The sequence below is a fragment of the Bacillus sp. B4EP4a genome (genome assembly GCF_006680105.1).
GTDB lineage: Bacteria > Bacillota > Bacilli > Bacillales > DSM-1321 > Peribacillus > Peribacillus simplex_E.
Genome location: NZ_VHIK01000027.1, coordinates 1 through 57671, shown reverse-complemented (window position 1 = coordinate 57671; position 57671 = coordinate 1). Strand labels below are relative to the sequence as shown.

The following is a 57671-nucleotide window of genomic DNA, read 5'->3' as shown; positions in this document are numbered from 1 at the left end:
GATATCAAGCCCATGCTTCAGGAACAATCGCTTGAACCTTTCCACTCCCAGATTTGTTAAATCAATACGCCCCTGTTCCAAGTCCCTCCATAATACCTGGCTGATTTCTTGGTAGCATCCCGCATAATCCTCCGCCCCTGTGGGCAAACCGAACTCCAAGAAGACTTCATGCAGTGCTTTTTTTTCCGATATCCCAAAGTCTAGCAATGTATCATCAACATCAAATAAGATAATCTCGTATTTCATCGCTGCCTCCATAATCATTTTAGTCCAACTTAACACATTTCCTTTAGTTACGTATTAATAATGCAAATTAATGGTTGAAAACTACAAAAAGGATAGCTTTTAAAGGCTATCCTTTTTTGTATGGTTCTTTATAGAAGACGCACCCCAATTCTTTATCGATAGTCATAGAAGATAAGGTGAATAGGACGGTTTCCAATACCACGCTTCCATTGATCAAGAAGTGATTATTCGTTTAACCGGCTCTTCTTCCTGAACCATTTGTTGGTCTTTTCTTGTAAAAGCACTAACAGCCAGCATGACGATAAGGTTAAAGGTAATGGCGACGATCCCTATATCAAGATCCTGTATGAAATGTGGTGCCTTCGGTAATAAAGTGGCCATTGTTGCCTCTGCCAGAGTAAAGTAAGCGACCAACACCACCCCTAAAATCATTCCTGCAGAGGCCCCCGCTTTACTTACCGGATTTCTCTTAAGCAAGCTGAATACTAAAGGAGGGAAAAGCTGCAGGACAAAACTGTAAGCCATGGTCAGTAACGCAATCATCGTATTACCTCCATAGAATGTAAAGATTAAGGAGACCAATGATACGATTGGAACAAATATACGGGTTAGTTTGGCAAGCTGTTCATTCGATGTGTCAGGCTTAACGGCTTTATAAATATTCTTTGATAAAATCGTGGCTGCCGTCAAAATTAACATCGAGCATGGTACAAGGGCTGCAAGCATGCCTGCTGCTCCGACAACGCCAACAATCCAGGGCGGGAAAGCATCTTTCGCGATTTTAAATAAGGCAAGGTCGGTATCTCCGCCTTGTAGATTCGGTATCTGCAAAACCGCCGTAAAACCGATAAAAAGAATGAAAACCAGAATGATTTGATACAGAGGTAAAATGGCAGAGTTTTTCCTGAGAGCCGATTCGTTTTGGGAAGATAAACTCGCTCCAAAGCAATGCGGCCACATATATTGGCCCAATGCGATGGTCAGGCAAAGGGAAATATACCAAGAGATGCTAAACCCTTCATCCGGAAGCAATAAGAATCCCGGTTTTGTTGCTTCAAGAGTTTCGAACATTGGTTGTATTCCACCGAAGTAATGTATTGGCAAATAAATGCCCAAAAACACAATTACGACAAGAATGAGGATATCTTTCAATACTGCCGTCCAGGCCGAACCATGAATACCTGACACATATACAAAAACAGTTACGCAGAGCATTCCGATCCAAACAGCAACCGTTGGGGGAATCAATCCATATGATGCTTCGGAAACGATGATTTGAAAGCCTTTTAATTGTAATACGATATAGGGAATCATTGATAGGACCCCGATAACAGCAACCAGAAGTCCCAATGGCTTACTATTATACTTTTTTGTGAAAAAGTCAGATTGCGTCAGCACATTATGTTTTTTCGCATAGCGCCAAATAGGGGGTAAAATCCAGAAAGGAACGATGTAAGTAAGAGCACAAAATATATAGATAGTGGGACCGCCCATACGGTATGCCGCTCCGCTGGCGCCAAGAAACACAAAAGTCGAAAACATCTCTCCTGCCATCAGAACGAACATGATTAAAGAACCGAAGTTCCTCCCCCCGACTGCCCACTGGTCAAGCTTCATTTCGCGCCCCTTTTTTGCGCGGATACCTAAGTAAAAAGCCAAAACAAGAGTCATGATGATGATTAATATGGAACTGTTCATTTATTCTCCTCCTGTCTATCACAGATCACACTGCTAATATAAAGGCAGATGGATGTCAAAATAAGCCAGGCTGTGGACCAAAAGATAATGAAAGGCAAACCGAATATATATGGCTCCACACGGTTAATCACGGATAATGAGCCAATCGCGGGTATGACGCTGAGCAGCACAATGATTTTCTTCAAATTGAAGTCCCCCTCTTAATAAATCTGTTAATGAAACGACTGTGAAAGCGCTTAAAAAAATGGGTTATGCACCTTGTTCCTTAACCACCTTCACAATGGCAGTAGCTTCACTACTAACCTCAAAAAAAGAAACAATATTACAAATTTTCAAACTGCTATTATCATTTTCTCTCTAATTAAGGTTGCAGGTCGGATTCCAGTGTAATCACCTTTTCCCTGGCTTACATATAGCATAAGAGACAAAATTATGCATCATCTGTTATGTCATTTCCTTATGCCTGGAATCTATTATAATGGATGAACTTATCCCCCCTTCCTTTTATTATTTGCAAGAGTTATGCCAATCGCTTTTATTCATGACCATTCACCTATAACTCTTTTAATACTAGTGATTTAAGAATCCCAATGGCCTTACAATTTTGTTTTTTTAATATTGATCATCTGATTCCTGAGTTTTAATCACCTCACCTGAACTGTTTTTAACTCATTAAACAGGTGACAATGTTGAAAACCAAACATAAGGAAGTCTCCTCCCTGCATTTATAATCATTTTTCACTTGTAGGAATGATTGGCAATAGAATGTGAGAAGGAAATTCCCTGCTATGATAAATCGTTTGTCTGGCCGTTTTTGTTTCACTGCTTTCAATCATTGATTTCCCTGTATTCGGGTTGGGGGCATATTGCGGGAAACTGCTCGATGAAATTTCAAGCAAGATTCGATGACCTGGAAGAAATACATTGCTTGTAGCCCACAAGTTAATTTCGTATTCAACGATTTCCCCATCCAGTTCTTTTTCAGCTCGATGGCCGTTCCGGTATTTTGCGTTGACGATTCCCTCGGTTAAAATAAGCGCTGTGCCATCCGGTGATTCATCCACAAGCTTTGCAGTAAAATCAGTGTCCGCTGCGTCAGTTGATGCAAACAACTTCACTTTAACCGGACCTGTTACTTCAAGTGCTTCTTTCAATGGCTCAGAAGTATAAACAAGCACGTCGTTCCGCTTTTCGATTTCGCTCTGATCATATGGCCCCATTGTAAGTGGGCCGAAAAAAAGTGTAGCTCCACCCTTTGTCGGTACAGGGTTTTGGGGATCATATATATATGAATCCGTCTTTTCACCCTCCTGCTCATTTCTGCTTAAGCGCCCATCACCTGTTTTCGTATTCGCTTTTCCATTACTGTGCAAATAATAACTCGTATATTCAGTCCGTTCAAGTGGCCATTCCATTTCATCACGCCATACATTAATCCCCATCACAAATATTTTCACGGGCGCTTCCTTCTCAATACCATTTTCGATGCCTTTCAGCCAGTGATTAAACCAGCGAATATGAAGGTTGGTAATATCTTCTTCAAGGTTAATCCAATCCCCGGACGCGTGCACTCCAAAAGAGCGTTCACCTTGGACCGAGGAAAAAAGGCCATGGCTCCATGGACCAACAATAAGTTTTTGAGTATTGCTTAGTTGGCCATTCACTTTGTTCATTTCCACGTAGTTTTCCAGAGTAGGGCCGATAAAACAATCATACCAACCGCCCAAATGAAAAGCAGGCAGCTGTATCCTATCAAATCTCCCAGTAATACTTGAATTCTGCCAATAAGTTTCGTCTTCGATTGGGTGATTCAAATGTTCAAAGAAAAAGTTATCTTCGTCCAGAACCTTTAATGGCGGCCAATCATTAATAGGTGCATATGCATACAATTCCTCAATATTGTTGAGGGAGTCAGCAAGCATTCGAAATTCTGAAGTCATTTCCTTATTTTTTTCATACTTCCGCTTCAGCAAATCAGGCATAATCGATTCCAATGTCCACGTTTCAAAAAGGCCGAGAGCAAAAGCCCCATTACGATAAACCGTTCCATTTCTTTGGTCATTCAGCGTCATTGCTGGAAAAATGGCGATTAAGTGTGGAGGTTTTTTTTCTGCTGCAAGCAGCTGCGTGTATCCATAATAGGATAGGCCAAACATGCCCACTTTTCCCGTAGAATACGAGAGTGAAGCCGCCCATTCCACTGTGTCGTATCCATCATCTGCTTCCTGGCTGAATGGCCGGAATTCTCCTTCTGACTGAAATCGTCCTCTCACATCCTGTATGATGACAACGAACCCATTTTCAACAAGACGATGGGTGTCCAAATAACGATGGGAATAGAGCGGTAAGTCCTTACTGTACGGAAGCCTGGTCAATAACACCGGAAAATGCCCAGTCAAATTAGGTCTGTATACATCCGCATAAAGTACGGTACCGTCCCTCATCGTGCATGGCACATTTTTTTCGACAACTATTTCAACTTTTTTCATCATAACCGCTCCTCTTAGCTATACCATTGTTTTGAGTTACTTTTGACTTTGAATTAATGATCCCCATTCTGTGTTCCTTTCGTAAAAACAAAGAGACCAAGTGCTTTTCTTTCCAAGCCTTGGCCTCTTCCTTTTTTATAAACGATTGGCTTAACACTTGGATGCATCATTATATTCCGATGACCATTCAAGTATATTGAATGATCCTTTATCAATTCACATCAGACCTTGGATAAAATGATTGACTCGATGATATCCGTTACCCGGTCCCCCACTTCGGAAGTGGATGCCGTGCCATTCATATCGGGTGTGAGTACCCGGGCTTCCAGCAACAGTTGCTCAATCGCATCAAGAACAACCTTACCATGTGATTCATAGCCAAAAAAGTCGAGCATTTGGCTTGCTGACCAAATGGAGGCAAGCGGATTTCCGATACCCCTGCCTGCAATGTCAGGAGCTGAGCCGTGAATTGGTTCGAACATCGATGGAAATTCCCTTTCAGGATTAATGTTGGCACCGGCAGCAAGGCCGATTCCTCCAGCAAGCGCTGCTCCTAAGTCTGTTAAAATATCACCGAACAGGTTCGAAGTGACAACGACCTCAAAGCGCTTCGGGTCTTTGATCATCAGCATTGCCGCTGCGTCGACAAGATATGAAGCCGTTTCGACTTCGGGATATTCCCTGCTGACCTCTTCGAATACTTGATCCCAGAAAACCATCGAATAATTCAGGGCGTTGGCTTTAGAAATGCTCGTGAGCGATCTGCCTTCTTTTTTCGCGGTTTCAAAAGCATATCGGATGATCCTTTCCGTCCCTTTACGGGAAAACACACCGTTTTGCAGAACAACTTCATGTTCCTGCCCTTTAAACAGCCAATCTCCTGCGCCAGAATATTCACCTTCACTGTTTTCGCGGATGAACAGCATATCAATATCTTCACGTTTCACATCAACAAGAGGCAAGTGAGCCCCTTTTAATAATGTCACGGGCCGGATATTGACATACTGATCAAAACTTTTACGGATTTTCAATAATAGCTCCCATAGTGAAATATGGTCTGGAACGCCCGGAAACCCGACCGCTCCCAAATAAATCGCGTCAAACGCTTTCAGCTTTTCGATCCCATCATCATCCATCATTCTACCATTTTCGGCATAGAATTCGCAGCCCCATGGGAAGTATGTGAAATCCAATTGAAAACCTGAATCCAGTTCAGCCACTTTTTTTAATACTTTTATGCCTTCATTAATCACTTCAGGGCCAATGCCATCTCCTGCGATGACCGCAATTTTGAATTGTTTCATAAATGATCTCCTCGATTTTCAGTCTTGGTTCCAAACGACCAATTTCATTTCGGTCATTTCTTCCACAGCGTATTTAATGCCTTCACGACCAGTCCCGCTTTCTTTGACTCCGCCGTATGGCATTTGATCGACACGATAGGTCGGCACATCATTGATGATCACACCGCCTACATGCAATTCCCTTGATGCGTACAATGCGTTTTTCACATTGTTTGTGTATATCCCGGCCTGCAAGCCAAAGCGGGAATCATTCACTTGATCAATCGCTTCCTTCACTGAACCCACTTTATTTACAATGACAACCGGAGCAAATGCTTCCTGGCATGAAACTTTTAGCGTATGATCCGCATCTGTAATGATTGTCGGCTCAAGAATGTCACCTTGCAATTTCCCCCCTGCTGCGATCTTTGCCTTACTGCCTTTAGTTTCCTCAATCCAGCCCAATACACGTGCTGCTTCCCCTTTGGAGATTAAGGCGGAAATATAAGTATCCGGATCCAATGGATTGCCAATTCTAAGTTTTTTGGCCGCAGCAGTGAATTTTTCGACAAACTCTTCATACACTTCTTCATGTACATATACACGTTGCAATGAAATACAGACTTGCCCCTGATTGGAGAAGGCACCCATGATGCAACGATCGATAATGTTATCGATATCTATATCTTTATCAATGATTAAAGCCGAGTTCGAGCCAAGTTCAAGTGTGGTCTTTTTCAAACCCGCTTTGTTGCGGATTCCGATTCCGACGCTTGGGCTGCCTGTGAATGTGATCATGCTTACCCGATCGTTTTCTACAATCGTTTCTCCGACCGTGCTGCCCGGACCTGTCACTACATTTAATACGCCAGCCGGCAGACCCGCTTTTTCAAAAATTTCTGCTATGAAAAGTGCGGACAGCGGAGTTTGCGAAGCAGGCTTCAAAACAATGGTGTTCCCTGCAGCTATTGCCGGTCCGACTTTATGCGCCACTAAATTCATCGGGAAGTTAAATGGGGTGATGGCACCAATGACCCCGATCGGCTCTCTTAACGTGTAACCAATTCGGCCAACACCGCCTATGGCTGCATCAAAAGGAATTGTTTCACCGTGAATCCTTTTAGCCTCTTCAGCCGAGAACTTATACGTTTCGATGGTCCTTCCAACTTCCGCTTTTGCGAACATGATCGGTTTGGCTGATTCACGGGAAATGATTTCTGCCGCTTCTTCCGCATTCTCCATTAATAACGCAGCAGCCTTCTCCAATATATCCGCCCTTTGATAAGCTGGCATTTTTGCCATGACTTCGCGCGCATTGTAGGCGGCTGCAATCGCCTTTTCGGTCAGCTCTTTATCCGCCATGGCAATTTGGGCGATTTCTTCCCCGGAAAAAGGGGAATATAGCGGGGCATAGTTTTCCGTTTCAACTTTTTCGCCATTGATCATCAGACATTGTTTCACCGATTTAAATTGATTCGCTAATTTACTCATTTAGGGCCTCCAATACCATTTCATGAAATTGAACAATTGCTTTTTCCGAAGAAGAATATCTACCTTTGTTAAAGGCACGGGAGCGGAAACCGATTTGTTCCAGCTCTACAAGTTCCACATCTTCTTGTCGGACTTGTTCGGCAAACGTAACAAGATCTTTCTCTTCCTGAGTCAAATTCTCATCGCGGAAATAATATGTGTAAACAGCCAAAGTCGTTTCGTGATCAATCGGAACCATTTGAATGGTTGCCATATTTCCGGGACCTGGATAGATGGTCAACATCAAGTTAGGCCACAGCCAGAAAAAGGATCCACCTTGCATTTCCGCCTGATTTAAATCGACCGTTCCGTAATTTTTATCCGGTTTAACGATCGAACCTTGCAGTGAATAGTTATCGCAAGTAATGATTTGGTAATCATCCATATCGAGCGCTGCAACAAAGCTTGGATGTGCTACATGGCAATGGTCACATTCTAAATAGTTATCTATGAACGCTTTCCAGTTTGCCTTGATCACCCTCGTTTTTTGGCTTGTTCTTTTTAACTCACTTAAAAACGGGTATTTACTTAAACGGTCAAAGAAATCGCCGTAGGATTCGCTAAGCGGTTTTGCATTATCATCCAAGTTTACAAAAATTAGAGATTCCAAGATTTCCATGCGAACGGAGCGTAAACAGGCATCTTGTACACAGGCTTCATCTTCTCCTTTAAAATTCGGCGCTTTGTTCAATTTCCCATCCAATTTGAATGTCCAACCATGATAACTGCATTGTAAAATTTTCTTCTTTCCTGATTCACTTTTTTCAAGCTTAGTGGCACGATGCGGACAAACGTTATAAAAAGCGCGAATCACCTCATCCTGGCCGCGGTTCACTATGATCGGCTCGTTGGCTACTTCTGTCGTAAAGAATGATCCCACTTTTTCCAATTGGCTGACATGACCCACAAGCTGCCAAGATTTAGAGAATACTAGATCGATTTCCTTTTCGAGAACTTTCGGATCCGTGTATTTGTCATATGTCAATGTTCTTTCAAATGTACGATTTGTTACATTTTCCACCTTGTTATAAGCCATCATTCATTTCCCCCTAAATGATTACTAGCATCCCTGCCATACTAGCTATTAAAATTTGATATTTTTTAATTGATCCGACCTTCCGCTTCAACCGGCTGACACTGGTATATTGGCGAAAGGTTCCGTCGCCAACTTAATCGAATCTGTCGGACAACCATCAAAAGCATCTTCCAAGTCTTCCTCCAGATCTTCGGATACTTCAGTTATTCCTGTGTTAGCATCCAGGATTGAAAAGGCGATTCCTTCATCGTTATAATCAAAAATTTCCGGTGCAGTCGCTCCACATGCCCCGCAAGCGATACATGTCTCCTGGTCAACTATTGTGTATGTAGCCATGTGGTTTCCCCCTTTTACATAATTAAACGGACGCTGTGCTTTTCTCTTTACCTCCCATTGTGCTCGTGCTGTGCAGCGGCTGCACTTTCGCACTTGGGTCGATATGAACTTTTGCATTGCTCACTGCTGTTGGAGCTTCACCGAACCCGCTAGCAATCAGCTTCACCTTACCTTCGTATGTGCAAATATCTCCTGCTGCGTATATGCCTTTGATATTCGTTTCCATTCTAGAATTGACAACGATGGAATTGTTTTCGATTTCAAGACCCCAATCCTTTATTGGCCCTATTGATGATACGAATCCATAATTGACAAGAACGTCATCGACCTCCAATTCGAACAGTTTTCCACTCTTTGCATCCGTCACAATCACTTTTTCTATATTTTCTTCCCCGATCAATCCGGCTGGGAGATAAGGAGTCAAGACCTCCACCTTGGATTGTTTCAAACGCTCTACACTGTGTTCATGGGCACGAAATTTATCCCTGCGGTGAATGAGTGTCACTTTTTCGGCTATTGGTTCAAGCATTAGCGACCAGTCGACCGCCGAATCACCGCCACCGAACACAACCACTTTCTTATCGGCGAATTGACTCATATTCTGGACGAAATAATGAAGGTTGGCATTCTCAAATCTTTCTTCACCTTCAATTTTTAGTTTCCGAGGCTGGAATGCCCCGTTTCCAGCAGTTATGATTATCGCTTTCGTGTAATGTGTTTCTTCGGATGTCGTAATGGCAAACATCCCATCCGAAGTACGAACAATGGTCTCTACAGATTGATTAAGACAAATATCCGTTTTGAATTGACCCATTTGTTCCAGTAATCGATCGATGAGCTCTTGGGCCTGGATTTTCGGGAAACCCGCAATATCATAAATGTATTTTTCAGGGTACAAAGCAGATAGCTGCCCTCCCAATTGTGGGAGACTTTCAATGATTTTCACTGAAGCTTGGCGCATCCCCGCATAAAAAGCGGTGAACAAACCAACCGGTCCTCCCCCGATAATAGTGATGTCAGAGACTTCATACTTTTCTTCCAAATTCATTCCCCCCTAGATGTCTTCCTTGAAATAAGATAATTCCGCTTACTAGAATTCTGCTATGCTTAGATGTCGATTCATGCATAGCCAATCGTCAATTTCACCAATTGATAATTTTATATAATGCAATCTGCGTGCCAACCTCGGGAAACACCCTTAATAAACAAAATATTTAGAATTCAATTTGAAAACGTTATCATTTCGAGTTATAATTAACTCGATATTTATGAAACATTATTCAGAAATCACTCATTCCCTTTTGAAAAGAGAGGATCACCCTATGAAAAGTACGGATTCAACTGAAAGTGTGGAGATGACGCTCCAAACTCTATTAAAAATTCTTGATCATTCCTCAGATGAGATTTTCGTCCTTGACGGCGAAAAGCGGATTCTTTACGTCAACAAGGCATGTGAGCGCCATTATGGGTTGAAACCTACTGATGTCATTGGCAAATATAATGAAGACTTATTTGAAAAAGGGTACTGGACGCCCTCCATCGTGCCTGAAGTATTTAAAAGGAAAAAGCCTTGCTACATTAAACAACAAACGTATATTGGGGCTGAATTGATGACATCAGCGATTCCAATTTTAAATGATGCGGGGGAAATTGAACTGGTCGTCACTACATCCACAGAAACACAAACGTATAAAATGTTAAAAGCAAATGAAGCAAGTAGTGAGTCAAAATCGACTCATGACGAAGATGAAACGGGGAGATTCATTACTAATAGCGGTAAAATCAACCGCATCCTCACTTTTTGTGAAAAGGTGGCGCCGACCGATTCCACGATTTTGATCCAGGGGGAATCTGGAACGGGAAAAGGGGTGCTTGCCCATTTCATCCACCGGATCAGTAAGCGGAAAAGCAAACCTTTCCTGACGATCAACTGTGCAGCCATTCCGGAAGAACTGCTCGAATCCGAACTATTCGGCTATTCAAAAGGTGCTTTTACCGGTGCGAACAAAACTGGAAAACGCGGATTGATTGAATCCGCAGACGGTGGCACTGTCTTTCTTGATGAAATTGGGGAAATACCGCTCGCTCTGCAGGCAAAGCTTCTCCAAGTAATCCAGGACAAGCAATTCATTCCCGTCGGCGGCAGTGAAATGAAAAAAGTCGACATCCGCATCGTCGCAGCAACAAACCAGAACTTAATAGAAATGGTCAATGATAAAAGATTCCGGGAAGATTTATTTTACCGTTTGAATGTGATTGATATTCAATTGCCTCCATTGCGAGAACGTAAAGAAGATATCATTCCCCTTACGTACAATTTTTTAAATAAGTTCAATGAAAGATATCATGAAAATAAAGTCATTTCGGAAGAATGCTTGAACCTATTAATTCATTATTCATGGCCTGGCAATGTACGCCAGCTCGAAAACTTGATTGAAAGGTTGGTCTTAATAAGTGACTCCGTTATTTTAATGTCCGACTTGCCTGAAATGATAACCGAGAACGTTGAACAGGTCACACAGATTGATCTCCCCACTTCTCTCGATAAAGCACTTGATGAAACGAAACGGATATTGATCAGGAAATCTTACCAAACATATAAATCATCAAGGAAAGTCGCGAAGGACCTCTCTATCAGCCAAACGAAAGCCTCAGCATTGATCCGGGAGTACTGTGGGGACTTAATGAATAAATAGGCACAATGAAAATGCCAATGTCTCTGTCTATCCTTAAACAAGTCCATTTGCCCCCAACCGAAACATGCTGGTCATTCGTTGCTAGTGATCGATGGTGAATGGTAAACACTTATATTCCAATTCATACGGGCTTCCATTTTAAATCAATCTAAATTCAGGTACGAACAGTAAATAAGAGACTTCCCCTTTGCGGGCAAGTCTCTTATTTTTAAGAAGATCCAACTATTTTTTCGCCTCTCGGCTTTGTACTATTTGAATCTGGTTCCCTTGTGATGCCAATTTGATTGAATTTATCATTAATGGATAGATTGTATGTCAATGATCCTGTGCCGGTTTCATCAGGCTTGAAAGTTCCTGCATTTGTCCGTTTTCCATCTTTCAGCAACCACACTTGATACACCTCGGACTTTTGAAGGCTCGGCAAATTCTGAATCTGAACGATTAACCTTCTTTCTTCACCTTGCTGCAAAATGTATGCAGCACCGTCCGTATTCATGTTTACAGCGGTCTTATCGGCAGGCTGCAAAGATAGCGATGTTTTAACCTCCATTGGCAGATCGATAGCTGCAAGTTCTTTTTTCAGTTGAATATTGGAATATAACAGTACGAACGCCAAAACCAGGGTGGCCAGCAAGAGACCTGAAGTGACTGGTGTAAACTGCTTAAAGAAAAAACTACTCCAATTCTTTTCCCTTCTCACCGGAACTTCATCATCAGTCTCAAAGACAAAATTCATAACCTCTGATTTCAGGGAAGAAGAAGGTTCTATTTCTTCGAAATCCCATTTCAATGAATTCCAGGCTTCCGTCATTTGTTCATACTCCCTAGTGCATTCAGAGCATTGCATTAAGTGTTCCGTGAATGCTTTTTTTTCTTTTTCTCCCAGTTCACCCGATAAAAATGAAAGCAGGTTAGTGCACTCTTTATCCATTTACAAACCACCTACTTCCAAATACTTTTTCAACAATTTAAGCGACTGGTGAAGTCTGCTCTTGATGGTACCAATCGGTTCATTTTCAATTTTGGCAATTTCCGTTAACGAGTACCCTTTCCAATACAGTAAATCAATCAGCCTTTTTTGCGGCTTGCTTAACTTACTTTTTGCATTGGCAATTTCACTGTGTAATAGCCCATTTTCTATATCATTATTAGGATCTTCTATGTCAATTGGATGGCTCATGTCCATGTGTTTGTTATTCCGGATATGAACGCTGTCTTTACGGACATAATCCACACACACATTTCGTGTAACGGTCAAAAGCCAGCTTACAAAGTGCCCTTTTTCGGGATTGTAACTGCTTTTTGTGGTCCAGAGCTTTAAAAAGACCAACTGCACAATCTCTTTTGTTTTTTCAGCATTTCCATTTGTGAACTTAAAAATAAATCCATAGATTAATTTAATATGCCGGTCATAAAGTTCTTCCAGAGCAGGACGATGCTTTTTCATTACTAATGCCATCAATTCCTTATCAAGTTTTTCTTTCAATCGCACCTGCAACTCCTCACAAGTAAATTTGGAAAAAACGTGTAACAGGAACGACCATCAGTGATCGTCCCCTTTTTCTTATTTTGGAAAAACCGTCTTGTTATTTACAATATACCAAACATTTTTCACACCTTCGCCATTGACATCTCCCGCTGCTTTATCATTCACAAAATAGTAGAGTGGAAATCCTTTGTACGTTACCTGCTCTTCCCCTGTATCTTCCCTTTTAATGGTTCCAAAGTCTTTTTCCTCAAATCCTTTAGGGGCGGCAAAATCCCTTTCCATGAACGGTGGCCATTTTTTCAGACAATCACCCATGCAATTGCTTTTTCCTGATTTATCATTCTTGAAAAAGTAAAGTGTCATTCCCTTGGAATCAGCCAGGTATTCGCCTGTTGTTTCACTTTCCAATAATTTTAGGCTTACTGCTTTTTCATCGGCAGTACCACTAACCACTTGATCATTTTGGGGTGAATCATCTGCTTCATTTCCACATGCCGCCAAAACTAGGACCATCATAAAAACTGAAAATACCATCCACTTTTTCATATACTCTCACTCCTCATAAATTTTACTTCCATCCCCATTTTTGAAATACTTGATGGGATTCTTCCGTTTTAAGATAATCAATGAATTGTTTTGCTTTTTTCTTGTTTTCACTCTTACTTGTTATGCTTACCGGGGTCCCTCTATAGAGCTTGTCTTCTTCAGGAAGTTGAACCAGGTCCGTCACATCCGCCAGACGGTAATGCCAGGATTCATATGTAATCCAGGCGTCCAATTTAGAATTTGCCTTCCATAGATCGATAGCTTCTGCACTGGACTTCACTGAAATGTCAATATTCCTGCTAATTCCAGGGATCAATCCTTTTCCTCCAGCCAAATCTTCCCATAGCCCCAGTTGCCCGGCTCCATTAACATCCACAATCTTTACGCCCTCCTTCGTTAAATCCTCCAATGACTGTATATTCTTTGGGTTTCCTTTTCTAACCAGAATTCCAGCTGACCGTACATACAATTCTGTACGTGTTTTTTCATCAAGGATCTCCGGATGATCATGCATGAATTCAGTCAGCATATACTCGGACCCTCCGTAAATGATATCCGCATCTCGTTTGGCTTGATCAATCCATTTTTCTTCAGGTCCCGCTGTAACTTCAACTTTTATCCCCGTTTCTTTCGTGAATTGTTCCGCCACTTCCTTGATAGGCCCAAGAGGGCCACCTGGACCGTATACTTTTACGACATCGTTGACAGCTTGCCCCCGTTTCGTACCTATTTCCGGTGAAAATCCTAACAGTACTGCCATTAATGAAATCCACCCGACAAAAATGACCTTTTTCAAGTCTTTCTTCTCTCCCTTCTAAAAAGCCTTTGTACTATAGATAACGGGACAAACTTCCAAACGGTTTGAAAAAAATTGTTAATTATTTTTATAAAACTTCTTCCCAAATATTTGACCCTATTTTTAGGTCTATAACGAATATCATCCTACTGCCAAATAATTTGGTAAAATGATCCTCAGCTATTCTACTTTTTCACTCATAACAAAAAAACCCATTCGAAAAAGTATCTATTTTCGAATGGGGCATGGCATTAATAAAAATTGTTTTATTTTCGGTTCTTTAGATTCAGGGCGACTAGGGTAGGACAAACATACTCTTTCAATTCTCTCAAACCAAGTGGCAGAAAGGGTTAGCTTGATTTGCTTCCCTTTCTCTGTTTATTTCTTTTTCTAACCATAGCAATCACCAACAATAACAGAGGTATAATCGTTTGCATCAAAATTCCATGAAAAGGGAAGGCGACGATATCATATCGACTGACAGCCATAGAGCTAGGATACGACCAAAAGCTGAATTCTACAATCAAAATCCCTATCGGCCATACAACAGGACGATAGTCGGAGAGATTCAGCCACTGCGCGGTACCTAAAGCAGCCGCATAATAAAACACAGAAATTTTGACAAACGCTCCTACTATCCATACGGCCATGATGGCGGACTCCAAATGTTCAAAAAAGTCGGCCAAACTGATGTACCGAGATACATTCATCATGGGATAATTCTTCGTGGCTGTTGTTGACCCGAGTACAAAAAGAACCAGAAGATTCACCACAATTAACGTCATCATCACGGCAAAAACAGACATCATCCCGGATTTCATCCCTTTTTTCATATCGGTTAAAAAAGGGAGGAGAAAAATCATCAGAAAAAACTCGCTAAACCATCCACCCGGTATAATTGAACCCTTGATTGGAGGCATAATTCCATTCCCCAATATCGGGAATATATTCTTAAATTCAAGATCTGGGCCCAGTAGGACGATTAAAAGGAGGAGTGGAAAGATAAAAACAGGAACCAACAATTGGGCAGCTCTCCCCATCGCCTCTATCCCTCCACGGACGATAAAGGCACAGAGGAGTACCATCGATGCCATGATCACGCTAATCGGGGTTTTGACCAGAAAAGAGTCAACAATAAATTCTCCGTAACTTCTTAGGATTTGCCCTGTGATCGGGATATAAAAAAACAAGAATAAAAAACCGAGAATTTTCCCCGGAATCCGACCAATGATTTGTTCACTGAATTGGATAACCGTTTGTTTCGGATAAAGTTTGTGCAGTTTATAAGTGATATACACCGTCGCATACCCGATGAGAGACGCCAAAATGGGGGACAGCCATAAATCAGTTTTGGCATATTTCGCTGTGATGCTTGGAACACCGAGAACAGCCGTTGCCACAATCGTCGGATACATCATGAATGCCATCTGTAAAGATGAAATTTTACCTTTCTCCATCATCTTCCTCCTTTCCGTGATAGTATGTAAATTTGAAATCATGCAGCTAACAGATAGATTTACTTTTCATAAACTCTTCAATCGGCTTAAAAAAGAGTTTCAATCCATTCAGCTGGTTTCGGTTCCTTTATGATTTCTTTTCCTTACAACAGCAATCACCAACAATAACAGAGGAATAATCGTTTGCATCAAAATTCCTTGAAAAGGGAAGACGTTGATATCATTACGACTGACATCCACAGAGCTAGGCAACGACCACAAACTGAATATGAAAATCAAAATCCCTATCGGCAATACAACAGGACGATAGTCGGAGAGATTCAGCCACTGCGCTGTACCTAAAGCACATGCATAATAAAAAACGGAAATTTTCACAAACGCCCCCACTATCCATACCGCCATGGCGGCGGATTCTACATGTTCAAAAAAGTCGGCCACACTGATGTATCGAGATGCATTCATCAAGGGGTAAAGCTTTGTGGATGTTGTTGACCCAAGTACAAAAAGAACCGTAAGATTCACCACAATTAACGTCATCATCACGGCAAACACAGACATCATACCGGATTTCATCCCTTTTTTCATATCTACCAAAAAAGGAAGAAGAAAAATCATCAGGAAAAACTCGCTGAACCAGCCACCTGGTACAATCGCACCCTTGATTGGAGGCATTATACCATTCGCCAATACCGGGAATATATTCTTGAATTCAAGATCAGGAATCAGCAAAATGATAAAGATTAAGATTGGAAAAATGAAAACAGGTACAAACAATTCAGCAGCTCGCCCCAACACTTCTATTCCCCCACGTACGATGAACGCACACAGAAGCACCATCGATGCCATGATCACACTAATCGGGGTACGTACCAGAAAAGAGCCGACAACAAATTCTCCGTAGCCTCTAAGGATTAGCCCCGTGTTCTGGATATAAAAAAACAAGAGTAAAAAACCGAAAATTTTCCCCGGAATCCGACCAATGATTTTTTCAGTGAATTGGATCACCGTTTGTTTTGGATAAAGTTGGTGCAGTTTATAAGCGATATACACCGTCAGATACCCTATGAGCGCAGCAAAAATGGGGGACAGCCATAAATCAGTTTTGGCATATTTCGCTGTGATGCTGGGAACCCCGATAATAGCCGTTGCCACAATCGTCGGATACATCATGAATACCATCTGTAATGATGAAATTTTCCCTTTCTCCATCTGCTTCCTCCTTTCTTTAATAGTATGAATGTAATCCCGCAACACCCACTAATAGAGTCACTTTTCCATAAACTCTCCAAATGGCCTGAAAAGAATTTCCACCCATTGAGTGGGTCCTGACATCTGTGGGAGATTGAACATGGACAGAACCAAGCCAGTGAGGAGCAGTGTAAGAAATGCCACTTTATCTTTTTTGGGATTTTTTTTCATTTTAGGCCATTCAAACAAAATGATTAAAGCTACGATCACGGTTGTACACAAAAAAGCCCCCCATCTCACTTGTCCTTCACCTCATTTTCAGACAAACCTGCCGGTTTGTTTATATAGCCCTGTCTTCGAATATGGGCCGCAACATCGATTTCCACTTCCATTTCCGCGAATATCTCATCCCAGTGGTTAGCTACCTTATTAAACTGTTTAGGATATTTCCTATAGAAATCTTTACCCAACCCTAAAATGTCCGCTTTCTTATCCTGAGTATGCAGAAAAGCCATCTCGATGCGTTTTTCTATATCTTTTTGATATGCTCGTTCTGCAGCTTTTAGAGATTTTGGACTTGAAAGGTCTAAATTCGTTTCATTTTGTATAACAGCTCCTTCTGTTTTTACCTTCACCAAAAATTTCCATTTATCATTGATAATTTGCGGAATGATCTTGACTTGGGCTGTCACTGGATTTAAAGAAATCTCCCCTTTCACACCTTTGGGTTGAAAGGTCACGGTATACGATTCCATTTCATCTCTTAACCACAATATCCCTCTTGTTTCTTTTTCCGTCATCGTCCCGGTCATCTTATCTTTTTTAAAAACGGCTGTTCCAACAATGTAAGGAATTCCCTGTAATTTCGTTTGCCCTTTCCCCGGCGGCAATATTTTAACGAATGGAAGTGCAGCCGCTTGAGGCTTACCCGTTAACATTTCATCTAAATCCTGTATTGTGACCAGCATCCCAATATGTAAATCAGATAGTTCTCTAAGCACTTCCCCTGAATAGTTTTCCAGGGGTGGCAAAGATTCAAGGATAGGCTTTGCTTCCCCTTTGCTGACATACACATTTGCTTTCTCTCTTGGCTGCGGATGGCGCAGCAAAAAATCCATCTGCTCTTGAATTCCTTCCTTCGCTAACTTTTCACCGAATACAAATACTTTACAATGTCCCCAAAATATTTTTCGCGGAAGCTTGCTTTGAAGCTTAGACAATGCATCTGAAATATTGGAGCCTTTTGCAGATCTCACCATTGTCGTAACCCCACTCCCCCCTTGACTGCTCCCTCCTTGACCGCCTCCACTGCTAATTGAACTTGGAATAAAGACTTGGACGGATAGTTCGATTTGATTATTACCCTTCTTATCGATGGCGGCTGCTGTGACAATCGCCAAGTCAGTGATTTCTATTCGATCCCAACAACCGCTTAGAAAAGGGATCGTTCCACAAATAACGAGCAAAAGAAGGACGTTTTTCATGAAATGACGCCTCTTTCCTTTCTCCAATATCCTTTTTCGCCTCCAGCTATTATTCACTCCGTTTCACTCCCCCTTTTTGGATTTGGACTCTGTTCCGGGGCTTGACGGTATACATTAGAATCCCCTGTGAGACGCGGGCGTGTATCCATCATCCACCAAGGGGCTCTCCACAGCACATCTTTTAGCTCTTTACCTTTTAACGGCGCCAGTGGCGCTAAGTATGGAACGCCAAAGGAACGCAAGCTGCATAAGTGAATGACTATGGCGATTATCCCCATCATGATGCCAAGCAGTCCTAAGGTACCGGCAAGCAGCATCATTGGGAAACGCAGCATCCGGAAAGTAATTCCGGCAATATAACGGGGCATCATAAAAGAAGCGATTCCCGTAATCGCAACCACAATGACCATTGGCGCTGAAACCAACCCCGCTTGTACGGAAGCTTGACCAATCACTAGCGCTCCAACAATGCTGACAGCGGAACCTACTTGCTTCGGCAATCGGACCCCAGCCTCTCTCAGTGCTTCAAAGGTTATCTCCATCATCAATGCCTCAACTAAGGCTGGGAAAGGGACCGCTTCCCGGGATGCTGCTACGCTTAGCAGGAGTGCGGTTGGAACCGCCTCATGATGGAACGTTAAAATAGCAACATAAAGTGAAGGAAGCAAAAGAGATAATCCCATAAAAAAATATCGTAACCAACGGATAAAAGTGCCTGCCATAAAACGTTGAGCATAATCCTCTTGTGATTGAATCAAAGAAAAGAAGGATATTGGTGCAATTAAAGTAAAAGGGGTTCCTTCTACAAGAATGACAGCTCGTCCCTCCAGCAAGCTGGCACAGGCTACATCCGGCCGTTCTGTCGACATAATCTGAGGGAAAGGTGAAAACGGATTGTCCTCGATCATTTCCTCAATGTACTCGCTTTCTAAAATTCCGTCTATTTTAATTCGTTCCAACCGAGTTGTAATCTCTTCAATCAATGTTTTATCCGCAAGGCCATCAATATAAGCAATTGAAACATTTGTCCTGGTAAGAGTTCCAATCTTCATCGATTGTATTTTAAGGGCAGGACTTTTGATAATACGTCGCAATTGGGACGTATTTACTTCTAGAGATTCAATAAATCCCTCTCGTGACCCCCTAACTCCCCCCTCTGCCACAGGTTCTTCAATCGCCCGCTTTTCCCATTTGGACAATCCCAGAGAAAATCCATCGCTTCCCCCTTCATATAGAAGGATCGGGTTTCCAGAGGAAATCGATTCAATGCAATCCGCCAACATATTCACTTTTACCACTTTAGGAACGGGCATTTTATGTTCAATAAACTCATTTAATGGTTGTGGTTCTTTTGATGACTCTTGCATGAGTGGAGATAGCACATATTGCTCTATCGCCTCGATGTCTGAGAGTCCCGCAATGTAAATGAGCATCGCCCGAGTCTTTCCGAAAAGTAAGAACGAGCGGAACATGACATCCGTGCAATTATCATAAACAGAACGAAGTGTTTCTACATTTTGACTGAAATTCACATCAAGTGAATCTGCAGGCTTGGAATCCAGGTAATCATTTTGTACCAGGGATTTTTTTTCTTTCTTTTTTCTTAACAATTTGCCAACATTACGAATCAAGCTGGATACCCCCATTTTTTTGCAGGTCGCTCTAACTCCATTTTTCTATGTTTCTTCATTAAGGGTATTTTATACAGAAAATCCTGATTCCAGCATGAACTTATATTTAGCAGAATTGAAAAGCTACGTTATAAGTTGATATTGAATAAATCGTAAACCTGTTTGTAATTAATAACTAAGGGGTATAACAAAAACCGAGGCTACAGATTAGTCGAATATATCGTCTCTGTTTAAGTATGGATTTTGACCAAGATATGCAAGGCCATAAAGTAGGGGATACTTTTTAAAGGATGGATATTCGCTTTAAAATACCTCTGCTTTTTTATCTTTTTCATAGAAGTTTCATGGGCAATCAGACTAAAACATTAGAAAATAAGGGAGATTCTATGTCATTCTTAATCACATTGCTCGGATTATTGGTTTCCACAATAATCGCTACAATATTAAATGCCAAATGGACTCGTATTCCACTACCGATATATCAGATATCCATGGGAGCAGTGCTTTCATTATTGCCATTTCAATTATCGTTGGATTTTCATTCAGAATTATTCATGATCTGTGTCATAGCTCCGCTGCTCTTTACAGAAGGAAAAAATACGTCCCGTAAAGAAATGCTTGAATTACGAAAGCCTATTCTGTTATTGGCCTTTGGGTTAGTATTCGTGACCGTTTTTGCAGGAGGTTTTTTCATCCACTGGTTAATACCCGATTTGCCGATGGCTGTCGCTTTTGCTTTAGCAGCCACGATTACCCCTACGGATGCCGTAGCGGTACAATCGATTACAAAAGGATTGAAGTTGCCCGGAAATATGATGCCCATCCTTGAAGGTGAATCACTTTTCAATGATGCTGCTGGAATCGTTGCTTTTAAAGTTGCCTTGGCAGCTGCTTTAACTGGAGTATTCTCTATAAAAGATGCTTCGCTTAATTTTATATTTGTAGCTTTAGGCGGTATTTTTATAGGTATCCTATTGGGCTATTTAATCGTTAAATTACGATTATTTTTACGGGTTCATGGACTTGAAGAAATCTCCATGTCCATTGTTATTGAACTGATTACGCCTTTTGCCATATATATGGTAGCTGAAGAATTCCATGTATCCGGCATCCTGGCAGTAGTTGCTGCAGGTGTAATACATGGCATCGAGCGGGATCGCCTGCAGAGCTCCACTACTAAATTGCAAATTGTATCAACTAATACATGGTCTGTATTAGGTTATGTTTTGAATGGACTTGTATTTGCCTTGTTAGGATTCATGTTGCCGAGTATTTATCAGGAAATTGAGTCCGGCTTAAATAGGGGTAATCTTTTTGGGATAAGTGTTTTGATTGTTCTTTTATTATTGGTGATCCGTTTTATTTGGGTATACATTCTGCATGATACTTTTACGAAAAACAGAGTGAATCCATTAGAACAATTCATCATGTCAAGGGTTCATCCAGAAGATAGCAATGACACCGATGAGGAGAATGTTTCAAGATCACGATTTGCATTTTTGACATCCGTTAGCGGCATTCATGGAACCATTACATTAGCTACAGCTTTATCCATACCATATTTCATGCCGGATGACACTTTATTCCCAATGCGTAATACAGTCTTGTTTATCGCAGCTTGCGTTATATTGTTAAGCGTCATATTGGCTACAGTTCTCTTGCCATTACTGGTAAAGACATCGATTGAATTTAAAGATGAACGCCTAACCAATGAAGAGGCTTATAAAATTGTTTTAAATAAAACGATCAATCAGCTGAGCAAAGAAGCAACCATCGATAATCAGAAAGCTGTCAATCAAGTGATGGAAGATTTAAATGAACAACTGATAGATTTGGAGAGGGGAATAACGAATAGACCGGATAATCGGACCATACGAGATTTAGTGGAGCTAGGTGCCAACAAGGAATTGGAGGTCGTTTCCGGATTAGTCGAAAAAGGGACTATATCGGAAACAGCCTTTGAACTTTATAAAGTGTATATTTCAAGAACCTTAAATTATATGCAAAAATCGTCGTTGAAAAGGGCTTTGATCAATTTGCAGGCGATTCTTTTCAAGAAAAAGATCAATGTCAAATGGGATAAGAAATGGGAAGCGAAATTAGAGGACTCCATCGTTAAAAATGCTGACCTGATCCGGGAGTTCCGTAAAGCACAAAAAGAAGCTTCAAAGGAAGCTATTTCATTGATCAAACAACAAACTACACCTAAAAACCGTCATGAAGTCATGCTTGTCATTCAAAGATATAATCGTTATTTGAATCCATTCGGAACATTAAGTGAAAAAGAAGCAAATCGCTTTAAAGAGATGGTGAGTCATTTTCAGTTGAATGCGATGCAAATCGAACGTGATATCATTCAGCAAATGGTTGAAGATGAGCAAATATCCATGCAAACGGCAACTGAGCTTAGGCAAAACTTAATCTATGATGAAATGTTAATGATACAAAATTGATAAATTATAAAGAGACACCGATACAACAGGGAGCGGTGTCTCTTTATTTAAATCCAAAGGGGGTCAAACAAATGGAGTAATACCACAGGAAAAATGAAATGAAAAGACCTGCTATAGATCAAGCAGGGATAAGGGATTTCAGTTTAAGTTGGTACGGTATCTTCATGGCACCTGATCCCATTATCCTTTTTGGTGTTCTTGTTCGGTCAAATGGTAAGTTAATAGTTTTGCAGCTTAACTGTTGTTTCAATTGAACATACAGCAGTTGATGCAAGGATCATGAAGCCGGCGAGTTATATGAAAATGCCTTTATTTTCTTGCGGTTCAGCTTTACACCGCTCTAACTGATCAATCCACGCTCAATTCCTTCTTTTATCAAGTCCATCATTCAATATTTTCATTTGGAAGCGGAAGTAGAGATAGAATACGGTCCAAATGATCATATAGAATGGTATGAAAATCCCAATTCCTATAGCTAAACCTTTTAAGCTGAATGGAATCCAACCAACAAAGAAGGATAATAGGAAGTAAAGAATGCTGACAGTTAGGAAGTGCAGAATGGTTTGAGTTAACAAATTCCATTTTTCATTTTCAAAGAAGAGTGTTGCCGTGCTGAAAAACCAGCCACATAATAGGCATCCTATCGCATTTTTCACGAATATTCCACTGTCTAATGATGTGACCTCCCCAAAGCCAATGACCCCAAAACACGTCAACACCATCACGAGTGCACCAAAGCAAATCCCAACAAAGCTTCGGAATAATAGTGTTTTCATCATAATCCCTTCCTTTTCCATTGAAATGCTTTCTTGATCCCTTGAACATAGTGCCGAGAAACATATTCTTTTTCCCCTGATCGGAAATACACACATAAGGTCCCGTTGAAAGATGCCTCGAATCTGCTTAACTCATCCAAATTGGCAATCACCGACTTGGACAATCGAACGAACTGATTACCAGGAAGATCCCTTTCAAGCTCATATAATCTTTCTTTCATTTCGAAAGTACCCTGTTTCGTCCGCACCATTATGGAATCCTGCTCTGTGAACAAACAGATTATTTCTTCCGCCCGGAAAACATGCTGCATTTCTCCTTTCCTGCCGACAAAATACGGTCTTTTCCTCTCCCTCAAGCGCTCCATCAGTTCCTGGACTTCCTCATTCCATTCATGATTGCGGATAAGCACCTCTATCGCTTGGACCTCCTCATCTATCTCTACGTTTATTTTCATCTCTGCGACCTCCCTTTGCTTATAATGTAAGTATATTGATATTTTTGACAATTCGCTTGTGATTTCCAGCTACATGCCACTTTGTAGCGATATCATGCTTGAAATTGATATTCAGATACACGAAATAACCGCCCAAATAATTGGACGGTCCTTTGATATAAATCTAATTCCGATTTTAAATACGTTTACATTGATTAAGATCACTCTTTGCTTGTAAAAGTACTTGGCATCACCACAGCGATTACCTCTCCACGGGCGCAAAGTTTATCGATGGCAAATACCTCTGTTTCGATTCTCCATTTCTTAGGATGAATTTCATGAACCGTCCCAACGGCTATTAATGGCACATCATTTGGGGTTGGCTTTACGAACTCCACTTTCAGTGAAGCTGTCACGAACCTTGGAGGCTCCACTCCATCCCCAACTTCATGACCATTTTTACGATGCAATGCAATAGCAGCGGAACCTGTTCCATGACAATCAATTAAAGATGCAATCAAGCCGCCATAAACAAATCCTGGAATTGCGATATGCTCTGGTCGTGGTGTATAAATTGTCCTTGTTTGCTCGCCTTGCCAACTCGTTCGAAAATGATGACCATCTTTGTTTAAGCGACCACATCCATAACACCATGCAAATTCATCTGGATAATCATCTTGAATCGCTTTTAGCACATTTTCCTCCATCATCTCTCCCCCTTTTTCAGAATATTATAACATCACTAAAGGATAATCGGTCTATTTGGGTAATTGTTGAAAGATTAGTTTTTTTTGTAATTCCGTGATTCTTTAGTAAGCTTACGTCCAAGTTTTAATTGGAATGGTAAACTGACGCAGCTTTATACATACTGTGGAAATCGACAACATACATAAAAAGTTTGCAAGAAGCCCTGCTCCTTTACTCGATATAAATGACAAAGGCCCCTGTAAGCGTGCAGCATTCAGGAGCTTTCCTTTGACTAATATATAGTTAAGAAGTGTCTGCCATTGCATTGACTAATTGCATTATTAGAAGTTAAGCCTTTTTCTTAAATCCCAATACTTGAATGTCATTTTACCCATTTTCGACTTCGAAAGTGAATCATATTTACGTCCAAGTGCTAGGTTTTGTTTTTCTAACTTAGTAATTTGTTTAAGTTGAACTGTGTTCAGTTTTTTTAATTGCTTTACTTCTTTAACTAATTCTTTATTTTTCACTTTAATTTCAGTGTTTTTATTATCGACAATTGCCCGTTCTTTCATTGAAATTTCCACATCTTTTGGTTTTAATTTAGGATTGCTGTAGGTTTCAAATCCTATCGTTTTTAAATATGGCATGTTATTTTGAAAATTTTGTTCAAAGTTTCCATAACTTTTATGGATGTGGAAAAATGTATAACATCCAGCTTTTTCCGCTGAAATGATTTGACCATATCCAGACAGTTTAAATAGTTTTTCAACTCGTATTATTTCTTCAGGTATGTTTTTGACAATATAGGTGAAAACTTCGTCAACATTAAACTCTGCAGGCAATTTTTTCACTTTTTTTGATGGTGTATGCTGATTCAGTTCATCAAAGTCATCTTCATCAATATAAAACATATCCGTACTTTTATTTACATAATCTGTAATACGTTTGCTCCATAATAGTCCTTGCAGTTTTTTTATTGCTTCCGAAAATAAAAACTGTCTGCTAACTTGATACATTCGTTGTGCCGCAAACTCATATATATCCTTATTACATAGCGCTAATTTGACAGCGTCACGGAAATCCTTCTCTGTAACAGCATATAACGGGTAATCTTCGCCAAAAAGCTTTATATGCATTTCGGTTGGATTCATTATTACAGCCTTCCTTAAGATCCCATACTCCAATAGCTTTGTAGACAGTTCCAGACTGCTGTCCATTTCCACACTTCTCCAGGTTATCCCAATATCACCGTTCACGATTAATTGTTGAGCATTCTCCCTTGTCAATGCCCCGTACCATGTAAGCCCATCTGTATTTTTAAGGAGGTATGCCGCTTCTTCCTTAAACTGAGAATCATCTTTAACCCATTTGAATTTATCCCCCGCTACATCAAGTGATAGATTCGGAATTTCGCGTTTTAATTCTTTAAAAGCAGTAATGATGGGAATGGTCTTCCAATCCGGGTCGAATTTCCCTGTATATACAAGTTTGTTTTTTAACCGGTTCTGCCCTTCTGCTGATTCAACGTTCGGTATCATCGGGGTAAGTAGGGAAACTTTGTTTTTTTCTTTATTCAAATTAAGAATCTCAATGACAAATTCGCACATCTCTTCTGTTTGACATAAGAAATACGCACACTGATCATATATATTTTTGATGCTCTCAAATTTTTCTTCATTAACATCCTGACCTATGTGAGTCAGGCCTGTAGCATAAACTAATGTATTCTTTATGATATGATTATGCTTTGCTATTTTTTCAACAGTCTCAATGCTTCTTACAAATAGCCAATCATATCCCTTTTGACTCCAATAATGAGAAATGAGCATTTCAGCTATATCAAAATCAATGACACCTTTTTTTACCCATTCATCATCGTTGGCTTCAAAAAAAGGATCAACAAAAGGATTGAGGATGGTTATATTATCAAATTTCTCAAGAGGCTGAATTAAGATATCACGTTTGACCGGGCTAGCTAAAAGTAAGTCAACTTCGATGTTGGAATCTAACGCAATGGTCGATGCTAAGGAAGATAAAAATACTGCAGATCCATCCATTGAATTCATGTCAATAAAGCCAAATAGAAGCACCTTCATTTTTCTGTTTTCAACTAGTTCATGTGAATTCAAAGTTTTCACTCCAATGACTGAAATCTGATATGAATTTTTATTTTTTTATTTGTTCTTTAATAGATGATTTAAGCGCAAGATATTTTAACGTGAATTTCCCTGCATATGTAACGTTGAATTTGTGCTCTAATAACTTAAGTCTTCGTATTTCTTTGTTAAGCTTAATATTTTCTTTTTGGGCCATCTTACTTTTTTCTAATTCTTCCCGTAGCATATTATTTTCTTTTGTAATATTCTCAATTTTTTTTTGCTTTTCAGCGCCACTTTCCTCTATGAGCTCCAATGTCATGGACATCATGTCTTTCATTTGTAATTCAAGTTCCTCATACATAGTTTTCCAATATTCGTTTCGTTCGTCCATATTGAAAAAACTCCCCTCATTTAACCTTGGATAATCTCCAATTCTCTTTTAATAACAACATCTACCGCGCATTTTTCACGAATCGACTGAGAAGCTTGTTTTGACACTCTTAAAAATACGTCCGAGTTGTAATATAAGCGCTCTATTGCATCGGCAATTTCGATAGGGGACTCAGGCTTTGTTAGAAGGCCAGAAACGTCGTGTTTTACGAATTCCGGGATTGCCGTAATATCTGTTGAAATCGGCACTAGCCCACTCGACATTGCCTCACACATAGAAACCCCTTGAGAATCCAAACGGGTCGGGCAAAGGAAAATTCCATACTCCTTATGTAATGCAGCGATTTGCTCCTGAGATAGGAAACCTTTATGAATCGTCACATTCTCAAAATCCCGGATTGGCTCAACGGTTTGATCGAACAATTTCCCATCACCATAAAATGCAAATTCCAACTTATCGAAGTATGGTCTCTTTGATAGTTCCAGCACTGCTTTCACCGATAAATCATTGGCATATTTTCGTGAAGCGTATGGCCTAATTGAAAGGACTTTTGTCCGCTTTTCAACAGGCTTTTCGATAAAGGTAAACAGATTGTCATCTATTACATTAGGAATGATTACTGAATTTTTCGATTCTGCTCTTGCGTCACATTCCGCAATATGTTCTTTGAACCATTTGGAAATATGAACAAATGTTGTATCCAATTCATTCGTTTGATAAAACCAATTCATAAAAGAAAGCTGTTCTACATAATAGTCGTCCGACATTTCAAGTATCTTCCTCAAGCTTTCAGGGCTTTCAAGAAAATTAAACCATCTTCTATGCCATGCTTCCGTTTCAAATCCATGTATCCAGGTGATAATCGGTAAATCTGTGTTCGTTTCTTTTATCGCTTGTACCATTTTGGGATTAACAAAATGAATGAGAGCTTTTTTATGTACTTTATGATTTAAGAAAATGCGCAGATGCTGTTCAGTTCCTCGATAAACAGGCACATCTTCATACGTATACTTTTCTGCTTTTTTATAGGCAGGATGCAAAACAAAGACATCAACCTTCAAACCCTCATCCAGATAAGCCTTGACTCTTCGGTGGATAAACCCATTCCGATATAACTGATCTTCATGTGGATAAGCATTCGTAATGATTACATATCTATCTTTTTCACTAAATGTAAGCTCATATAGATTTATAGATTCCTCCATTTTTGTTCACTCCTACTATTCAGTCATCTTCAATCAGCCTGCTACTTATCTGTAAATGAAGGATTTTTAGAAGACCCTTTTCCAATCACTTTTAAAACCGTCAATCGATTATAACAAACATGTATTACTGAATATTGACATCAATATGAGAATTCTGTAAATAAAAGTAAAGTTTTCATGAACTTTTATATGTTTTTGTTAAGTTTCAGTAAGAACATAACCGGGAGGATCAGCATTCCTATAATCGCCCTCTTATATATAAACTATTGTATTTTAAGTCTGTTAATTGGACTTGGGAGTGTAGAGCATAAAACCAAAAGCTTAGACTTGATTATTTTTTATATCCTTAATGGAATTTATTGGTTTAGACACCAGTCAGTAAACTTTTTCTACCTTCAAGAATTATTCAAGCATGTTTTTGCAAGAATAGAATAGAATCGAAAAAAGACCAATTTGCTGAAGAGAGTGATATAGATGGAACCAATTACCTTTAAAGCATGCGCAATCACTAATGAAATTGATTTGAACAAGATCGCCATTCATTGCGGCATCCCTAAAAAATTCACCTGGGAAGAGCCTTTAATCCTTAAAGGAGATATTCTAAGTTCCATCCTTAATAAAAATGTGGACGAATCACAACAGGTGCTGGTTTTTTCCTTTGGCAGCATTGTCTTCATTAATTACTCACACGCGGATGAGATTAAGGAATTTTCATCCTTTATCCATTCTTTCGAGCCGGTCATTGATCTCGTTAATGTAGATAGATATACAGACGATTACAGCCTTCACTTCAGTGAAACTGAAAACATCAATTTGACAGACGAATATGTAGTTGTGCCTAAATATGAATTTTTCTACCCTGAATTAATTTCCACTATTCTCGCAAAATCGGTGGCACTTGAAAAAACCGAGGAACAACTCGGAAAAATTCACGACAAGCTCGAAGCCATGATAGACCGACTGGAAAAAGGCAAGCTGAGAATCGGCAACAAGGAACTAGCAAGGACGACGGCAAAAATCGTACGTCACGAGTACAATACCTTAGCGTATATCATGATTCTGGATAAACCTGATATTACATGGACAAGCAGTAGCGCCGGCGAATTTTATGACAGAATGCTTGATTTTTTTGAATTGAATGATCGGTATAAAATCTTGAAAAGTAAAACTGAAATTTTATATAACATTATGGATGGGTTTTCTAACATCAGCCATTCGATCAGGGGACTATTCGTTGAATGGATCATTGTGATTCTCATTGTCTTTGAGATTGTTCTCACGATTTTAGAAATTGTAGGATGGATACCGTGAATTCTGAACATATCGTATCGATATTAAAATTATAGGGAAAAATCTCAAATAAGCATCATTAAGATGTTTCAGACTGTAGACAAATTCGAAAAACGGGTTTGCTTACAGTTTTTTTCTTTGAAAAACGTTCCAATTGATTTCAGAAATCCGCTCCCTTTCCGCCGACTGTCTGCCAAGCGTCTGCGGTGTCTCGGCTAGCCAGTTATTCGGCAGGAGTGTCGCAACTTTCTTCAATCTAATATGAGTTTCTTCCCATATAAAAGAGTAAAAAATTTTGGCAATCCTTCCATCGCTAAAGCCGTGAAAGGGATTATGGATAACACCATCCCGAACCCAATTTTGTCGACAAACTGAAGGGTCATTAAGATGCCTATTTTGAGTTTAACCACTCTTTCATTTTTAAGATACTGTGTATGGAAGTTTAATTAAATTCCATACACACCGGGGACTAGGTACTATGGGAGATTCCCATTTCCTTTATGCCTCTAATATGATTGATCCCCCTATCTTTTACCTTTCATGGGAGAACGTTTTGACTTCTATCATACTCCCCCGAGGTTGCAAACACGTTCCACTGCCCTCAATATATTCCGGAAGTTATCTAAAGCTCCCTTAATCCAGAGCAAAATGGAAAATAAATTCCTCCCCTTCTTCCCCATTAAATCTGTATCCTTTGTCAACGAATCCAGCTTTTTTATATAAATTTATCGCTGGAACATTCGAATGATGGACCGTTAGAATAATCTCATTTTTATCTGGATGACTTAGTTTGATCATCTCAGGCAACACTTTTAAAGTCTTAAAAGCCAGCCCCTTTTTTTGATGGCGCAAATCCAAGGAGAATGATTTAAGAAGAACCGCATTCTCATTACTTGTATATTGATTTCCCGCTTTATCCGTATATAAGGCAAAACAACCAATCAAATCCTGATCTAAATAAATGACCATGGGGAGATTATATTTATCCTTCCTGAAGTCTTCGATAACTTTCAAAGGTAAAGAAGTATAGATTGCTTGTTCTATAGGTAAACAATAGTTGCTCAGCGCCTCATAGTCATTTTCCATAAAAGGTCTAATAGTTAATCCAGTCACCAAACTTACACCCCATTTTTCACATTTTGATAAATCCATATTAACAGATACTAAAGTTTTACAATCCACTACATACAATAATCCCCAATAAAGTTTTCACAAAAAAAGGAATGGCTTGTTTGCCATTCCTTCAGACTGTAGAAAAGCGAGTTGTTTAAATTTTTTTTTAAAACGTTCCTATTGGTTTCATCCATAAAAAAAGTAACCATGAAGGATAAACCAAGACTTATTTTCTTCTTCTGTTTTGCAAATCATGACGTTAAATCATTCAGACGCTGATAATTCACTTTCCGTTACCCATTTATGGTTCTTTACTTTTTCTCCCCCCGTAGTCGGTGTGAAATCGACCATATAAACAGTCGTTTTTTCAGCAGATTCAACTTCAGCGACTGTCCCGTTCATCCCTTCCATATGAGAAGCGTTTACTGTGATCTTCGCTCCGGGTTCATACGTCTTCTCACCTGCATCTTTGATTTCTTCGTGTATGATCCATTTATGATTTTCCACCTTTTCTCCGCCAGTTGCAGGCGTATACGAAATTGCATAAGCAGTCGTATCAAATGCACCCACTATTGTTGCTTCCGCCCCCTTCATGCTTTCCATATGACCTGATTCGATAATCGCTTGACTTCCAACTTCATAGGTTGGATTTTCTGCAGCTTTTAATCCTTCTGGAACATCACCCGAGCTAGAATGGTTCATGTCCATTTCACTATGTTCCATTTCTTCTTTATCTTCTTTGTTTTTATCATCGCTGTTGGAACATGCGCCAAGGACTAAAAACAGCGCTGCTAATAATGATAGGATGGTAGGCAATTTTGTTCTTTTTTTCATATTGAATAAAACCTCCTTTATGATCGCATCCATCTTACCAATTAAATATGCAGAAAATATGGAGTGACTTGTAGCAAAAGAAATTTTTATGCAATAGTCCTTTTTAACCTGATAGCGTTAATATTAAAGGTCTGAAAAAAGAAGAACCTTTCTCCGCAGATAGAAAAAGTCACCTTTCTTTGGTTGAACAGAATTCTATTTAGCCACCACAATCGCTACTTTTATTGCTATTCGACTTTTCTTGCAGAAACTTTTTGAATTGCTCTTTTGTAACATCCGATTTCATTGCCAATGTGACTAATTCCAGCCATTCGGCAGGAATGTTTCCATCAAAATCCTTCATATCATCATCTCTTTCTTTTTATTTTCAGTCTATTTTTCCAATTTTGTGTAAAACTATATTCGGAATATCATTATAAATTATCTCAATCATCCATAGCTGCATTTTAGTGTAAATTTAATAAGTCTTTACATTTACATATAAGGCCCCAATGTTTGTTTGTAATCAGGGAATTCCCCATTCTTCTAAATTAGTAACCTTAATTATTTAATAATAAAAGTGAACAGCTGCATTCGAGCGTGGTTTAACAGAGGTAAAAAGAGATGGTTTATTGATAGAGGTTATTTGAGGTGAACAATCCTGCCGGATATTGCCTGGAAATCAAGCAAGAAGGACTTGGTCAAAAGTCCTTCTTATGTCTAGTCTCCCAAAGAGTCTCCCAAAGTTGATTGTTCGATTTTTTGTATGATATGTGAAAGGTTCATCGAGGCATGTTTTTTATAATCCCTGCCTATGGATTTGAATAACCCTTTCGCTATACCTATTAACATGGTTTTGGTATGTCCATCCGAAATAATGGACTTATTAGGGAAACTTGATTCAGCTTGCGCACCGCCAATCTTATTAGCTGTTTCCTTAATAAAATCAATGATTTTAATTTCCTGGATTTTTCCTTCGATATCGGTTTTATAGATAATTTGTTTTCTCCAAAGCTTTAGCTCAATCCTCTGTTTAGTATAATCGAAGAGGTCTTCCGTAATATGAACATTGCTCATTTGAATGGAGTCTTTAATCGGATACAATTTCGGGTTAGGATTGATTTTCTTAATTAATGATTGGTCAATCGTGACCTTTTCCCGCTTTATGCGCGTAATTTTCGTTTCACATAGAATCAGCCTTAACTGTCCGGCAATTATATTGTTGAACTCTTCTAAACCAAAGAGTTCAACGAGCATTACGCTATATTCCAAAATGGTGATCGCTTCATCGAATTTTCGTTTAGCAGCTGCATTCGATCTAGTAAAAACCAATCGATTCTTCCTCTCCATATCCTTCTCACCCCACTGAATTAGAATCTATTGAATAAATAGTAAAAACTTCCGTAATGGATGTTTTAGACTGTAGACAAATTCGAAAAAAGAGAGTTTACCTACAGTTCTTTAGAAATTCGCTGCCTGTCCGCCAGCCTCCTCGCCGGTATTCATAAAAAGACTGTCGGGAATGGACAGTCTTTCGGTATGGACGCCTTTGATATTCAGTCCTTTTTTCCACTATCTATCGAAGTGCTGTTTCATTAACTCCTTAAATCGTGTTCCATCTATTTCTTCTTTCGTCACTTTCCCATCTTCCCACTGTGTAAAGGATGTATCAGTTAAAGTGATGTTCCCGCTGTTTGTCAAACGGGTGATTAATGGATGCTTATTAAATGGCGATTGGGGATTTTCCCTGATGATCGTTTGGACCTCATTAAGTTCCGCTACATTTCCTACCGGTTTTGAAGAATCGAAAGCATACCCTTTTCTCCAATCGCGATCTTTATGTTTCAGTTTTAATTCAAGGATATGATCTCCATGGGCGGTACTTTCTTTTTTTATCCTGAACTCACCATTTTGGGAAACGACCGTTTCTCCGTTCAACGGAACTGGTTTTAAAGGCAGATTCCCGCCAAAACCCGTATCGATCAAATAGGTTCGGCCCTCATGGTTCAATAGAATGGTGACATGGGTCCTTCCTATGGTCATCCACCCCTGATTATAGATGACACCCCGAACCAAGAATACATCAAAGTCATTTTCCTTCAGGAAAAAATAAAGGGCTGCATTCAATTCATAGCATAATCCACCCTCATTCCTCACGAGGACTTTGTTCATGATATTCGTTTTATTGATATCACTCAGATGGGATGCCATGATCGATAAGTTTTCAAAAGGAATGGTTTTCGCTGTCTTATCCAGAATTTCCTCTAATTTCTCAAATGTCAGTTTCACATCTTCCTGGAGCCCTATTCTTTTCCTGAATAATGAATTCAGTTCATTCATTAAGATTCCCCCTTTAGACAGATACCGACGAAGAGCATCTTGACTTTGTATATATTCATTATACTTTGTCCATATTTCATTCTTCAATCAATCTTCCATTAGCTCCACCTTTTCCTTTTTCCTTTTCCCTTTCCACCACTTCCCCAGAAACTTCATTCGCCCTATTCCGGGGTGGCTTAGAAAAATCTTTAAATAGTAATTTTTCTACACCTACTGCTTTCATTTGTCCCACTTCTTACTATTTAAAATGGTGTCTTGAAGATGGAAACTATGCTACTCCAAAACATATCCACACGCAAATAATCAGACTTTGTAAACATAAAAAAACCGATGTCCCTTTAGGGGCCATCGAGCCTTTTTTGAAAAGTTTCCATTACCTTTTATTAAGCGATTGACTTCTATCCAGGTCATGATGCAATTGTGCTGCCGGAACCTTAGGGTTAGGAATCTGCCCTTTTGGTCCAGTATCGGACTTGTCTCGGATAGTTTATTTCATGCCCTAAGCTGGTTCGCAACGGTAGGGTCTCTGTTCATGTTCGCTGACCTTCGCCGCCGAAAGGGATTATGGCTGAAAAGGTGGATAGGAGGAGTTTTGCTCGGGGCAGGTTCTTTTCAGTTATATGATGGGACCATCTAGCACAAGCTAATGCGTCTCCATCAAATTCGTTACAATGTCGATATTCTCCAATACGACTTGATTTGGAACATTGCAGCCGCAATCATGATACTGATCGGCATTACCTTCCTCATTCAAACAAGGCGCAGCTTACTTAAAGTGAAAGAAGACGGTCGCAATGCACAGTAATGGACATATTCATGATATTGGAACTGGTTTTGAACCGATTTTTTTGATTCTTTTCTCGCTTGCTATAGTTATTTATCTAGCAGCTGTCGTAATTTCGAACCGCCGCTATAAAAAATGGCCCTTATACCGTACGTTCTTTTGGATTCTTGGTACAATCTGTGCAGCCTCTGCAATTATAGGCCCCATAGCCAATCGCGCGCATATGGACTTCACGGCGCACATGGTTGGTCATTTACTGCTTGGTATGATTGCACCAACCCTCCTCGGGCTTGCTACACCTATTACTCTTGCACTGCGAACACTTGATGTACAATCAGCAAGACGCCTTTCAAATTTGTTGAAAAGTTGGCCGCTGCGCATTTTAAGTAATCCAATCACTGCTTCCGCGCTTAATATTGGGGGACTCTGGATACTTTATACGACTGAGTTATATGAGTTGATGCATCAAAATGCCCTTCTACATGCATTGGTGCATTTTCACGTGTTCATAGCGGGCTATCTATTCACTGCGTCCATGATTTATATGGACCCTGCGCCCCACAGGTTCAGCTTCATGTTTCGAGCTATCGTATTTACAATTTCACTGGCCGGCCATGATGTCCTTTCTAAATATATTTTTGCCCATCCTCCAAGCGGAGTCACCAAGGAACAAGCGGAAAATGGAGGAATGTTAATGTACTATGCCGGTGATGCCATTGACGTTGCACTTATTTGCATCCTTTGCTATCAATGGTTCAAAGCCACCCGGCCTAAGGGTTCACTTGCCTGTTAGAAGGTGGGTACCATGATTACTTTGGTAAACTCCTATGTTTCTGTTTAATCGTCCAACATTTAGCTCATACTAATTTTTGATGAAAAAAATTTAGGATGGAGCTGAATGGAAAATGGAATTTGAAGCTAACAATTCTACTGAAAATGCTCTTCGTGATTATAAAGCTGGAATCGGTGTCTTTACGCATAAAATGCCAGAACTTGCTGAGAAATTCAATTCGTTTACGGAAGAGTGTTTTAAAGAAGGTCAATTATCCCAGAAAGAAAAACAGCTTATCGCACTAGGAATAAGCTTATATTCACAAGATGAATACTGTATTATCTATCATACAAAAGGATGTCTTGATCAAGGCTGTTCCGAACAAGAAATTCTTGAAGCCATTGGCGTGACCGCGGCATTTGGCGGAGGAGCCACCATGAGTCAGGCTGTTACCCTCGTCCAGGAATGCATTCAGGAAATAAATCAGATGAAACAATGATAAAGAAGGGATAGGAGAGTTAGTCCTATCCCTTCTTTCTGTTCTTAACAAATGCTATTAATGACTCATGTTGTTGTTATTTCCTTGTGCGGGTGCATACGAATTCATCATTTGTTGCATATCCTGCTGTGCAAGCTGTGGAACTTGGTAGTAATGATGTTTGTTTTGATATATCGAAATCTCATATGCCATTTCAATGCAATTCGGAACGGAATCTGCAAATACGCGGCGAACCACCGGATTCGTTATTTCAAGCGCTGCCATCGCTTTCATGGATGCTGCAGACTTGACAGCTCCAAGCATCAAGCCTGAAATGCATTCATCCGTAATTTCCGACACGGATTGCAAAGGTTTCTTTGGCTGTGTTGGTGTCAATCCATATATGAAATCGTTACCTTGGTTCATTTTGTAACTCTGGGTCCGTTTAGAAGGATCCTGGCCCGTTTGGAAGCACTCCAATGAAATATTATATTCATCTTGGATGAACTGATATTGACGATCCAGAATATCCATCAATTCCTGATCCTTTACATGCTGACGCAAAAGAGTGTATGTGTTTAAAGTACCAATCGTTCCAGACAACACTTCATGTACATCGAATAATTCGTGACCACCGTGATTCATTTGTGGTGGGATGGCACCCGTTTGCATGTTCTGATGTACTTGACCTTGTTGATATTGGTTTTGCATTGTATTTCCCTCCTCGTTTTATCAATCATGTGAACAAGTTTAGTATGTTAAACCCCAACTGGATTATTCAAACTAAACTCTTCCAAGAAGACCAATTAAGCGGCAGTCATGTTTTCTGTATAAAAAAAACGTGACATTTTAAACTATAAACACTTTTATTTGAATGGGAGGATTTCTAATGACACATAAATGCTTCTATTGTACTGATGAAACGGAAGAAAAAAAATCCATGTTGTAACGTTTCAAGTTACTGACATGGATCGAAATGAAATGAAATGCTCTGTGATTAATGTTTTATAAAGAATGGCTACAAGGAATAAAAGGCTAAAATCACTCCAACTTTTTCCAAGAATTAACGATGCATACAAGGATTAGTACAGGGTAACTTAACTACGTTAAATAGTGAAATTCTTAAGGAGGATGGTTATGGGAATTTTAAGCGGAAATCCGAAAGAAGAGCCTATGCATTACGGTGAGGTATTTGGAACATGGGCATTTCTAACAACAACAAAAGGCTTGATTGCCTGTCATCAAACTATGCTTAATCATACTGGTGATAAGGACCTGCATAAATTACTGTAGAAGTGATCAATCAAGGGAAACAGGAAAGTGACCAAATTGAATTATTATTAAAAGAAAATAACGTGGGACTGCCTCCATCACCACCTGAAAGGCCTAAAGCAAATTTAGAGGATATTCCCGTTGGGGCATGACTTCAAGATCCTGAAATCTGTGCTTCAGTATCAATCGATATCGGTGCAGGATTAGTTGCTTGCAGCCAAATCATGGGTCAATGCATCCGCGAAGTTATTGCACAGATGTTCGCACAATTCCATACAGCGGCATTGGGTGCAGAGTTCTTACGATTGAATAAGGAAAAGGGATGGCTTGTCCCTCCTCCTCTTCATATTACTAAAACAAGTTTGTAAAAAGCATGAAATATCCCCTTAATCATGTTGACTTTGTGATTGAATGCCCCAACATGATTAAGGGGGTTAATTCGGATAATGAAGGGACAATTAAGGCATCACTACCATTGCAGACTTTCGATTAAGTAGCACTTTGTACATTGTTGACTATAATCATTCTTTACAAATTCATGATTACAATTCTCCCGAAAAATGTTCAGCTCTCTTTTCAGCTGTTCCAATTGAGCTTCCAACTGTTTCATTTCAACTTTTATCTGGATTACCCGATTCATCGAATTCTCCCTCTCGTCGGAATCATTGATAGATTTCCCCGTCCGTTTTCCTGAATTCATTCGCTTTTTCTTTAAGCCCTTCATCGATTACCGACTCAAAACCCAGACCCTTTTCCTTCGCCAGATCACGGATGTCCTGAGAGATTCTCATACTGCAGAATTTCGGGCCGCACATTGAACAGAAATGGGCTGTTTTGGCACCTTCAGCCGGAAGTGTTTCATCATGATATTCTACCGCCCTTTCAGGATCGAGGGAAAGATTAAATTGATCTCTCCAACGAAATTCGAATCTAGCCTTCGAAAGGGCATCATCCCGTTTTCTTGCATGCGGATGACCTTTAGCAAGGTCAGCTGCGTGGGCCGCAATTTTATAAGTTATGACCCCTACCCGAACATCCTCTTTATTCGGAAGTCCCAAATGCTCTTTCGGTGTCACATAACAAAGCATGGCAGTTCCAAACCATCCAATCATGGCAGCACCAATCGCAGAAGTGATATGATCGTATCCAGGAGCTATATCCGTTGTCAATGGTCCCAGTGTATAGAATGGTGCTTCTTGACAGACTTCCAGCTGCTTATCCATATTTTCTTTAATCAAATGCATCGGTACGTGACCGGGTCCCTCCACCATGACTTGAACATCGTGCTTCCAAGCAATCTTCGTCAGTTCCCCAAGTGTTTCCAATTCAGCAAATTGTGCCTCATCGTTTGCATCTGCAATGGATCCCGGACGGAGGCCGTCACCTAATGAGAAAGAGACATCATACGCCTTCATGATTTCACAAATCTCTTCAAAGTGAGTATAGAGAAAACTTTCTTGGTGGTGGGCCAAGCACCATTGTGCCATGATGGATCCCCCTCGGGAAACGATTCCCGTAACTCGCTTTGCTGTCATGGGGATGTATCGCAAAAGCACACCAGCGTGTATGGTGAAGTAATCGACACCTTGCTCAGCCTGCTCGATTAATGTATCCCGGAAAACTTCCCAATTTAAATCCTCCGCGACTCCATTCACTTTTTCCAATGCTTGATATATCGGAACCGTTCCAACTGGCACAGGTGAATTTCTGATAATCCATTCCCGGGTCGTGTGAATGTTCTTTCCGGTGGAAAGATCCATTATATTGTCTGCACCCCATCGTGTAGCCCAAGTCATTTTCTCCACTTCAGCTTCGATCGATGAACTAACAGCAGAATTTCCAATATTCGCATTTATTTTCACATGAAAATTACGTCCGATGATCATTGGCTCACTTTCAGGATGGTTAATATTTGCCGGAATGATAGCCCGTCCGCTAGCTACCTCTTCTCTTACAAACTCAGGGGCTACATTTTCCCTGATCGAAATGAACTCCATTTCTGGAGTAATGATACCTTTACGGGCATAATGGAGCTGGGTTACGTTTTGGCCTTTCACTGCACGTAATGGTTTTCTTTTCAATCCCGGAAAAACTTCGGCATTGGATTGTGACTCAACTTTTTTATACCCGTTATCTTCGGGCTTTATTTCACGGCCATCATACTCTTCAACATCTTCCCGTTCCAGAACCCAGCTTCGTCTAATCGGGGCAAGACCTTTACGAATATCAATGGGAAAATCTGAATCCGTATAATAACCGCTTGTGTCATAAACTCGTAAAGGCGGATTTTCCTCTTCGCCGAATGCCCCTGTAGTCGGACTTAGCTTAATTTCACGCATAGGTACTTTAATATCAGGTCTAGATCCCTCAACATACACTTTTTTACTCCCGGCAAAACTGGACATAATTGAAACGTTCATGTCATTTACAGAATTACTCATCATGATTTCATTTCTCCTTTTTAAGTTCATTTAAAAAGGACAAAATCCAATCCATTTCGCACGAAAAAGCCAGATCTCATATTTAAGACCCGGCTAACGTTAGTATGACTACAGAAATGACCAATTGAAATGTCATTGTTCAGTAGATTCTAACTTCCCCACGCTGGTATGAACCAGATCAGGTCCTGAGGGTTAAGAAGCTTAAGCGCTTCTCTCTCAGCCCAACTTTTATTGGACACCCCTAGTCTGAATAATTTAATTGATTACAGGGTAACTATATATCACCCTTTTCATTCTGTAAATACTTTAAAAGACCTAATATTTCATTTGAAACTCTCCAAAATTTGTTATTTGAAGTAGTACTGCCAATTAATTCCCCAGGCTCTCAAGGATTGGGTAAAGCTCCTCTAAATGCTTGATTTCATAGGTTGGAATCACTTCATTCCGTTCCTTATCATGGCGATTTATCCAAACCGACTTTATGCCTACCCGTGATGCTCCAAGGATATCGGTCATTAAATTATCGCCGACCATCAATACTTCATCCTTATCAAGCTCCATGATTTCCAAAGCATGCTCAAAAATGGAGGCATCTGGTTTACCTCGTCCAAAAGCGCCTGAAATCACGATTTGGTCAAAATAAGGAACCAGTTCAGGCGTAATTTCAAGTTTGGTATTTTGCAGTTCAGGAGATCCATTCGTAAGCAATAGCAATTTGTACTTCCCTTTTAATTCATCGAGAACACGGAAGGATTCTTCATAGATAAATGGCTTTTTGCGTCTCTCGGACGGGAAACGTTCTGCCAGTTCAAGCCCAAATTCCGGATCATCGATCCCTAATGCCTTCAAACCTCTCGTCCACGCTTCTTTCCGATAAGCCGGTGCAATCCCGGCCATCTTCCGGAATTCATCATGATCATCCTGAAAATTTCCCCATAATCCCTCAAATGGGTTGATTCCAATCATTTGAGTGAATGCATATGTATCGTAAGAAGAATAAAGCTCACGTGCTTCCTTTCGCACCGCTTCTTCAAACTCGTCGACATTCAGATCATATTTCTCCTTAGCCACTTCGCATGTGGCCACAAAAGCCTCTTTAACACTTTTCTGATCCCATAGTAATGTATCATCTAAATCAAAAAAAACTGCCTTCAGCAAAATGTCCACCCCTCTTTCCCTATTATTGAATTCGTAAAAATTACACTATTACAATAATAAACCACAACCAATAAAAAAAGAATAACTATTCGGAAAATGCCTTCCTCTTTCTTAAAATCAGCAAAAATGACTTAACCGTTCTGGTGGGAAGCCAAATATTTCCCCTTTATCATCTTTCAAATACATAAAGCTTTCCATTACTGGCAATCTTGAACTTTGGACCAGTGAACCCCCGTCGTATCAGCTCTTTCCTCATATATACCATGAGGGCGGCATGACTCACGATCAGAACATCCCTTTCCCCCTTTGCTAAGACCTCATCCAATACTTTATTGATCCTTCGCTCTGCGATCTTAATTTCCGCCCTTGTCTGCTTGTTGATTACCGAGCAGCAGCGAATCCAAATGGCCCAAAGGATGAACGGCAGCTTAACTTTTCCTTTTAGTGGAGGGGAAGGTATTTCCCGCAGCTCCTCCATCCGATGAACCGTACCTGGATAGATATGTTCCGCTGTCTTGACAGCTCTCGACATATCACTGCTATAACATTCCTGCCATTCCTCCACACCAAATAAAGTCGTTCCGTAAATGATATCCGCTGCATCATAGTCCTCAAACCATTGCTTCATATCATCCGCCGTCACAGGTCTCCCAGTGGGAAATTCATGTGCCACCTTAAAATGCCGTACCAAACCAATTTTCATATATTCTCCTTTTTATCTTTTAAAATATAAATTTCGTTTTCTTGTAAAAGTCCTTATCACTATATTACCCTATGTAAAACCATAAAAAAATGTATGTTGAAACTATAAAAAGCCTTACTGATCTCTCCTTGACATTGTGTATGTTTAAAAAAGCTTACGGATTGTGTACTATAATTATTTGATTATGATAGCATCAAAAAAAGAGAAAGCATTTCGCCTTCTCCAGTTTGGTTTATTCTATGAATTGAAGTTCCGTTATCGTACATCTTTTCCTGAATTTATATTTCCCGCTCAAATCACTGAATTGATAATCATTGAGGGATTTCCCCAGTTGTTCCTTTATCTTATCCACAGTAATTGATTCCTCAATTGTCTCTTTCCAATTTTCCTTTCCTATTAACTCTTCGAACGGAATTGTAGTCAGGACTTCATCATATATCTGGATGCTTTGATCGATGCCGAAGCTGCCATAGATACTGCCATTTTCATCAGCAAAGATATGCTCCGATTCCAATTCTTCCACCAATACTTCTAGATATTCCTTTGACTTAACAGGCTTGATGGCAATCTCTGCTTCCGCCGTTACAGGTCCCAATCTCTTATCGACGATCTCTATCGTCAATTTAACGTGAACGGGCGGATACCCAAACCCTTCACAAAGTTCTGCTGCCGAATTATATACCATCTATACATCCTCCTTTTGTCACTATCATTATATAATATAAATACTCCATCTCATTACCAAAAACCCTTATTCAAGTTCACTTGGCATATGCTCCTTCATCAATTGAAGGGTCAGTCGTCACATTTCCGGATTCCCCTGAAACGAAAGCCACCCATTATAGTAAAAAAATCAGTGTAATCCTGATTTCTTCAGTTCAAAGGCATAATTATCATTCATATTTCACAACTCTTTTATACGTTTATCCATAATACGCCATTTACTATTTGTGAACATAGCCAAAAAGTCCAATGCAGCTCCATGAATTGGACTTTTTATAAGCTTCAGATTATGGCTTTAACACCACTTTAATGCATTCATCTTCGTGATCGTTAAAGATTTGATAAGCTTCACTCGCTTTTTCGAGAGGGACTTTATGGGATATGATTTCCGTGGGGTCGAACTTTCCAGCCGTGATTTCATCAAAAAGCTTTGGCATGTAGTGAATGACTGGTGCTTGCCCCATTTTCAGGTTAATGTTCCTTTCAAATAAATTGCCTAATGGGAACATGTTATATTTGGATCCGTATACGCCAGTCAATTGGATCGTACCGAATTTACGTACGGCGTTAAGTGCAATCTCGATCGCGCTTAACGTTCCGCCCTGAAGTTTCAGCTTTTGCTCAATCGCCTCGATCGTTGATTTCTTGCCATCCATACCCACACAATCTATGACCTCATCGGCCCCGCCTGAAGTGATTTCCTAAATGTAGCTGCCCATATCGTTATACTCGTCGAAGTTATACGCCTCAACCTTATTCATCTGTTTTGCCTTATTGAGCCTATAAGGAAGATTGTCGATTGCAATGACCCTTTTTGCGCCTTTCATCCAAGCGAACTTCTGAGCCATCAAGCCAATGGACACATCCAAGTACCGCTACCGTATCATCTTTCTTGACTCCAGCGTTCTCTACACTCCAATATGCGGTTGGCAGCACATCGGACATGAACAATAGTGCCTCATCTTCAAGTTCACATGACTCTATTACAAAAAAAGCCCCGGAAAACCGGGACTCACATAACTACTTATTAATTCCCATTTTCATTGTGATTATCATGCTTGTACTCTCTTAGTACCTCGCTGAATACATCAGGATAATTAGTGAACAGCCCCGTTGCACCCCATTCAAGAGCCTTTTTCATATCCGCTCTATCATTTACTGTATATGGATGGAATTGAAGGTCATGACTGCGAACCATCTTCACATATTGTCCATCAACCTTATTGAAGTTCGGGCCAACGCCAATTGCATATTCCTTAACGGATTCCAATTCTTCATCTGAAATGGTTGCTGGGTTCTTATAAGAATAGAGTTGCACAAGCGGTAACTTTGGATTCATGTCATGAACCTTCATAAGGCTTTCTTTACTGAACGATTGTATTAATACATTCTTGGTACGGCCTTTTGAATCCACCATTTTATATTCTTCCAGAACCTGCAGAAGTTCTTCTTCCATTCCTGGATATACTTCAGGGGACTTTGTTTCGATATAGTAATTGGCCTGCTTTCCGAACTTCTTAAAGACTTCTTCAAGAGTGGGAACCTTTAACCCTTCATATACCTCTTTTGCCAATTGCGGATATTTTTCATTAAACCATGAACCGGCATCCAGTTGCTTGATTTCTGCCAGCGTTAAATCCTTCACCAGACCTGTACCATTCGTCGTACGATCCACCTTTTCATCATGCATTGCTATCAATCTTCCATCCTTGGTCATCTGAAGATCGATTTCTATGTAGTCACCTTTCATTTGTTCTCCCAATTGATAAGCGGGAATGGTATGTTCAGGTGCATAACCAGAAGCTCCCCGATGTGCAATATTCACGATTTTCTTCTCATAAATAGATGAATTGGAATGATTTCCATTTGCAGCTGAGGCCCCCATGGAAGTAGCTTGCAATATAAAGGCCGCACTCATCATACAAAAACCGAATTTCTTTATATTCGTTTTCATTTTCCCTCTCTCCCTCCTATTATTACCATCATTTTAGAAGGGGAATGTGAATCTACAGATAATATAATGTAAAGAAATAATATATTAGTCAAAATGAGTAAAATAACCTATCAAAAAAATTACCCACAGCGCTTTCATTAGTTCGTTGTACCTAACCCAATATGAATGATGGCTTAATTATTTGATTAAGCCTCTTTATCCAAAAAAATTATAAATGAGAAATGTGCTAAACATGGATACTGGTAATCTAATAAGAAAATATAAAAAGTTTCTTGGCATGTACATATTGAAATAGTAGAAAAAAACAGTCACCCAAATACCAACAACTAACCATTTACTCCTTGTTACTTAACTCCTTTCTTCGCTGTTTAATAAGTCTTTAACCGTTTCATTAATACGTCAAGTCTGCTATATCCATAATAAACCATGCTTAAAGCCGATAAATTTCAGATATTAGATCAGATGTTACAATGTTGACATACCAAGGGGGCATGGACAGAATTGTTCCCTAACTCCTTGACCTCCCCTTCCGGTACTATATATAGAGAGACTATCGATGGCAAAATCTATCTTTTTCTGATTTACAAAAAACTAGTATCATATTACTATTAAGCAAACAACAGAATATTAATATTAAGGGGAATTATGTTAAAAAATTATCAATATTATCAAAACAAACACCGATTTATACTGAAAGCATTCATGGCAATGATATCCTTTTTACTATTAGTTGGGATTTCTGTATCACCTATAAGTTGGAAAGATAATCCCTACGAGATGATATTACAGGTCATTTTAATATCGGGGATGATAATTTCTCTGTTATTTTACTTAAAAACAGAAGTCAATTTTTATAAAACCCTATTCATTTTCTTAATTACTGTTTATTTATACGGAAAATTCTTGATATTTCCAGATACCGCAATCATGCTGGCTTTATTTGCTTTAGCACCCTTGATTCCCATTTTTCTCTTTGATAAAATCGGGTTTTATATTGTCGCCACTTTAAATTTCATATTAGGTCCCGCTTCCATCTTGATCATTTCAAAATCGGATCTTCAATATACTTATGAATATGTCGCTTTGGATAGTTTCGGCAACACGCTTAATTTCATCGCTATACAAATCATATTGGTATTCGTATTCATAGGAACCAATAATAGGGTGGAATCCACTAATGCATTTCATAAGGAAATACAGCAGGCCAAACAACTGAACTCAGTCGGACAGCTCGCTGCCACCATTGCACATGAGATACGTAATCCGATTACAGTCGTAAAAGGATTTGCCCAGTTATTAGATCAAGAGAAGGAACTGAATGAAACGGAAAAATTTTATGTACAGACCATGCTTACAGAACTTGAATATACACAAGTGATAATCAATGACTATTTGTCTTTGGCAAAACCTCAAACGGATAATGTACAGGTCATTCCTTTAAATTTCGAAATCCAAAAGATTTCCGATCTATTAACGAGTTTCGCCAATAATCGCAACATAGGCTTTCTCTTGGATTTCCGTGACGACCTGCACATTAACATGAATCCCATCGAGCTTAAGCAGATACTGGTCAATATCATGAAAAATGGAATTGAGTCAATGAACAATCCCGGATTCATCAAAGTGGAAACAGAGCAGGAACGCACTATGGCAAAAATACGAATAACGGATACAGGAATAGGCCTCTCCAAAGAACAGCTTGCAATACTCGGCACCCCATTTTATTCGCTTAAAGACAGGGGAACAGGTATCGGCCTGACCGTTTGTTATTCCATCGTTCAAAAATACAAAGGGAAAATCGTGGTGCAGAGCGAATTGAACAAAGGAACATCGTTCACCATTTATTTGCCCTTACATAGAGAAATCAATTAAAAACACGCTACAAACAAGAAAAGGATGACCACCCAAAACAGGGCGGTCATCCTTTTCAATTAGGCTTTAAAACTATCTTGCCATTTCAATAAATGATTTTCTAAAAAACGGACAAACGAATCGGAGATTTTGCCAGCGAGGGCAAAAATGATGATGCCTACGAATACGACGTCCGTTTGCATGAATGAACGGGCATCCTGGATCATGAAGCCCACCCCTCTATCCGCACCCAACAATTCAGCTACGACCAGGCACATCCAAGCCGCACTTAAGGCTAAACGGATACCAAGCAATATGTTTGGCAAAGCTGCCGGAATCATGAGCTTCGTTATTTGTTCCAGACGGCTAAACTCTAAGATTCGGGCAACATCGTATAGTTTTTTATCCACATTCCGAAGGCCCAAAAAAGTTTGTAAATATAGAGGAAAAAAAGCACCTAAAGCAATAAGCAGCACTTTGGATAGTTCACCAAACCCGAACCACATAATGAATAAAGGGGTAATCGCAAGTAAAGGAACTGTTCGTAACATTTGAATGCTTGGATTAAGATATTCTTCGGATTTTTTTTGCATGCCAACGATGACTCCTAGCAATAAGCCTAAAAAACCACCTAATGCAAAGCCAAGAAGAGCCCGCGTTAAACTGATTTGTAAATGCATGCCCATTTCCCCTGACTGAACGAGATCAATGAAAGTCGTGACGATTAATAAAGGTGATGAGAATAATTGGGCCGGCAGGATGCCAGCCGAACCTAATGATTGCCATGCAATCAACACGACAACGGGAAGGAACGAACCCCGCAATGCTGATTTGGCAAGTTTGGATTGTTTTTTCGTTTTCCTTATGACAAGCGACTTGTTTTGAGCAACGGTCTGTGTAGACATATTTTTCATCCTTCCTTTTTTCAAAAATTAATTAAATGCTCCAATCTTCCCTTTCTTCAGGATGATGATCAAGTTGGGTTAAAATGACGGTCCTGAATTCCTGAAACGCTTTGCTTGTTCGAGTTCTTGGATATGGTAAATCAATTGGAACGATAGCTTTAATCCGTCCAGGCTTTGCCTCCATGACTACCACTTTGCTCGATAAAAAGATGGATTCATCAATATCATGAGTGACAAGCACCATCGTTGTCATATTCTTCTCCCATATTTCTAGCAAAGCCTCTTGAAGATGCGTTCGCGTGAAAGCATCCAATGCACCGAATGGCTCATCCAGCAATAAAACTTCAGGATTACGTAATAAGGCCCTGGCAATGGCAACACGCTGCGACATTCCACCTGATAATTGGCGTGGATACGCCTTTTCAAATCCTTTTAGTTTAACAAGTGAAATTAAATCATCCACCCTTTTTCTAATATCCGGTTTTTTTAATGGAAGGTTACCTGCAATATTTTTCTCCACGTTTAGCCATGGAAATAAGCGGTGCTCCTGAAAAATGAAACCACGGTCTTTAGAAGGGGCACTAACCGGATGATCCCCTGCTATGATCGAGCCGTCAAAGTCTGAATCAAGTCCTGCGACCAGCTTTAATAATGTGCTTTTCCCACAGCCGCTCGGACCAATGATGGTGACGAACTCACCATTTTTGACGCTCAGATTTAAATTATCCAAAACATGGACACTTTCATTATCATTCTTAAATGTTTTGCTTACATGATTAATTTCTAACGTCGCTACCAATATCCTCACCCTTTCTCAAATAAAAAAAATAGAGATCCAGCAATAAGGCACATATTGTCCCTTTGCTGAATCTCTAGTTAACTAGTCGATTCAATATTTCATTTTATATTAACTTATCGATTATTTATAATCAACACCGAATACCAATTTATTTTATCGGATTAATCAATAAATAAATTGACAGATTATTCTAACACCTGTTAAGATGCATTCATACACAAATCCGCTTCACAAAAAACCAATTAAATAAAGGTCATGTGAATCAACTGGACTACCGGAGATTCAATGAAGAGTAACCCCGGCATACTCTTCGTTGAATCTCTTTTTTGTCATTAATCTGACTATCCAGATGTGGTAAGTGTAATAAAAAAGGAGGGAATTCATGAAGGAATATCGTAACAAGTTAACCGCAGTATTACTTGCCATCATTAGCATTGCTGTATTGGCAGGTTGTAATTCCGATGCCGGTAAAGCCTCCGGGAAAAGTGACCCACTTAAAGTTCATATTGCCTTAAATGGCAAGATGGGGCCATTGGTCATTGCAAAGGAAAAGGGATTGTTCGACGAAGAGTTTTCTAAACTGGATGCCCAAATCGAGTGGAGTGAATTCCCGAGTGGTCCCCCGCTTTTGGAATCCCTCGCTTCCAATCGGGTTGACCTATCTTTTTTAGGGGATGGTGCACTAATTGCCGGAATTGATAAGAATCTGCCATTTGAAGTGATTGCACAAACAGGTCGAGGTGAGTCATCTGTCCGGATCCTGGCTCAGCCAGAAGGTGACATAAAGAAGATTGAAGACTTAAAGGGAAAAACGATCGGTGTTGCCTCGGGGACAACGGGTCATGTGTATTTAATCAAGGCATTGAAAGCACATGGTTTAACGACTGATGATATTAAACTCATCAATTTACAACCGGATGATGCTCAATCCGCTTTTGAAACCAAACAATTGGACGCCTGGGCGATATGGAACCCTTATTACCTTAATAATATTGAAAAAGGTAATGCAGTCGCACTTAATGTAAAAGGAAAAATATTAGCTCCTGGTGCAATCATTGCACGTAACGAGTTTGCAAAAGCACACCCTGAAATCGTCGAGGCCTACTTAAAGGTTTATAAAAAAGCTGCCGATTGGCAAATTGAAAATCCAGATGAAGCATCTGAAATTTATTCTAAAGAAACTAAATTGCCTGTGAGCACAGTCAAAAAAATAATAACAGCTGAAGAACCAAATATCTACTTTACCGAAGATGCCATCAAGGCACAACAAGAATCAATCGATACTTTAGCTGGTGTGGGTTATATCAAGAAATCATTTAATTTTAAAAATCAGATCCACAATGAGTACATTGATGAAGCTTTTAAAAAATAAAAAAACATACCTTACAGGAGGAGATTGATTATGACGGAAACTAAAACACAACAATTAAAAGTGGTACCCGTAGCAGGAAGGATTGGAGCGGAAATTCAAGGAGTCCAATTAAGCGGAGACTTGGATTTAGCTATTTTCAGTGAAATCAAACAAGCGTTAAACGATCATAAAGTCGTATTCTTCAAAGGTCAAAACCATTTGGACGATGCCAGCCAAGAAGCATTTGCCAAACTATTGGGTGAGCCTTATGCACATCCTACAGTACCGGTCAAAGACAATACTAACTATATTTTCGAACTTGATTCCGAACGGGGTGCTAAAGCAAACCATTGGCATACTGATGTCACTTTTGTTCCAGAAGTTCCTAAATACTCTGTTTTAAGAGGTGTAACCATCCCTGATGTTGGCGGCGATACAGTCTGGGCAAATACCAATAAAGCATATGAGGACCTGCCGGATGGATTGAAGAAATTAGCGGATGGACTATGGGCAATCCATACAAATGAATATGATTATGCACAATTCAAACCAGCCGAAAACATTGATGATGAGGTTAAAAAGAAATATCGTGATATATTCGAATCGACCATTTATAAAACAAGGCATCCAGTCGTTCACGTGCACGCAGAAACAGGAAAAAAGCATTTGTTATTAGGCGGCTTTGCTGGAAGAGTGGAAGGATATACAACAAGTGAATCTGAAAGATTATTAAGCATCTTCGATTCATACGTCACGCGCTTAGAAAATACCGTGCGTTGGCAATGGAGTGAAGGGGACGTGGTCATTTGGGATAACCTAGCCACGCAGCATTACGCTATTGCCGATTACGGGGACCAGCACCGCGTCGTTCGCAGGGTCACTGTAGGAAAAGACGTTCCCGTAAACAAGGAGAACGAGTCGAGCAGACTAATTATTAAGAAATAAAACTCCTGTATCAAGTGTAAGAATCCATTACTTGACTTCCCCATAAGCGAATGACTGAGTTGAATGGTAAACACTCAAACCTCCTGAGGAACTGGCCTTATTGGAGTAATGTCAAAGGTAAAAAAGAAACTGCCGATATAGATATCGACAGTTTCTTTTCGTTTTCATCCAGCTTATTTTTGACTTACTGATGGCGTTTTTATCAGGATTAATTATCCTGAACGATTATTTCATCAATTATACCGTAATCCTTCGCCTCTATTGCGCTTAAGAAGTAATCACGATCTGTGTCCTTCGCCACCTTTTCGATAGGCTGCCCAGTCCTTTCCGAAATGATTTGATTGATATGATCCTTTAGTTTCAAAATCCTTCGGGCAGAAATTTCAATTTCCGTGGCTTGCCCCCTCGCACCACCAAGCGGTTGATGAAGCATTATTTCACTATTTGGCAAAGCGCACCTTTTCCCTTTCGTACCCGCCAATAAAAGCATGGCACCGAATGATGCAGCCATCCCCGTACATACAGTCCGGATATCAGGCTTAATATATTGCATCGTATCATAAATGGCGAAACCGGCACTGGTCGATCCCCCCGGACTGTTTATGAAGATGGTAATTTCCTTCTCAGGTGCATCTGCTGCCAAGAATAACAATTGGGCAACCACACTATTGGCTAAATGATCGGTGATTTCTTCCCCAATCATGATGATACGGTCTTTTAGAAGTCTGGAATAAATATCATACGAGCGCTCACCCTTGCCTGATTGCTCAATTACATATGGAATTGTGGTCATATCTCTTCTTCCTCCTAACAATGATATTGGCTATGCGGCCATTGAGAGTGTGTTTGAAGGAGTGAAGCTTGATTTGGAAAGAATCGAACGATTCATAAGTTTAGGAATCATCGATTCACTGTTCAGGGATTTGAAAGATGGGATGCTTCTAATGAGGATATCAGGATTCTGGGCTTTTAAAGCCTGTGTCATCAGTGACATGAGCCGCTGTTCCTCATAATCCTGCCAATCTTCCACACAAGACAACTTACGCTCTTCAACGTCATCGGCAAAACGCTTTTTCACACGGTTCAAGATTGCCTTTACAGCCGTTTCCGTGGTGTGTAAATAATCTGAGATTTCTTTTGACCGATAGAGGAATCCTTCCTTTAACAGGAAAACAACGGCTTGTTTCGGGGTAAGTGACTTTATTATATATTCAACCGTTTCAAAGGCATTTCCCCCAACTGATCCCTGTTGTTCGATATCCAACAGTTCGTCTAATGATTCTTTTTTTCTTTTTCGTATCGTATCAATCCAGGAATGGCGGGCTATTGTCTTCAATAAAGCCGTTGTTATCTCGGTTTTCTTTCCATAGCCCTGCATTGCCTTCAATATCGTTTCCTGTGCCAAATCGTCCCCATCCCAATTATTTTGGGTCAGGAATCGGCAAAACCGAAGTAATTCAGGATAGACTTCACGCAAAATCGCACCGTTATCCTTTTCTTCAGAAATATCTTCCCTTAACTTATTTATCATTTTTCTCACTCCTTCAACACCCTCTATCCTATAAACGTTTCAGAAAGAGAAAAAGATATGGGGGTGGAAAATTTTCCTTCATTCTTCATTCTATTCTATTCCATTTTTTCCATTGGATTTCCTTTCATACTAAAAACCTGTTTGGTTAAGATCCTAACAGGCTAGTGTCAATGTTCTATATGCAGCAAATATGGCCTCCCCCGCTGTACCCATTCGTCACCAATCATTTCAGCGAATTCTTATTTTCCAAAACACTTCATATTCCCCGTAAATCCCGCTCCGTTCCATTAAGCCAACCAGCCAAATCTTTGGATGCCCCCCCGCTCACGGTAATGTTCGGCAATATGTCCTTACCTTTTCGCTATACCCTGACGTCCCGGATATCCTTGTTGTCCTGAACTTCAAATTTACGGTTGATCCATAGGAACTCTGCTGCTATTCCAAGTGTTCAATGCATTCAACCGTATATTCGCTAGGTTCCATAACGTTTTCTTCAATACCGAACCAACTGGAGGTGCGACTCTCATTAGCGCTATCTTTACAATAGTTCACCAAAGAACCTGCTGGCTTCTCTTCTTGATCGCTCATCTCTTCAAAATTAACTGATCGCTCGTTATGACGCCCGCTGTCTGTCTTTTCATTCTCCAAATCTGCGAACATGAACATACAGTAAAAAACCGCAACCATAATTGCCATAGTAAACAACCTTGACATTAAAGGCAGTAACTTTTTCAATATAACTAAACCTCTCTTCTTGGTGGTTTCCCCAATCCTGTTAAAGCATAATAAATTCAGAATGAATTAATTCATCTTTTAAATATCCATCAAAACATCAGTTTAGAAAAATATTCCTATAGATTCATTATATCAAGTTCCAGAAGTTTTTAATGCCCTTATTCAACCTTAATACGAATAAACAACTAAAATACTCCGAACCCTTAAAAGTGGACAGTCCCAAAAATATCAGATACACCTCACATTGACTTCCATCCTTTTCAAGTGTTACTCTTAAATTAATAAAAAAGTATACATTCAAAACACTGATTCCATTAGCGTGAAATAAGGGTGATCTCATTTGCCAAAAGAACATTTAATTGACGTTCAACCAATCAGATCATTGGAAAAATTAGATGATATGAAATGGTCACTGAAGAGACATTGCAGCGAGAGAGACTACATATTGTTCTTGTTAGGCATCAATACCGGCTTGCGTGTGTCTGATTTATTATCGCTGAAGATAAAGGACATTAAAGGTAAGATGGAGGTCATCATCAAGGAAGGCAAAACAAAAAAGCCAAGAATAATACAGCTTAATAATGTATGTAATGAATTGGCAGCCTATATAGCCACCATCGATAGTGAATGGCTATTCCCCTCACGCAAGGGCGATAAGCCAATTAGCAAGATACAAGCCTATAGACAGCTTAATAAAGCAGCGGACATGGTGGACATCGAGGGCGTCGGTACCCATACCATGCGGAAAACGTTCGGGTACTGGCACTATAAACGAAGTAAGGACCTTGCTGAGTTACAAATGCTCCTTAATCATTCACATCCTGGAATTACACTAAAGTACATAGGGATTGCTGATGAAGGAACAGAGGACAGCTTAAATGATATTATGGGAGGACGGAAGAAATGTCACTGACTGAATACAATGCAAAATATGAATATATCATTCGAAGCAATATTTCCGATAGGCAAAAGGCATTGAAATTAGCTGATTTAATGACCGATTTGGAAGGCCACCTTAGAAATGACATCGGGGAACATCGGAATAAAGAGGTACATGCATTATATAAAAAAGTATCTCTCCTATCCAACTTGTTATGATCACCTTAAGACCCTTGCCATATGTGCAGAGGTCCTTTTTTTGCCGTGAAAGTGAGTGATTTGTTTCTTTAAGGATATAGACTGAACCTCATTTAATAATGCCACTGTACCAATCTGATAGGCCTTTTCCTGTAAAATCACACCAAACATAACGAAAAAGCTCTTATTCCAGGCTTCATTCTCTCTTTTCTCTGACTCTCCTTAGCCAGACAACATCCGAATAAAAATAACTTGATTAATATCATCGACTCATCGCTAATGGTGTCAATGTTTAAAAATTAAACATACTTAGAGAATACTTTTTCGCCATCATTTCCAAGATTTTTATCCCGGCAACGCTGTTCCCCTTCTCATCCAGCGCTGCACCATAAATTCCAATCCCACATTTTCCGGGGACGGCCCCCATGATTCCCCCTGAAACACCGCTTTTAGCCGGTATGCCAACATTGATGGCAAATTCACCTGATGCGTTATACATGCCGCAGGTAACCATGAATGTCTTGCAAATACGGGCAATGTCCCCGGGGATGATTTGCTTTCCCGTCAACAAATCTTTCCCATTCATGGCCAGCACACAGCCTATCCTCGCCAAATCCTGGCTGTCCATTTCAATGGCACACTGCTTCGAGTACAATTCGATTAAGTCCTCCACATCCTCATTTATTACATTATGCTGCTTTAAAAAATAGCTTAACGACCTATTTAAGTCTGCTGTATTGTATTCTGACCGAGCAACATCTTCATTAAAACCAATAGTGGGATTTTGTGTCATTTCCCGGATAAAATCTAAAATACGCTTGAATCGTTCATTCACACTGTCACCTGCAATCATGTGGGTCACAGTCAATGCTCCTGCATTGATCATCGGGTTTAACGGCTTGGATGGCTTGTTTGTCTCTAACTTGGCAATCGAATTAAAAGGGTCACCAGTAGGTTCTTTACCTACATAGGAAAAGACATATTCCTCCCCTTTTTCCATTAATACAAGAGCAAGTGTCAAAACTTTCGATATGCTTTGCAGGGTCATTTTCCCACTTACATCCCCCGCACAATATCCTGTTCCGTCAGGATAGTAAATAGCAACTGATAAATTCCTAGGATTTGCCTTTTCAAGAGCAGGTATATAGTCTGCCACCGTTCCCATATTTGTATATTCTTTTGCCTGATCGACCAGTTGCTGTAACTCGTCATTGGACCTGCATTGACATCCCATATTGTTCACAATTTGCCGCCCCTTAGAAAATTTGTTATTTGAAGTGTCTTAAATAGTGGTTTTATTATTTATTACCATATTTCATCGATATTATTTAAAAAATACGAAGCGGATAATAAATAGAAGGAAGGTTAAAGGCGCTACTTTCTTCGTTTTATAGAAATTTTCAAATGCTGCTTCATCAATTATTTACTGATTTTAATTCTCCTTTGTAAGGACTTATCATACTTCCCTCCTGTCTTATCTGAAGGCACAGGCTCTGAATTATTTTCGTCGTGTTAAAGACAAAGATATGCGACAACGGTAAAGCAGTAAGACAGCTAAGCTAACGCCTTGTAAAAAATCAGGAGCAACTTCACTGTTCTTTAAAGAAGATTTAATTGAAAAAAGAAGGAATTATACGCCCTCAGACGGAAATATAGACCATACGAATATTATTAAACTTTCATATGTATTTCACAATTGATGGAAAGTAGGAAAAGCCATGGGAAAATCGAAAAGTTTACAAGAAATCTATAACGCCAACCGTCCAGAAAATAATGAACTTTTCCGAGCGATACAACAGCATCTACAAATGAAGCATCCAGACAAACGAATGACAGCTACTAGAACATTGCAAATAATTGTGGCTGATTGTGTTTCATCTGGAGAGCTGCGTAATGTGGAAGCCCGCCTTCTTTACAGTTAATACGGATCTGTTGTTTCATTAGCCCTTTGAAATATTCAAACACATAAAGGATCTCATCAATGAAAGAATTTATAAAAAACCCCAAAAAATTCGGCCTAATCGTGCCACTTGTGACACTGGCTTTTTTTTGCAGCTATTTACTGGATGCTCAACCAGATTCAACTTAAATAAATAAGACAACTCGATTATGAGCTGTCTTTTTTTAAGCAGGTAAAATCGGCCCATTTGTTGAATAAAGTAAATGGAATGAAGTAAATAATATGTATCGCTTCTATCCATCTTGTTATGATCGATTCCGAGACCTAGCAATCGAGCTTGAATCAACATGTCCCATGTAATTTGGTTCGTTTCGTAAACTCAGCAACATTCATTCTTTCGCGTACTTCGTGCGCTTCGGGCAATCACTTTTGCCTTTGGAAAAGTCGCCTGTTATATACATATCTACTTTCAACTGGTGAGTTAAAATGCACAAAAGATAAAGATTGACAACACTTTTATCGTGACTCATACTAGAAGTGACTTAATGACAGAATATTAAGAATAGTGGAGGGGTAATTATGAATAAGATTTTCGTTCCTAACGCAATCGCCACTTTAACAAGTCTTTTCTATAGTTCGACTACAATGAATGAGTATCTAGCAATGAGAACCGCTCAATTCTACATTGAAGACCTGAAGTTATTGCAAGACGTGGAAGCTGTTGCCTTGGCAATTGAAAATCAAAATGCTTTCGCTTTAATGTCTAAATTTAAATTATTTGATTATAAGGCTGCTGAAGAAATTGAAATCGCACTATCCTCTTCTGGCTATACGGAAGCAGAGCTAAGTGCTATGAATATTGAAATCTAAAATCATTGACCAATCTGTTAACGGAACGAATGGTAGAGTTAATACTCTTTGATCCATTCGTTTTATTATTAATCGTAAAAACAAACGTACTCTATACTATTGCTGATAAAATAATTATTTAATAGAGAATATTTCTTATGACTCCCCGCAATATCTGTGGCACATAAATTCATGTATCGCCTTCATTCTTGAGTGATGAAAAATCAATGCACAATATCCCGCACATTATTTGTACATATGTTGTAGTGCGTCATAAACACAAAAAAGCTTCACACAATTAAGTGTGAAGCTTTTTGTAATAGCGATTCTTCCCTATTGATGATACCGGTGGCCGGGGTCGAACCGGCACTCCAGAGGAACATGATTTTGAGTCGGAAAGTTCCAGTATCCATATCTTATTATACGTTTATTTACAGTGATATTATGTAATTCTACAGGTAATTGTAATTATAAATATTTTATCTCAACACACTACTATCTAATAATAATGATTATATACAGTTTTTTCTTCAATAGCAATGTATCTTTTCTCACATCAAATAATTTGTAAATATCTAGGGTATTGCTATTGTGGTTGAATCCTCTACTTTTGTATGGACAAAAAAAGGTGCTACTGCAACTAACAGTAACACTCTTCTACTTTTAGTTATTAAATTGTTTCTTGGCTTCTTCTTTGAATTAACATTTGTTCCATATTTTCCTACTATGTTCAATATTTAGGCTATTCTTAATTCATCCAATAAAGGGAAACTTTCACCGTCATATAATTCTGAAACAATAACTAAACTTTCCATCCATTGGGAATATAGTGTAACTGTCTTTTACGTAAAAATATTTCTTCAGTCCTGGTTCAATTTTTGAACCCTTTACTTTTGTAATTGCAGAAAGGGAATCTCTTTTTTATGTCCTCGTCCAGCCTCAAAAGGTTCTGGGAAAGCCGTAAAATTTTTTTAAAAGAATGGCTGCTTTCATATTAGCCAAATCTTTTACCCCATATCAATTATACACTGTAAAAGGGATGTAGAAGGAAAGGACTGATATTAAATAAGCAAAAGTTTGCTTATTTGCCCAATTTTTAATCTCTTCAGCTTGTTTCAGCATATTATGTTGGATACCTATCTAATAAGGAGTGAAAGCATATGGAATTTTATCAACCTCAAGATTCAATGAGACAACAACCACAATCCCCTCCACCGCCATACGTTCCACCAAAACCGTTTCCTTCACACTATATAGTCGACTGTTTATATAATTACACTTATGTTTGGTTAGTAAATGGCGAGGGATTCTGGTTTTACCCCACGTACCTCCAATATGGTGAAGTTGCAGGATATAGGTGGAATGGTACATTCTGGACGTTCTATGGTTTTGATGAAAGATTTATTGAAACGGTTGCCTGTTATCCAATCCCTACTTTGTACTAAAGCAAAAGCCCAAATAGTCACCAAATCTTACCATAAAAAGATTTTTAAAAAACTTGGTGTATATATAGCAAGTACCAGACGAGGTGCTGGAGACATACCTCCTCCCGTCCCTACCCCTTGCCTGTGTAACTGGTTTGAACTATCTTTCTATTGTGCTGGTTAACAGCGGTCTAGCCTCGCTGATCTTCATTCTTTGTATTCTCTTTTATTGTTGTTTCTTTCTTCTTTCTTGTTCTTTCTTTTGTCTGTCATTGTACTTCCTAGTCCTGTCCTTGCCTCGCTGTGCTGTCCAATGCCCTTCCCCTTCCTTACTATTACTCTACCCTCAGTACCTAATATGGTACGGTATAGGCTGTGGTAGGTAGGTGCGTGAGGCGTGCCTTATATAGCCCTTACTATTGGCTTCGCTATTGATAGTGACTTTTAGTGGGGGGGGGGGGGGGGGGGGGGGGGGGGGGGGGGGGGGGGGGGGGGGGGGGGGGGGGGGGG

At 39.7% G+C, this 57671-nt stretch carries 56 protein-coding genes, 3 pseudogenes and 1 riboswitch (1 of these 60 running past the window's edge); of the genes and pseudogenes, 14 read left to right on the top strand and 45 right to left on the bottom strand.

The features are described 5' to 3' along the window. The 9 genes from FNK51_RS14310 to FNK51_RS14270 all read right to left on the bottom strand — a co-directional run. A protein-coding gene (locus FNK51_RS14310) for a YjjG family noncanonical pyrimidine nucleotidase (RefSeq protein ID WP_098370897.1) crosses the window boundary here: on the bottom strand, nucleotides 1-246 show its start. 450 nt of this gene lie to the left of the window's left edge; the window shows 246 of its 696 coding nt (coding positions 1-246); its start codon is at nucleotides 244-246; its stop codon lies beyond the left edge, outside the window. A 213-nt stretch (nucleotides 247-459) separates the two neighbouring features. Further along, nucleotides 460-1944 (bottom strand): sodium:solute symporter family protein, encoded by a 1485-nt coding sequence (locus FNK51_RS14305; protein ID WP_098370896.1) that lies wholly within the window; start codon nucleotides 1942-1944, stop codon nucleotides 460-462. Next, on the bottom strand, nucleotides 1941-2129 hold the full coding sequence (locus FNK51_RS14300; protein ID WP_089363537.1) for a DUF3311 domain-containing protein: 189 nt from the start codon (nucleotides 2127-2129) through the stop codon (nucleotides 1941-1943). Before FNK51_RS14300 ends, FNK51_RS14305 begins: the two co-directional genes overlap by 4 nt. Before the next feature lie 546 nt (nucleotides 2130-2675). Then, on the bottom strand, nucleotides 2676-4436 hold the full coding sequence (locus FNK51_RS14295) for a CocE/NonD family hydrolase (RefSeq protein WP_141993778.1): 1761 nt from the start codon (nucleotides 4434-4436) through the stop codon (nucleotides 2676-2678). 218 nt (nucleotides 4437-4654) lie between these two features. Further along, a complete protein-coding gene (locus tag FNK51_RS14290; protein WP_098370894.1) occupies nucleotides 4655-5737 on the bottom strand; it encodes a tartrate dehydrogenase in 1083 nt (360 codons plus the stop codon). 18 nt (nucleotides 5738-5755) lie between these two features. After that, nucleotides 5756-7207 carry an aldehyde dehydrogenase family protein gene (locus tag FNK51_RS14285; RefSeq protein WP_141993777.1) on the bottom strand — a complete coding sequence of 484 codons (1452 nt, stop codon included), beginning with the start codon at nucleotides 7205-7207 and terminating at the stop codon, nucleotides 5756-5758. Then, nucleotides 7200-8282, bottom strand: a complete 1083-nt coding sequence (locus tag FNK51_RS14280; RefSeq protein WP_063235396.1) for an aromatic ring-hydroxylating oxygenase subunit alpha — start codon at nucleotides 8280-8282, stop codon at nucleotides 7200-7202. The genes FNK51_RS14285 and FNK51_RS14280 overlap by 8 nt, the downstream gene beginning before the upstream one ends. 87 nt (nucleotides 8283-8369) lie before the next feature. Then, nucleotides 8370-8618, bottom strand: a complete 249-nt coding sequence (locus FNK51_RS14275) for a ferredoxin (RefSeq protein WP_098370892.1) — start codon at nucleotides 8616-8618, stop codon at nucleotides 8370-8372. Nucleotides 8619-8640: 22 nt separating this feature from the next. Further along, the gene (locus FNK51_RS14270; RefSeq protein WP_141993776.1) at nucleotides 8641-9660 is read right to left on the bottom strand and encodes an NAD(P)/FAD-dependent oxidoreductase; all 1020 of its coding nucleotides are present in this window, start codon (nucleotides 9658-9660) and stop codon (nucleotides 8641-8643) included. A 280-nt stretch (nucleotides 9661-9940) separates the two neighbouring features. Between FNK51_RS14270 and FNK51_RS14265 the strand changes: the two genes are divergently transcribed. Next, nucleotides 9941-11314 (top strand): sigma-54 interaction domain-containing protein, encoded by a 1374-nt coding sequence (locus FNK51_RS14265; RefSeq protein WP_141993775.1) that lies wholly within the window; start codon nucleotides 9941-9943, stop codon nucleotides 11312-11314. 208 nt (nucleotides 11315-11522) lie between these two features. Here FNK51_RS14265 and FNK51_RS14260 read toward each other — a convergent pair whose 3' ends face one another. The 9 genes from FNK51_RS14260 to FNK51_RS14220 all read right to left on the bottom strand — a co-directional run bounded on the left by FNK51_RS14260 (nucleotide 11523) and on the right by FNK51_RS14220 (nucleotide 19920). Further along, nucleotides 11523-12245, bottom strand: a complete 723-nt coding sequence (locus FNK51_RS14260; RefSeq protein ID WP_141993812.1) for an anti-sigma factor — start codon at nucleotides 12243-12245, stop codon at nucleotides 11523-11525. Next, complete coding sequence (locus FNK51_RS14255; protein ID WP_076368029.1) at nucleotides 12246-12800, bottom strand: RNA polymerase sigma factor; 555 nt, start codon at nucleotides 12798-12800, stop codon at nucleotides 12246-12248. Between the two features lie 78 nt (nucleotides 12801-12878). Beyond that, entirely contained in the window at nucleotides 12879-13349 is a 471-nt protein-coding gene (locus FNK51_RS14250) for a COG4315 family predicted lipoprotein (RefSeq protein WP_098370887.1), read from the bottom strand. Between the two features lie 22 nt (nucleotides 13350-13371). Continuing rightward, entirely contained in the window at nucleotides 13372-14109 is a 738-nt protein-coding gene (locus FNK51_RS14245) for an extracellular solute-binding protein (RefSeq protein WP_141993811.1), read from the bottom strand. Nucleotides 14110-14495: 386 nt separating this feature from the next. Continuing rightward, nucleotides 14496-15602 carry a GerAB/ArcD/ProY family transporter gene (locus tag FNK51_RS14240; protein WP_141993774.1) on the bottom strand — a complete coding sequence of 369 codons (1107 nt, stop codon included), beginning with the start codon at nucleotides 15600-15602 and terminating at the stop codon, nucleotides 14496-14498. 108 nt (nucleotides 15603-15710) lie between these two features. Then, on the bottom strand, nucleotides 15711-16811 hold the full coding sequence (locus FNK51_RS14235; RefSeq protein ID WP_141993773.1) for a GerAB/ArcD/ProY family transporter: 1101 nt from the start codon (nucleotides 16809-16811) through the stop codon (nucleotides 15711-15713). A gap of 57 nt (nucleotides 16812-16868) precedes the next feature. After that, on the bottom strand, nucleotides 16869-17072 hold the full coding sequence (locus FNK51_RS14230) for a hypothetical protein (RefSeq protein WP_286178713.1): 204 nt from the start codon (nucleotides 17070-17072) through the stop codon (nucleotides 16869-16871). 14 nt (nucleotides 17073-17086) lie between these two features. Next, the gene (locus tag FNK51_RS14225; protein ID WP_141993771.1) at nucleotides 17087-18274 is read right to left on the bottom strand and encodes a Ger(x)C family spore germination protein; all 1188 of its coding nucleotides are present in this window, start codon (nucleotides 18272-18274) and stop codon (nucleotides 17087-17089) included. A 53-nt stretch (nucleotides 18275-18327) separates the two neighbouring features. After that, nucleotides 18328-19920 (bottom strand): spore germination protein, encoded by a 1593-nt coding sequence (locus FNK51_RS14220; protein ID WP_141993770.1) that lies wholly within the window; start codon nucleotides 19918-19920, stop codon nucleotides 18328-18330. A 371-nt stretch (nucleotides 19921-20291) separates the two neighbouring features. Between FNK51_RS14220 and FNK51_RS14215 the strand changes: the two genes are divergently transcribed. Beyond that, the gene (locus FNK51_RS14215; protein WP_141993769.1) at nucleotides 20292-22358 is read left to right on the top strand and encodes a Na+/H+ antiporter; all 2067 of its coding nucleotides are present in this window, start codon (nucleotides 20292-20294) and stop codon (nucleotides 22356-22358) included. Between the two features lie 359 nt (nucleotides 22359-22717). Here FNK51_RS14215 and FNK51_RS14210 read toward each other — a convergent pair whose 3' ends face one another. The 6 genes from FNK51_RS14210 to FNK51_RS14185 form a co-directional block, all read right to left on the bottom strand. Continuing rightward, nucleotides 22718-23134, bottom strand: coding sequence for a DUF3021 domain-containing protein (locus FNK51_RS14210; protein WP_181762265.1), 417 nt, complete (start codon nucleotides 23132-23134; stop codon nucleotides 22718-22720). Beyond that, nucleotides 23134-23589: a LytTR family DNA-binding domain-containing protein gene (locus tag FNK51_RS14205; protein WP_141993767.1), complete on the bottom strand. Its 456-nt coding sequence runs from the start codon at nucleotides 23587-23589 to the stop codon at nucleotides 23134-23136. Before FNK51_RS14205 ends, FNK51_RS14210 begins: the two co-directional genes overlap by 1 nt. A 200-nt stretch (nucleotides 23590-23789) precedes the next feature. Continuing rightward, entirely contained in the window at nucleotides 23790-24275 is a 486-nt protein-coding gene (locus FNK51_RS14200; protein ID WP_141993766.1) for a PaaI family thioesterase, read from the bottom strand. 321 nt (nucleotides 24276-24596) lie between these two features. After that, a complete protein-coding gene (locus FNK51_RS14195) occupies nucleotides 24597-26387 on the bottom strand; it encodes a glycosyltransferase family protein (RefSeq protein ID WP_141993765.1) in 1791 nt (596 codons plus the stop codon). 37 nt (nucleotides 26388-26424) lie between these two features. Further along, on the bottom strand, nucleotides 26425-26748 hold the full coding sequence (locus FNK51_RS14190) for a hypothetical protein (protein WP_098370878.1): 324 nt from the start codon (nucleotides 26746-26748) through the stop codon (nucleotides 26425-26427). A gap of 20 nt (nucleotides 26749-26768) precedes the next feature. After that, nucleotides 26769-27953, bottom strand: a complete 1185-nt coding sequence (locus FNK51_RS14185; protein ID WP_141993764.1) for a glycosyltransferase family 4 protein — start codon at nucleotides 27951-27953, stop codon at nucleotides 26769-26771. A gap of 474 nt (nucleotides 27954-28427) precedes the next feature. Between FNK51_RS14185 and FNK51_RS14180 the strand changes: the two genes are divergently transcribed. Then, a complete protein-coding gene (locus FNK51_RS14180) occupies nucleotides 28428-29264 on the top strand; it encodes an RMD1 family protein (RefSeq protein WP_141993763.1) in 837 nt (278 codons plus the stop codon). A gap of 102 nt (nucleotides 29265-29366) precedes the next feature. On the opposite strand, the gene FNK51_RS27245 is transcribed toward FNK51_RS14180, so the two are convergent. From FNK51_RS27245 to FNK51_RS26605, 7 genes are all read right to left on the bottom strand, one after another. Then, complete coding sequence (locus FNK51_RS27245) at nucleotides 29367-29498, bottom strand: hypothetical protein (protein WP_286176981.1); 132 nt, start codon at nucleotides 29496-29498, stop codon at nucleotides 29367-29369. Nucleotides 29499-29876: 378 nt separating this feature from the next. Then, nucleotides 29877-30425 carry a GNAT family N-acetyltransferase gene (locus FNK51_RS14175; RefSeq protein ID WP_286178719.1) on the bottom strand — a complete coding sequence of 183 codons (549 nt, stop codon included), beginning with the start codon at nucleotides 30423-30425 and terminating at the stop codon, nucleotides 29877-29879. A 195-nt stretch (nucleotides 30426-30620) separates the two neighbouring features. Further along, nucleotides 30621-31190 carry a YdhK family protein gene (locus tag FNK51_RS14170; RefSeq protein ID WP_141993762.1) on the bottom strand — a complete coding sequence of 190 codons (570 nt, stop codon included), beginning with the start codon at nucleotides 31188-31190 and terminating at the stop codon, nucleotides 30621-30623. Nucleotides 31191-31389: 199 nt separating this feature from the next. Next, nucleotides 31390-31533: an anti-repressor SinI family protein gene (locus FNK51_RS14165; protein ID WP_141993761.1), complete on the bottom strand. Its 144-nt coding sequence runs from the start codon at nucleotides 31531-31533 to the stop codon at nucleotides 31390-31392. Nucleotides 31534-31889: 356 nt separating this feature from the next. Beyond that, nucleotides 31890-32519: a hypothetical protein gene (locus FNK51_RS14160; RefSeq protein WP_141993760.1), complete on the bottom strand. Its 630-nt coding sequence runs from the start codon at nucleotides 32517-32519 to the stop codon at nucleotides 31890-31892. A gap of 222 nt (nucleotides 32520-32741) precedes the next feature. Next, entirely contained in the window at nucleotides 32742-33509 is a 768-nt protein-coding gene (locus tag FNK51_RS14155) for an arylamine N-acetyltransferase family protein (protein WP_141993759.1), read from the bottom strand. Between the two features lie 76 nt (nucleotides 33510-33585). Next, nucleotides 33586-33732 (bottom strand): hypothetical protein, encoded by a 147-nt coding sequence (locus FNK51_RS26605; RefSeq protein WP_181762264.1) that lies wholly within the window; start codon nucleotides 33730-33732, stop codon nucleotides 33586-33588. Between the two features lie 237 nt (nucleotides 33733-33969). On the opposite strand from FNK51_RS26605, the pseudogene FNK51_RS14150 reads away from it, so the two are divergent. From FNK51_RS14150 to FNK51_RS14140, 3 genes and pseudogenes are all read left to right on the top strand, one after another. Next, nucleotides 33970-34314: pseudogene (locus tag FNK51_RS14150) on the top strand (DUF2243 domain-containing protein); the annotation flags it as partial. Further along, nucleotides 34304-35086 carry a cytochrome c oxidase assembly protein gene (locus FNK51_RS14145; RefSeq protein WP_141993758.1) on the top strand — a complete coding sequence of 261 codons (783 nt, stop codon included), beginning with the start codon at nucleotides 34304-34306 and terminating at the stop codon, nucleotides 35084-35086. The pseudogene FNK51_RS14150 and the gene FNK51_RS14145, both read left to right, overlap by 11 nt. Nucleotides 35087-35198: 112 nt before the next feature. After that, on the top strand, nucleotides 35199-35564 hold the full coding sequence (locus tag FNK51_RS14140) for a carboxymuconolactone decarboxylase family protein (RefSeq protein ID WP_141993757.1): 366 nt from the start codon (nucleotides 35199-35201) through the stop codon (nucleotides 35562-35564). Nucleotides 35565-35621: 57 nt separating this feature from the next. On the opposite strand, the gene FNK51_RS14135 is transcribed toward FNK51_RS14140, so the two are convergent. Next, on the bottom strand, nucleotides 35622-36254 hold the full coding sequence (locus FNK51_RS14135) for a spore coat protein (protein WP_141993756.1): 633 nt from the start codon (nucleotides 36252-36254) through the stop codon (nucleotides 35622-35624). Between the two features lie 426 nt (nucleotides 36255-36680). Between FNK51_RS14135 and FNK51_RS14130 the strand changes: the two are divergent. After that, nucleotides 36681-37183 (top strand): annotated as a pseudogene (locus tag FNK51_RS14130) (DUF3231 family protein). A 101-nt stretch (nucleotides 37184-37284) separates the two neighbouring features. Here FNK51_RS14130 and FNK51_RS26600 read toward each other — a convergent pair. From FNK51_RS26600 to FNK51_RS14100, 7 genes and pseudogenes are all read right to left on the bottom strand, one after another. After that, complete coding sequence (locus tag FNK51_RS26600; RefSeq protein WP_181762263.1) at nucleotides 37285-37455, bottom strand: hypothetical protein; 171 nt, start codon at nucleotides 37453-37455, stop codon at nucleotides 37285-37287. A 22-nt stretch (nucleotides 37456-37477) separates the two neighbouring features. Beyond that, nucleotides 37478-39259 carry a phosphomethylpyrimidine synthase ThiC gene (gene thiC / locus FNK51_RS14125; RefSeq protein WP_141993755.1) on the bottom strand — a complete coding sequence of 594 codons (1782 nt, stop codon included), beginning with the start codon at nucleotides 39257-39259 and terminating at the stop codon, nucleotides 37478-37480. Nucleotides 39260-39394: 135 nt separating this feature from the next. Next, nucleotides 39395-39509: riboswitch (TPP riboswitch) on the bottom strand. A 116-nt stretch (nucleotides 39510-39625) separates the two neighbouring features. Next, on the bottom strand, nucleotides 39626-40414 hold the full coding sequence (locus FNK51_RS14120) for an HAD family hydrolase (RefSeq protein WP_141993754.1): 789 nt from the start codon (nucleotides 40412-40414) through the stop codon (nucleotides 39626-39628). Nucleotides 40415-40583: 169 nt separating this feature from the next. Next, a complete protein-coding gene (locus FNK51_RS14115; protein ID WP_141993753.1) occupies nucleotides 40584-41117 on the bottom strand; it encodes a histidine phosphatase family protein in 534 nt (177 codons plus the stop codon). 232 nt (nucleotides 41118-41349) lie between these two features. Then, a complete protein-coding gene (locus tag FNK51_RS14110; protein ID WP_141993752.1) occupies nucleotides 41350-41802 on the bottom strand; it encodes a hypothetical protein in 453 nt (150 codons plus the stop codon). Nucleotides 41803-42127: 325 nt separating this feature from the next. Beyond that, a pseudogene (locus FNK51_RS14105) lies at nucleotides 42128-42833 on the bottom strand (zinc-binding dehydrogenase); the annotation flags it as partial. Between the two features lie 34 nt (nucleotides 42834-42867). Further along, complete coding sequence (locus tag FNK51_RS14100; protein ID WP_141993751.1) at nucleotides 42868-43794, bottom strand: glycerophosphodiester phosphodiesterase; 927 nt, start codon at nucleotides 43792-43794, stop codon at nucleotides 42868-42870. Between the two features lie 645 nt (nucleotides 43795-44439). Here FNK51_RS14100 and FNK51_RS14095 point away from each other — a divergent pair. Continuing rightward, the gene (locus FNK51_RS14095) at nucleotides 44440-45666 is read left to right on the top strand and encodes an ATP-binding protein (protein ID WP_141993750.1); all 1227 of its coding nucleotides are present in this window, start codon (nucleotides 44440-44442) and stop codon (nucleotides 45664-45666) included. Between the two features lie 59 nt (nucleotides 45667-45725). On the opposite strand, the gene FNK51_RS14090 is transcribed toward FNK51_RS14095, so the two are convergent. Both FNK51_RS14090 and FNK51_RS14085 read right to left on the bottom strand, forming a co-directional pair. Beyond that, nucleotides 45726-46550: an ABC transporter permease gene (locus FNK51_RS14090; protein ID WP_141993749.1), complete on the bottom strand. Its 825-nt coding sequence runs from the start codon at nucleotides 46548-46550 to the stop codon at nucleotides 45726-45728. Between the two features lie 31 nt (nucleotides 46551-46581). Next, the gene (locus FNK51_RS14085) at nucleotides 46582-47352 is read right to left on the bottom strand and encodes an ABC transporter ATP-binding protein (RefSeq protein WP_377413241.1); all 771 of its coding nucleotides are present in this window, start codon (nucleotides 47350-47352) and stop codon (nucleotides 46582-46584) included. Nucleotides 47353-47731: 379 nt separating this feature from the next. Between FNK51_RS14085 and FNK51_RS14080 the strand changes: the two genes are divergently transcribed. Next, entirely contained in the window at nucleotides 47732-48721 is a 990-nt protein-coding gene (locus FNK51_RS14080) for an ABC transporter substrate-binding protein (protein ID WP_141993747.1), read from the top strand. Nucleotides 48722-48751: 30 nt separating this feature from the next. Next, entirely contained in the window at nucleotides 48752-49645 is an 894-nt protein-coding gene (locus FNK51_RS14075) for a TauD/TfdA dioxygenase family protein (RefSeq protein ID WP_098370860.1), read from the top strand. A 208-nt stretch (nucleotides 49646-49853) separates the two neighbouring features. Here FNK51_RS14075 and clpP read toward each other — a convergent pair whose 3' ends face one another. The 3 genes from clpP to FNK51_RS14060 form a co-directional block, all read right to left on the bottom strand. Next, the gene (gene clpP, locus FNK51_RS14070; RefSeq protein WP_098370859.1) at nucleotides 49854-50438 is read right to left on the bottom strand and encodes an ATP-dependent Clp endopeptidase proteolytic subunit ClpP; all 585 of its coding nucleotides are present in this window, start codon (nucleotides 50436-50438) and stop codon (nucleotides 49854-49856) included. A gap of 30 nt (nucleotides 50439-50468) precedes the next feature. Next, entirely contained in the window at nucleotides 50469-51176 is a 708-nt protein-coding gene (locus tag FNK51_RS14065) for a sigma factor (protein ID WP_141993746.1), read from the bottom strand. 435 nt (nucleotides 51177-51611) lie between these two features. Further along, complete coding sequence (locus FNK51_RS14060) at nucleotides 51612-51872, bottom strand: hypothetical protein (RefSeq protein ID WP_098370857.1); 261 nt, start codon at nucleotides 51870-51872, stop codon at nucleotides 51612-51614. 439 nt (nucleotides 51873-52311) lie between these two features. Here FNK51_RS14060 and FNK51_RS14055 point away from each other — a divergent pair, with 439 nt between their 5' ends. Next, on the top strand, nucleotides 52312-52824 hold the full coding sequence (locus FNK51_RS14055; protein ID WP_098370939.1) for a tyrosine-type recombinase/integrase: 513 nt from the start codon (nucleotides 52312-52314) through the stop codon (nucleotides 52822-52824). Continuing rightward, the gene (locus FNK51_RS14050; RefSeq protein ID WP_141993745.1) at nucleotides 52815-53009 is read left to right on the top strand and encodes a hypothetical protein; all 195 of its coding nucleotides are present in this window, start codon (nucleotides 52815-52817) and stop codon (nucleotides 53007-53009) included. The genes FNK51_RS14055 and FNK51_RS14050 overlap by 10 nt, the downstream gene beginning before the upstream one ends. A 271-nt stretch (nucleotides 53010-53280) precedes the next feature. Here the strand turns inward: FNK51_RS14050 and glsA are convergent, their stop codons facing one another. Continuing rightward, nucleotides 53281-54222 (bottom strand): glutaminase A, encoded by a 942-nt coding sequence (gene glsA, locus FNK51_RS14045; protein ID WP_141993809.1) that lies wholly within the window; start codon nucleotides 54220-54222, stop codon nucleotides 53281-53283. Between the two features lie 484 nt (nucleotides 54223-54706). Here glsA and FNK51_RS14040 point away from each other — a divergent pair, with 484 nt between their 5' ends. Then, nucleotides 54707-54910, top strand: a complete 204-nt coding sequence (locus FNK51_RS14040; RefSeq protein WP_141993744.1) for a hypothetical protein — start codon at nucleotides 54707-54709, stop codon at nucleotides 54908-54910. 557 nt (nucleotides 54911-55467) lie between these two features. Further along, the gene (locus FNK51_RS14035) at nucleotides 55468-55758 is read left to right on the top strand and encodes a hypothetical protein (RefSeq protein ID WP_098370854.1); all 291 of its coding nucleotides are present in this window, start codon (nucleotides 55468-55470) and stop codon (nucleotides 55756-55758) included. The last annotated feature ends 1913 nt before the right edge of the window (nucleotides 55759-57671 follow it).

What these genes read in the sequence shown, in the direction of transcription:
- FNK51_RS14185 (WP_141993764.1), bottom strand. Translation starts at nt 27,953, where the DNA reads ATGGAGGAATCTATAAATCTATATGAGCTTACATTTAGTGAAAAAGAT.
- FNK51_RS14305 (WP_098370896.1), bottom strand. Translation starts at nt 1,944, where the DNA reads ATGAACAGTTCCATATTAATCATCATCATGACTCTTGTTTTGGCTTTT.
- FNK51_RS14290 (WP_098370894.1), bottom strand. Translation starts at nt 5,737, where the DNA reads ATGAAACAATTCAAAATTGCGGTCATCGCAGGAGATGGCATTGGCCCT.
- FNK51_RS26600 (WP_181762263.1), bottom strand. Translation starts at nt 37,455, where the DNA reads ATGAATCGGGTAATCCAGATAAAAGTTGAAATGAAACAGTTGGAAGCT.
- FNK51_RS14040 (WP_141993744.1), top strand. Translation starts at nt 54,707, where the DNA reads ATGGGAAAATCGAAAAGTTTACAAGAAATCTATAACGCCAACCGTCCA.
- glsA (WP_141993809.1), bottom strand. Translation starts at nt 54,222, where the DNA reads ATGGGATGTCAATGCAGGTCCAATGACGAGTTACAGCAACTGGTCGAT.
- FNK51_RS14080 (WP_141993747.1), top strand. Translation starts at nt 47,732, where the DNA reads ATGAAGGAATATCGTAACAAGTTAACCGCAGTATTACTTGCCATCATT.
- FNK51_RS14100 (WP_141993751.1), bottom strand. Translation starts at nt 43,794, where the DNA reads ATGAAAACGAATATAAAGAAATTCGGTTTTTGTATGATGAGTGCGGCC.
- FNK51_RS14060 (WP_098370857.1), bottom strand. Translation starts at nt 51,872, where the DNA reads ATGGCAATTATGGTTGCGGTTTTTTACTGTATGTTCATGTTCGCAGAT.
- FNK51_RS14190 (WP_098370878.1), bottom strand. Translation starts at nt 26,748, where the DNA reads ATGGACGAACGAAACGAATATTGGAAAACTATGTATGAGGAACTTGAA.
- FNK51_RS14215 (WP_141993769.1), top strand. Translation starts at nt 20,292, where the DNA reads ATGTCATTCTTAATCACATTGCTCGGATTATTGGTTTCCACAATAATC.
- FNK51_RS14115 (WP_141993753.1), bottom strand. Translation starts at nt 41,117, where the DNA reads ATGAAAATTGGTTTGGTACGGCATTTTAAGGTGGCACATGAATTTCCC.
- FNK51_RS14140 (WP_141993757.1), top strand. Translation starts at nt 35,199, where the DNA reads ATGGAATTTGAAGCTAACAATTCTACTGAAAATGCTCTTCGTGATTAT.
- FNK51_RS14065 (WP_141993746.1), bottom strand. Translation starts at nt 51,176, where the DNA reads ATGATAAATAAGTTAAGGGAAGATATTTCTGAAGAAAAGGATAACGGT.
- FNK51_RS14210 (WP_181762265.1), bottom strand. Translation starts at nt 23,134, where the DNA reads ATGAAAACACTATTATTCCGAAGCTTTGTTGGGATTTGCTTTGGTGCA.
- clpP (WP_098370859.1), bottom strand. Translation starts at nt 50,438, where the DNA reads ATGACCACAATTCCATATGTAATTGAGCAATCAGGCAAGGGTGAGCGC.
- FNK51_RS14265 (WP_141993775.1), top strand. Translation starts at nt 9,941, where the DNA reads ATGAAAAGTACGGATTCAACTGAAAGTGTGGAGATGACGCTCCAAACT.
- FNK51_RS14200 (WP_141993766.1), bottom strand. Translation starts at nt 24,275, where the DNA reads ATGGAGGAAAATGTGCTAAAAGCGATTCAAGATGATTATCCAGATGAA.
- FNK51_RS14145 (WP_141993758.1), top strand. Translation starts at nt 34,304, where the DNA reads ATGCACAGTAATGGACATATTCATGATATTGGAACTGGTTTTGAACCG.
- FNK51_RS14225 (WP_141993771.1), bottom strand. Translation starts at nt 18,274, where the DNA reads ATGAAAAACGTCCTTCTTTTGCTCGTTATTTGTGGAACGATCCCTTTT.
- FNK51_RS14110 (WP_141993752.1), bottom strand. Translation starts at nt 41,802, where the DNA reads ATGGTATATAATTCGGCAGCAGAACTTTGTGAAGGGTTTGGGTATCCG.
- FNK51_RS14275 (WP_098370892.1), bottom strand. Translation starts at nt 8,618, where the DNA reads ATGGCTACATACACAATAGTTGACCAGGAGACATGTATCGCTTGCGGG.
- FNK51_RS14235 (WP_141993773.1), bottom strand. Translation starts at nt 16,811, where the DNA reads ATGGAGAAAGGGAAAATTTCATCATTACAGATGGTATTCATGATGTAT.
- thiC (WP_141993755.1), bottom strand. Translation starts at nt 39,259, where the DNA reads ATGATGAGTAATTCTGTAAATGACATGAACGTTTCAATTATGTCCAGT.
- FNK51_RS14280 (WP_063235396.1), bottom strand. Translation starts at nt 8,282, where the DNA reads ATGGCTTATAACAAGGTGGAAAATGTAACAAATCGTACATTTGAAAGA.
- FNK51_RS14035 (WP_098370854.1), top strand. Translation starts at nt 55,468, where the DNA reads ATGAATAAGATTTTCGTTCCTAACGCAATCGCCACTTTAACAAGTCTT.
- FNK51_RS14240 (WP_141993774.1), bottom strand. Translation starts at nt 15,602, where the DNA reads ATGGAGAAAGGTAAAATTTCATCTTTACAGATGGCATTCATGATGTAT.
- FNK51_RS14135 (WP_141993756.1), bottom strand. Translation starts at nt 36,254, where the DNA reads ATGCAAAACCAATATCAACAAGGTCAAGTACATCAGAACATGCAAACG.
- FNK51_RS14090 (WP_141993749.1), bottom strand. Translation starts at nt 46,550, where the DNA reads ATGTCTACACAGACCGTTGCTCAAAACAAGTCGCTTGTCATAAGGAAA.
- FNK51_RS26605 (WP_181762264.1), bottom strand. Translation starts at nt 33,732, where the DNA reads ATGAAAGCAGTAGGTGTAGAAAAATTACTATTTAAAGATTTTTCTAAG.
- FNK51_RS14245 (WP_141993811.1), bottom strand. Translation starts at nt 14,109, where the DNA reads ATGGCAGTACTGTTAGGATTTTCACCGGAAATAGGTACGAAACGGGGG.
- FNK51_RS14250 (WP_098370887.1), bottom strand. Translation starts at nt 13,349, where the DNA reads ATGAAAAAGTGGATGGTATTTTCAGTTTTTATGATGGTCCTAGTTTTG.
- FNK51_RS14260 (WP_141993812.1), bottom strand. Translation starts at nt 12,245, where the DNA reads ATGGATAAAGAGTGCACTAACCTGCTTTCATTTTTATCGGGTGAACTG.
- FNK51_RS14050 (WP_141993745.1), top strand. Translation starts at nt 52,815, where the DNA reads ATGTCACTGACTGAATACAATGCAAAATATGAATATATCATTCGAAGC.
- FNK51_RS14220 (WP_141993770.1), bottom strand. Translation starts at nt 19,920, where the DNA reads ATGGGGGTATCCAGCTTGATTCGTAATGTTGGCAAATTGTTAAGAAAA.
- FNK51_RS14160 (WP_141993760.1), bottom strand. Translation starts at nt 32,519, where the DNA reads ATGGAGAGGAAGAATCGATTGGTTTTTACTAGATCGAATGCAGCTGCT.
- FNK51_RS14165 (WP_141993761.1), bottom strand. Translation starts at nt 31,533, where the DNA reads ATGAAGGATTTTGATGGAAACATTCCTGCCGAATGGCTGGAATTAGTC.
- FNK51_RS14170 (WP_141993762.1), bottom strand. Translation starts at nt 31,190, where the DNA reads ATGAAAAAAAGAACAAAATTGCCTACCATCCTATCATTATTAGCAGCG.
- FNK51_RS14285 (WP_141993777.1), bottom strand. Translation starts at nt 7,207, where the DNA reads ATGAGTAAATTAGCGAATCAATTTAAATCGGTGAAACAATGTCTGATG.
- FNK51_RS14075 (WP_098370860.1), top strand. Translation starts at nt 48,752, where the DNA reads ATGACGGAAACTAAAACACAACAATTAAAAGTGGTACCCGTAGCAGGA.
- FNK51_RS14205 (WP_141993767.1), bottom strand. Translation starts at nt 23,589, where the DNA reads ATGAAAATAAACGTAGAGATAGATGAGGAGGTCCAAGCGATAGAGGTG.
- FNK51_RS14295 (WP_141993778.1), bottom strand. Translation starts at nt 4,436, where the DNA reads ATGATGAAAAAAGTTGAAATAGTTGTCGAAAAAAATGTGCCATGCACG.
- FNK51_RS14055 (WP_098370939.1), top strand. Translation starts at nt 52,312, where the DNA reads ATGAAATGGTCACTGAAGAGACATTGCAGCGAGAGAGACTACATATTG.
- FNK51_RS14180 (WP_141993763.1), top strand. Translation starts at nt 28,428, where the DNA reads ATGGAACCAATTACCTTTAAAGCATGCGCAATCACTAATGAAATTGAT.
- FNK51_RS14155 (WP_141993759.1), bottom strand. Translation starts at nt 33,509, where the DNA reads ATGAATGAACTGAATTCATTATTCAGGAAAAGAATAGGGCTCCAGGAA.
- FNK51_RS14095 (WP_141993750.1), top strand. Translation starts at nt 44,440, where the DNA reads ATGTTAAAAAATTATCAATATTATCAAAACAAACACCGATTTATACTG.